This is a genomic window from Pseudomonas sp. LJDD11 (assembly GCF_024584215.1).
Taxonomy (GTDB): Bacteria; Pseudomonadota; Gammaproteobacteria; order Pseudomonadales; family Pseudomonadaceae; genus Aquipseudomonas.
On sequence record NZ_JANJFL010000025.1, the window covers coordinates 56,179 to 103,493 of the forward strand.

The 47,315-nt window shown below is 60.2% G+C and carries 51 protein-coding genes, 1 tRNA gene and 1 pseudogene; 34 read left to right on the plus strand and 19 right to left on the minus strand.

All coding sequences use genetic code 11. The features are described 5' to 3' along the window. Positions 1-9: 9 nt before the first annotated feature. Positions 10-594, plus strand: coding sequence for a TMEM165/GDT1 family protein (locus tag NRB16_RS23165; RefSeq protein ID WP_045483111.1), 585 nt, complete (start codon positions 10-12; stop codon positions 592-594). A 3-nt stretch (positions 595-597) separates the two neighbouring features. On the opposite strand, the gene NRB16_RS23170 is transcribed toward NRB16_RS23165, so the two are convergent. Continuing rightward, positions 598-1,416: a M48 family metallopeptidase gene (locus NRB16_RS23170; protein ID WP_257107031.1), complete on the minus strand. Its 819-nt coding sequence runs from the start codon at positions 1,414-1,416 to the stop codon at positions 598-600. A gap of 291 nt (positions 1,417-1,707) precedes the next feature. On the opposite strand from NRB16_RS23170, the gene NRB16_RS23175 reads away from it, so the two are divergent. Beyond that, positions 1,708-2,160, plus strand: a complete 453-nt coding sequence (locus tag NRB16_RS23175; protein WP_045483114.1) for a methyl-accepting chemotaxis protein — start codon at positions 1,708-1,710, stop codon at positions 2,158-2,160. Positions 2,161-2,163: 3 nt separating this feature from the next. Here NRB16_RS23175 and NRB16_RS23180 read toward each other — a convergent pair whose 3' ends face one another. Genes NRB16_RS23180 through NRB16_RS23190 form a run of 3 tightly spaced genes read right to left on the minus strand, consistent with a single transcriptional unit; the run spans position 2,164 to position 3,233 of the window. Then, positions 2,164-2,787: an SOS response-associated peptidase gene (locus NRB16_RS23180; RefSeq protein ID WP_045483116.1), complete on the minus strand. Its 624-nt coding sequence runs from the start codon at positions 2,785-2,787 to the stop codon at positions 2,164-2,166. A gap of 3 nt (positions 2,788-2,790) precedes the next feature. Continuing rightward, positions 2,791-3,051 carry a putative signal transducing protein gene (locus tag NRB16_RS23185; RefSeq protein ID WP_045493784.1) on the minus strand — a complete coding sequence of 87 codons (261 nt, stop codon included), beginning with the start codon at positions 3,049-3,051 and terminating at the stop codon, positions 2,791-2,793. Beyond that, entirely contained in the window at positions 3,051-3,233 is a 183-nt protein-coding gene (locus NRB16_RS23190; protein WP_045483118.1) for a CPXCG motif-containing cysteine-rich protein, read from the minus strand. The genes NRB16_RS23185 and NRB16_RS23190 overlap by 1 nt, the downstream gene beginning before the upstream one ends. Before the next feature lie 138 nt (positions 3,234-3,371). On the opposite strand from NRB16_RS23190, the gene NRB16_RS23195 reads away from it, so the two are divergent. Further along, entirely contained in the window at positions 3,372-4,541 is a 1,170-nt protein-coding gene (locus NRB16_RS23195) for a 1-acyl-sn-glycerol-3-phosphate acyltransferase (RefSeq protein WP_045483120.1), read from the plus strand. Between the two features lie 148 nt (positions 4,542-4,689). Then, a complete protein-coding gene (locus NRB16_RS23200; protein ID WP_045483122.1) occupies positions 4,690-4,911 on the plus strand; it encodes a hypothetical protein in 222 nt (73 codons plus the stop codon). A 69-nt stretch (positions 4,912-4,980) separates the two neighbouring features. Here NRB16_RS23200 and NRB16_RS23205 read toward each other — a convergent pair whose 3' ends face one another. Further along, positions 4,981-5,562 carry a YajG family lipoprotein gene (locus tag NRB16_RS23205; RefSeq protein WP_045483125.1) on the minus strand — a complete coding sequence of 194 codons (582 nt, stop codon included), beginning with the start codon at positions 5,560-5,562 and terminating at the stop codon, positions 4,981-4,983. A 179-nt stretch (positions 5,563-5,741) separates the two neighbouring features. On the opposite strand from NRB16_RS23205, the gene NRB16_RS23210 reads away from it, so the two are divergent. Then, positions 5,742-5,975, plus strand: a complete 234-nt coding sequence (locus tag NRB16_RS23210) for a hypothetical protein (protein WP_045483128.1) — start codon at positions 5,742-5,744, stop codon at positions 5,973-5,975. 664 nt (positions 5,976-6,639) lie between these two features. After that, positions 6,640-8,151 carry a malate dehydrogenase (quinone) gene (gene mqo, locus NRB16_RS23215; RefSeq protein WP_253140570.1) on the plus strand — a complete coding sequence of 504 codons (1,512 nt, stop codon included), beginning with the start codon at positions 6,640-6,642 and terminating at the stop codon, positions 8,149-8,151. A gap of 128 nt (positions 8,152-8,279) precedes the next feature. Here mqo and NRB16_RS23220 read toward each other — a convergent pair whose 3' ends face one another. Then, a complete protein-coding gene (locus NRB16_RS23220; protein WP_257107033.1) occupies positions 8,280-9,176 on the minus strand; it encodes a homocysteine S-methyltransferase family protein in 897 nt (298 codons plus the stop codon). A gap of 109 nt (positions 9,177-9,285) precedes the next feature. Here NRB16_RS23220 and NRB16_RS23225 point away from each other — a divergent pair, with 109 nt between their 5' ends. After that, positions 9,286-10,107: an ABC transporter substrate-binding protein gene (locus NRB16_RS23225; RefSeq protein WP_253111736.1), complete on the plus strand. Its 822-nt coding sequence runs from the start codon at positions 9,286-9,288 to the stop codon at positions 10,105-10,107. After that, positions 10,104-10,937: an amino acid ABC transporter permease gene (locus NRB16_RS23230; protein WP_257107034.1), complete on the plus strand. Its 834-nt coding sequence runs from the start codon at positions 10,104-10,106 to the stop codon at positions 10,935-10,937. The genes NRB16_RS23225 and NRB16_RS23230 overlap by 4 nt, the downstream gene beginning before the upstream one ends. 53 nt (positions 10,938-10,990) lie before the next feature. Here the strand turns inward: NRB16_RS23230 and NRB16_RS23235 are convergent, their stop codons facing one another. The 3 genes from NRB16_RS23235 to NRB16_RS23245 all read right to left on the minus strand — a co-directional run bounded on the left by NRB16_RS23235 (position 10,991) and on the right by NRB16_RS23245 (position 12,435). After that, a complete protein-coding gene (locus NRB16_RS23235; protein WP_253111735.1) occupies positions 10,991-11,284 on the minus strand; it encodes a PA4642 family protein in 294 nt (97 codons plus the stop codon). A 65-nt stretch (positions 11,285-11,349) separates the two neighbouring features. Further along, a complete protein-coding gene (locus tag NRB16_RS23240; protein WP_257107035.1) occupies positions 11,350-11,829 on the minus strand; it encodes a hypothetical protein in 480 nt (159 codons plus the stop codon). Positions 11,830-11,877: 48 nt separating this feature from the next. After that, complete coding sequence (locus NRB16_RS23245) at positions 11,878-12,435, minus strand: hypoxanthine-guanine phosphoribosyltransferase (protein ID WP_045483145.1); 558 nt, start codon at positions 12,433-12,435, stop codon at positions 11,878-11,880. 200 nt (positions 12,436-12,635) lie between these two features. Between NRB16_RS23245 and upp the strand changes: the two genes are divergently transcribed. Both upp and NRB16_RS23255 read left to right on the plus strand, forming a co-directional pair. Further along, entirely contained in the window at positions 12,636-13,274 is a 639-nt protein-coding gene (upp, locus tag NRB16_RS23250) for a uracil phosphoribosyltransferase (protein ID WP_045483148.1), read from the plus strand. 4 nt (positions 13,275-13,278) lie between these two features. Next, positions 13,279-14,556 carry a uracil-xanthine permease family protein gene (locus tag NRB16_RS23255; RefSeq protein ID WP_045483151.1) on the plus strand — a complete coding sequence of 426 codons (1,278 nt, stop codon included), beginning with the start codon at positions 13,279-13,281 and terminating at the stop codon, positions 14,554-14,556. A gap of 244 nt (positions 14,557-14,800) precedes the next feature. Here the strand turns inward: NRB16_RS23255 and hemH are convergent, their stop codons facing one another. Both hemH and NRB16_RS23265 read right to left on the minus strand, forming a co-directional pair. Next, positions 14,801-15,826: a ferrochelatase gene (gene hemH / locus NRB16_RS23260; RefSeq protein WP_257107036.1), complete on the minus strand. Its 1,026-nt coding sequence runs from the start codon at positions 15,824-15,826 to the stop codon at positions 14,801-14,803. Positions 15,827-15,834: 8 nt separating this feature from the next. Further along, entirely contained in the window at positions 15,835-16,743 is a 909-nt protein-coding gene (locus tag NRB16_RS23265; RefSeq protein WP_045483157.1) for a TIGR01777 family oxidoreductase, read from the minus strand. A gap of 306 nt (positions 16,744-17,049) precedes the next feature. On the opposite strand from NRB16_RS23265, the gene NRB16_RS23270 reads away from it, so the two are divergent. The 11 genes from NRB16_RS23270 (at position 17,050) to NRB16_RS23320 (ending at position 26,904) form a co-directional block, all read left to right on the plus strand. Beyond that, positions 17,050-18,039, plus strand: coding sequence for an NAD(P)/FAD-dependent oxidoreductase (locus NRB16_RS23270; protein WP_045483161.1), 990 nt, complete (start codon positions 17,050-17,052; stop codon positions 18,037-18,039). Then, positions 18,036-18,251 (plus strand): TIGR02450 family Trp-rich protein, encoded by a 216-nt coding sequence (locus tag NRB16_RS23275; protein ID WP_045483164.1) that lies wholly within the window; start codon positions 18,036-18,038, stop codon positions 18,249-18,251. Before NRB16_RS23270 ends, NRB16_RS23275 begins: the two co-directional genes overlap by 4 nt. A 328-nt stretch (positions 18,252-18,579) precedes the next feature. Beyond that, entirely contained in the window at positions 18,580-19,542 is a 963-nt protein-coding gene (locus NRB16_RS23280) for a DUF523 and DUF1722 domain-containing protein (RefSeq protein WP_045483167.1), read from the plus strand. A 3-nt stretch (positions 19,543-19,545) separates the two neighbouring features. Then, the gene (locus NRB16_RS23285; protein WP_257107037.1) at positions 19,546-20,478 is read left to right on the plus strand and encodes a MerR family transcriptional regulator; all 933 of its coding nucleotides are present in this window, start codon (positions 19,546-19,548) and stop codon (positions 20,476-20,478) included. 20 nt (positions 20,479-20,498) lie between these two features. Further along, positions 20,499-21,938, plus strand: coding sequence for a deoxyribodipyrimidine photo-lyase (phrB, locus tag NRB16_RS23290; protein ID WP_257107038.1), 1,440 nt, complete (start codon positions 20,499-20,501; stop codon positions 21,936-21,938). Further along, positions 21,938-22,360, plus strand: coding sequence for a nuclear transport factor 2 family protein (locus NRB16_RS23295; protein ID WP_045483176.1), 423 nt, complete (start codon positions 21,938-21,940; stop codon positions 22,358-22,360). The genes phrB and NRB16_RS23295 overlap by 1 nt, the downstream gene beginning before the upstream one ends. Beyond that, a complete protein-coding gene (locus tag NRB16_RS23300) occupies positions 22,357-23,148 on the plus strand; it encodes an SDR family oxidoreductase (protein WP_257107039.1) in 792 nt (263 codons plus the stop codon). Before NRB16_RS23295 ends, NRB16_RS23300 begins: the two co-directional genes overlap by 4 nt. Beyond that, positions 23,145-24,392: an NAD(P)/FAD-dependent oxidoreductase gene (locus NRB16_RS23305; protein WP_257107040.1), complete on the plus strand. Its 1,248-nt coding sequence runs from the start codon at positions 23,145-23,147 to the stop codon at positions 24,390-24,392. Before NRB16_RS23300 ends, NRB16_RS23305 begins: the two co-directional genes overlap by 4 nt. Next, positions 24,389-25,195 (plus strand): DUF1365 domain-containing protein, encoded by an 807-nt coding sequence (locus NRB16_RS23310; RefSeq protein ID WP_253111726.1) that lies wholly within the window; start codon positions 24,389-24,391, stop codon positions 25,193-25,195. Before NRB16_RS23305 ends, NRB16_RS23310 begins: the two co-directional genes overlap by 4 nt. Continuing rightward, on the plus strand, positions 25,176-26,444 hold the full coding sequence (locus NRB16_RS23315) for a cyclopropane-fatty-acyl-phospholipid synthase family protein (RefSeq protein ID WP_253111725.1): 1,269 nt from the start codon (positions 25,176-25,178) through the stop codon (positions 26,442-26,444). The genes NRB16_RS23310 and NRB16_RS23315 overlap by 20 nt, the downstream gene beginning before the upstream one ends. Then, entirely contained in the window at positions 26,437-26,904 is a 468-nt protein-coding gene (locus NRB16_RS23320) for a DUF2878 domain-containing protein (protein ID WP_253140579.1), read from the plus strand. Before NRB16_RS23315 ends, NRB16_RS23320 begins: the two co-directional genes overlap by 8 nt. 66 nt (positions 26,905-26,970) lie before the next feature. On the opposite strand, the gene NRB16_RS23325 is transcribed toward NRB16_RS23320, so the two are convergent. The 6 genes from NRB16_RS23325 to hemA form a co-directional block, all read right to left on the minus strand. Next, the gene (locus tag NRB16_RS23325) at positions 26,971-27,489 is read right to left on the minus strand and encodes an acyloxyacyl hydrolase (protein ID WP_257107041.1); all 519 of its coding nucleotides are present in this window, start codon (positions 27,487-27,489) and stop codon (positions 26,971-26,973) included. A 115-nt stretch (positions 27,490-27,604) separates the two neighbouring features. Continuing rightward, positions 27,605-28,420, minus strand: a complete 816-nt coding sequence (murI, locus tag NRB16_RS23330; protein ID WP_253111723.1) for a glutamate racemase — start codon at positions 28,418-28,420, stop codon at positions 27,605-27,607. Beyond that, complete coding sequence (locus tag NRB16_RS23335; RefSeq protein ID WP_162484332.1) at positions 28,417-29,163, minus strand: molybdopterin-synthase adenylyltransferase MoeB; 747 nt, start codon at positions 29,161-29,163, stop codon at positions 28,417-28,419. Before NRB16_RS23335 ends, murI begins: the two co-directional genes overlap by 4 nt. After that, a complete protein-coding gene (gene prmC, locus NRB16_RS23340; RefSeq protein ID WP_253140580.1) occupies positions 29,157-29,990 on the minus strand; it encodes a peptide chain release factor N(5)-glutamine methyltransferase in 834 nt (277 codons plus the stop codon). The genes NRB16_RS23335 and prmC overlap by 7 nt, the downstream gene beginning before the upstream one ends. Further along, positions 29,991-31,073 (minus strand): peptide chain release factor 1, encoded by a 1,083-nt coding sequence (gene prfA, locus NRB16_RS23345; protein WP_045483203.1) that lies wholly within the window; start codon positions 31,071-31,073, stop codon positions 29,991-29,993. It abuts the gene before it with no gap. Further along, positions 31,070-32,347 carry a glutamyl-tRNA reductase gene (gene hemA / locus NRB16_RS23350; protein WP_045483205.1) on the minus strand — a complete coding sequence of 426 codons (1,278 nt, stop codon included), beginning with the start codon at positions 32,345-32,347 and terminating at the stop codon, positions 31,070-31,072. The genes prfA and hemA overlap by 4 nt, the downstream gene beginning before the upstream one ends. A gap of 214 nt (positions 32,348-32,561) precedes the next feature. Between hemA and NRB16_RS23355 the strand changes: the two genes are divergently transcribed. The 8 genes from NRB16_RS23355 (at position 32,562) to ychF (ending at position 39,843) form a co-directional block, all read left to right on the plus strand. Further along, positions 32,562-34,289, plus strand: coding sequence for a tetratricopeptide repeat protein (locus NRB16_RS23355; RefSeq protein ID WP_045483208.1), 1,728 nt, complete (start codon positions 32,562-32,564; stop codon positions 34,287-34,289). A 208-nt stretch (positions 34,290-34,497) separates the two neighbouring features. Then, positions 34,498-35,115 (plus strand): lipoprotein insertase outer membrane protein LolB, encoded by a 618-nt coding sequence (gene lolB, locus NRB16_RS23360; RefSeq protein WP_045483211.1) that lies wholly within the window; start codon positions 34,498-34,500, stop codon positions 35,113-35,115. Positions 35,116-35,119: 4 nt separating this feature from the next. After that, positions 35,120-35,968: a 4-(cytidine 5'-diphospho)-2-C-methyl-D-erythritol kinase gene (gene ispE, locus NRB16_RS23365; protein WP_045483214.1), complete on the plus strand. Its 849-nt coding sequence runs from the start codon at positions 35,120-35,122 to the stop codon at positions 35,966-35,968. Between the two features lie 39 nt (positions 35,969-36,007). Further along, positions 36,008-36,082, plus strand: a tRNA-Gln gene (locus tag NRB16_RS23370). Between the two features lie 45 nt (positions 36,083-36,127). After that, positions 36,128-37,069 (plus strand): ribose-phosphate pyrophosphokinase, encoded by a 942-nt coding sequence (locus NRB16_RS23375; RefSeq protein ID WP_002552145.1) that lies wholly within the window; start codon positions 36,128-36,130, stop codon positions 37,067-37,069. A gap of 139 nt (positions 37,070-37,208) precedes the next feature. Next, the gene (locus NRB16_RS23380) at positions 37,209-37,805 is read left to right on the plus strand and encodes a 50S ribosomal protein L25/general stress protein Ctc (protein WP_045483216.1); all 597 of its coding nucleotides are present in this window, start codon (positions 37,209-37,211) and stop codon (positions 37,803-37,805) included. A 190-nt stretch (positions 37,806-37,995) separates the two neighbouring features. Continuing rightward, positions 37,996-38,577, plus strand: a complete 582-nt coding sequence (pth, locus tag NRB16_RS23385) for an aminoacyl-tRNA hydrolase (RefSeq protein ID WP_045483219.1) — start codon at positions 37,996-37,998, stop codon at positions 38,575-38,577. Positions 38,578-38,742: 165 nt separating this feature from the next. Further along, positions 38,743-39,843, plus strand: a complete 1,101-nt coding sequence (gene ychF / locus NRB16_RS23390; RefSeq protein ID WP_045483222.1) for a redox-regulated ATPase YchF — start codon at positions 38,743-38,745, stop codon at positions 39,841-39,843. Between the two features lie 475 nt (positions 39,844-40,318). On the opposite strand, the gene NRB16_RS23395 is transcribed toward ychF, so the two are convergent. Continuing rightward, entirely contained in the window at positions 40,319-40,906 is a 588-nt protein-coding gene (locus tag NRB16_RS23395; protein WP_045483225.1) for a TetR/AcrR family transcriptional regulator, read from the minus strand. Positions 40,907-41,071: 165 nt separating this feature from the next. On the opposite strand from NRB16_RS23395, the gene NRB16_RS23400 reads away from it, so the two are divergent. From NRB16_RS23400 to NRB16_RS23415, 4 genes are all read left to right on the plus strand, one after another. Then, positions 41,072-42,172, plus strand: coding sequence for an alkene reductase (locus tag NRB16_RS23400; RefSeq protein WP_045483228.1), 1,101 nt, complete (start codon positions 41,072-41,074; stop codon positions 42,170-42,172). Between the two features lie 52 nt (positions 42,173-42,224). Further along, a complete protein-coding gene (locus NRB16_RS23405) occupies positions 42,225-43,007 on the plus strand; it encodes an SDR family oxidoreductase (RefSeq protein WP_257107042.1) in 783 nt (260 codons plus the stop codon). Between the two features lie 219 nt (positions 43,008-43,226). After that, positions 43,227-44,225, plus strand: coding sequence for an NADP-dependent oxidoreductase (locus NRB16_RS23410; RefSeq protein WP_257107043.1), 999 nt, complete (start codon positions 43,227-43,229; stop codon positions 44,223-44,225). A 149-nt stretch (positions 44,226-44,374) separates the two neighbouring features. Then, positions 44,375-45,382, plus strand: coding sequence for an aldo/keto reductase (locus NRB16_RS23415; RefSeq protein WP_045483237.1), 1,008 nt, complete (start codon positions 44,375-44,377; stop codon positions 45,380-45,382). A 114-nt stretch (positions 45,383-45,496) separates the two neighbouring features. On the opposite strand, the gene NRB16_RS23420 is transcribed toward NRB16_RS23415, so the two are convergent. Then, entirely contained in the window at positions 45,497-45,733 is a 237-nt protein-coding gene (locus tag NRB16_RS23420; protein WP_045483240.1) for a DNA-binding transcriptional regulator, read from the minus strand. 1,143 nt (positions 45,734-46,876) lie between these two features. On the opposite strand from NRB16_RS23420, the pseudogene NRB16_RS23425 reads away from it, so the two are divergent. Further along, positions 46,877-47,315: pseudogene (locus NRB16_RS23425) on the plus strand (RNA-guided endonuclease TnpB family protein); the annotation flags it as partial.

Consider the following 47,315-nt stretch of genomic DNA (forward strand, 5'->3'; position numbering starts at 1 on the left):
GGAAACCTGATGCTGGAATCTCTTCTTATCCCCACCGCCATCGTGGCCCTCGCCGAAATAGGCGACAAAACGCAACTGTTGGCGCTGATCCTTGCCGCACGATTTCGCAAACCCTGGCCGATCATTGCCGGTATCGTCGCTGCGACCCTTGCCAACCATGCCGCAGCAGGTGCCGTAGGCGCCTGGGTCGGGCAGTTTTTCTCGGATGTCGTACTGCACTGGATCCTGGCTGCCAGCTTTGCCGCCACGGCGCTGTGGACCCTGGTACCAGACAAACTGGACGATGACGAAACCAGTACCGCGCGCAAGTTCGGCCCGTTCATGACCACCCTGATTGCCTTCTTCATCGCCGAAATCGGCGACAAGACCCAGATCGCCACGGTGATGCTCGCGGCCCAGTACAGCTACCTGTGGCTGGTGATTCTGGGCACCACCCTCGGCATGTTGATCGCCAACGTGCCGGTGGTGCTGGCCGGTAATTTCGCCGCCGAGAAACTGCCCCTGACCCTGATTCGTCGCCTGGCAGCCAGCGCCTTTCTGGTCATGGCGCTGGTTGCGGTGTACAAGGCGATGCAGATCAGCGGCTGGCTGTAGTACTCAGGACTTCTTCGCTTGCTCATAAAGCGGCATGACCTTGGGAATTGCCGCCTGCAGCGAGGCAATGCGGTTCTGCGAGGCCGGGTGGGTACTCATGAATTCCGGCGTCGAACCGCCGGCCTTCTGGGTCATTTTCTGCCACAGCGTGATCGCCGCGTTGGGGTTGTAACCGGCGCGGGCCGACAATTCCAGGCCCAACAGGTCGGCTTCATTTTCGTTGCTGCGGCTGTTGGGCAGGGTCAGGCTGTAATTGACCACGGTATCGGCCAGCGCCAGGCTGTCCTGGCCCAACCCCAGCAACGCGCCAGCGCCCTGTTTGGCCATCGCCACACCATAGGCCTTGGACATCGCCTCGCGGCCATGTTCACGCAGGGCATGGGCGATTTCATGGCCCATAACGGCTGCGATCTCATCGTCAGTGAGGTTAAGGTTCTCGATCAACCCGGTATAGAAAATGATCTTGCCGCCCGGTCCGCAGTTGGCATTGAGTTCGTCGCTTTTGATCAGATTCACTTCCCACTGCCACTGTGCCGAGTCCGGACGCAGCTTTGGAGCCTGGGCAATCAACCGGTCAGCGATGGCATGCACGCGCTTGGCATTGCTGCTGGTGGTATCCAGCACGCCCTTGCTTGAGGCTTCGCCTACGGTCTGCTGATAAGACTGGGCATACATGTTGTTGACCTCTTCGGTCGACAGCATGCTGAACATGTATTGCTTGCGCTCTACCCCTACCGAGTCACCGGTGGTGGTGTTAACTGCCTGGCAGCCGCCCAGCAGTACGGCAGCGCCAACGGCGCAAATGGCAAAAGACTGACGCATCACGTAACTCTCCTTACAGGCTTGGCGGTCATCCTAGGCCGTACAGAGCTTGTGCGCCAGCGCTCCGCCAATCGCCCCTTGGTCCGCAAAAAACGCCCGATAGTTCCCTGGCCTGTAACAGACTTGCTGGATCATGCTGCCAGGGTTCGTTGTCGGCCAGGCTTCATGATTTTCCGGCAGCGGGCGATAGTACTAAGAGGGTGTTTACAAAATAGGCGAACGCCGTATTGCCGAGTGCAGCCATTTTGTGGACACCCGCTAAAGAACGGGGCTGTTCGGTCTGGAGTTGCCATGAAGCGCAAGTCGATCCGGTTTTCCATCGCGTCACTGACAGGCACACTGACGCTAGGCATAGCGGCGTTGCCCGGTAGCAGCCTGGTCGGGCTGCTGCCCGGTGTGGCAGGGTTGCTGCTGATCTGGCTGGCCGCCAGCAGGGTCGCGCGCCGCCCACAGCAACAAGCCGACCGCCATGAGGGCATCGCTGATGCCATGAACCTGATACAGCGCCTGCCACACACAGACGTCAATGCTGACGCCCTTCGCCCCCGGATGCGCAACCTTGCCGACCAGGCCAACCTGCTGGCCCTCAACAGCGCCATCCACGCCGCAACGCGGCAGGTACAAGGCCGGGATGTTACCCAAACGCCCGGCCGCACGCGCCCGGTGGTGCCGCGTCAGGACGACACCGACCCGATCCGCCTGGCAGAGCAGCAACGGCGGTTGATCAATCAGTTCAAGGTCTGAAAGCTAGAGAGGCGTGAGGCACTGCGGCCCATTCAGAGCCGGATCATTGATCAGGTTGGCCAGCGGCCGCTCGCGCAGTTGCGTCTGCCGCGCAGCCAGCAAGCCTTGCAAGACGTGCTCCGGGGTCTTCGGGTCTAGCCAGGCGCGCTGGCCGTCTTCGTCGAGTATCAGCGGCCGGCGCTGATCCATGGCCGGCTGAGTGACCACCGCAACGCTCAGCCACTCCTGCTCCTGCACCGGGTAGCGTTCCCAGATGGCCGCGAAAAACAGCGAAGAGCCTTCGGCGGGCGTCAGCCAGAAGGGCTGCTTGCGGGCATTGCCGCGCCATTCATAGAAGCCGTTGGCCGGCAGCAGGCAGCGCCGCTGAGAAAACGCCTCACGAAACATCGGCTGCTCGGCCACGGTTTCGGCGCGGGCATGGGCCGGGGTGCGGCTCAAATCGGTCAGCCAGGCCGGCGTCAGCCCCCAGCGCGCGCGCGCCAGGGTAGGAGCGCCCTGTTCATCGGCACGCAGCATCAAGACCCATTGCGTCGGGGAGATGTTCCACTGTGGCTGCTGATCGGATGGAAACCCCGGTATGGCGGCAAAGTCACGATTCCAGCGAAACAGGGCATAGCGTCCACACATAGTTCAGCACACCAGTACATCAGGAAAACTGTCGGGCTCGTCAGCGTCGACAGGCAAGGCGGCATTGTACGCATTGATCAGCTGCAGTGCCTGTTGCACCTGTTCATCGCAGACCACAATGCCCAGCAGGCCGCTGACCGGCAGATGCCCTGCCCCACCGAGCAGGTCACGGCCGGTCATATGCGCCTCGATGCCCTCGCTGGCCAGCATCGCCAATAGCAGCTCCCCTTCCAGCAAATGCTCAGGTTCGTAGATTCGCTGCATCATTCATTCTCGCTGCGCACATCCAGACTCCAGTGCTCACCATCAGTGCGCAGGTCGAAAACAATCGGCCGACAGCACACCTGGCAATCTTCTATGTACTGCTGATCACCACCAGAAAGATCCAGCAGCGTCTCGACCGGCTCGCCACAATAGGGGCAGTCATAACTCTGTAATTCCTGCATCAGGTCTGCTCCGTAAGATTTGCGTATAATCAGCGTCCGTTCGAAGGCTGATCCTTTTTTGAATCCGGATTTTGCTATCTGTTTATTTCAGACCAGCCTTTTCATACCTGTATCCGTTCCCACCCCCTACAAGAGAGCATGATGGGCGAATTTGATGCCATCCGACCTTATGACGACGCCGAGGTGCCTGCTGTACTGGCGCGTCTGCTTAGCGACAAGGCCTTCCTCGCGACCCTGACCAAGTTCCGCTTTCCGCGCCTGGCCAACACCTTCGGCTGGTTCCTGCAACCGGCCCTGGCCCGCAAACTGCGCAAGGAGTTCGCCGGCATCAATTCGGTGGCGACCCTGCAGGACAAGATCGAGGTGTACGTCGATCACACCATCGAGCGCGCCACCGACGGCGTGACCTACGCCGGCGTTGAACAGCTCAAGTCCGGCAGTGCCTATCTGTTTTTGGCCAACCACCGCGACATCGTGATGGACCCGGCCTTCGTCAACTATGCGGTGTATCACGCCGGCCTGCCCACGCCGCGCATCGCCATTGGCGACAACCTGCTGCAAAAGCCGTTCGTCAGCGACCTGATGCGCCTGAACAAAAGCTTCATCGTGCACCGCTCGATCAGCGGCCGCCGCGAAAAGATGGCTGCCTACCAGTTGCTGTCGGCCTATATCAACCATTCGATCACTCACGATACCCAGTCAATCTGGATCGCGCAGGCCGAAGGGCGGGCCAAGGACGGCGACGACCGTACCGAGTCGGCAATCCTCAAGATGTTCCACATGAGCCGCAAGGACGAGCCGTTCGGTGAGGTGATTCGCTCCTTGAATCTTAGCCCGGTATCGATCAGTTACGAGTACGACCCGTGCGACCAGGCCAAGGCCCGTGAGCTGTACATCCGTGCCACCACTGGCAGCTACGCCAAGACCCCGGGCGAAGACGACATCAGCATTGCCCTGGGCATTACCGGCTACAAAGGCCGGGTGCATGTGAACTTCGCGCCGCCGATCAGCGACCAGTTCGAAGACACCAAACAACTGGCCGCAGAAATCGACCGGCAGATTCTTACCGGTTACCGGCTGTTCCCGGTGCATTACCTGGCCTGGGCGCAGTGGAGCGAGCGCGACGCAAGCCTCAGCGTGCCGCAGGCTCATGAGCTGTTTGGCGCCGAAGAACTGGCCAAGGCCAAAGCTGAGTGGGAAACGCGCCTGGCAGGCTGCCCTGCCGAGCATCGCCCGTATCTGATCCAGCAATATGCGACTCCGGTGCGCAATCAGTACCGGATCAAGGCCGGTCTGGCCCTGCCTTGAGGCTCAATGGCAGCCGCCCGGAGGCTGCCATTTTCTGCTCCGCTGTCACCGGCTTGTCATCCAGCCACGCCATTGTATGGCCCTTCAAAAGGGAGCCTGGCACTTGCCAGGCATTTTGCAGGGAACGCCCGTACATTCTGGAGTCGACATGCTGCACGCCAACAATCAGGACCGTCTCTACCTCATCGCCCAAAGCGATGAGCAGCAGGAGCTTATCGACGGCCTGGCCTTCAATGTCCACGACCGCCGCTGGCTGGTCTATTGCGCTCTGGGCGGTCATCAACATCACGACCTGCCTGAGCAAGACCCGGACACCGGCCTGAGCTTTCTGGATTTTTCCGTGGCCACCGCAGCGGCGGTGAATCACTGATCAACGCAGCCACAACGAAAAAGCCCGGCCTCTGATCGAGAGCCGGGCTTTTTTACATCTGCAGCACGGTTACTGAGACAGCGTGCTACCGATGGTCGGGTCCTGGAACACCCGGGTCAGGGCATCGCTCAACACATCGCCAACCAGCTTGGTGTTGGTTTCCTGGTTCGGCGCCATGCCAAAGCGCTGGTCCAGCGACGCTGCATAACGGCCGTTGTAGCTGCGGCCGTTGTTGCGCACGTCAGCGCGGAAGGTCGAGCTGATGGTCGCCTCGGTTACATACATGCCTTCTTTGGGCGACTGGTAACGCAGGTCGGCCAGGGTCACGGTCAGTTGCGGGGCGTTACCGCCCTGGGTCGGAGTGAAGCCCAGCAGGCGGACGGCGGCTTCGGCCTGGGCCTGCAGTTTAGGCAGCAGGTCGGCGCCATTGACGGTGATGGAACTGGTTTCAGGGTACATGCCGCCGCGCGTGCCCAGGGTCTGGCTCTGACGCCCATCCACCACCCGTACCACGACCGGCTGGCCATGCCCCACCGGCGCCAATTGCGCAGTGATACGCGGCTGCGGGCTCAGTTGTTGCGGGCTGTGGGCACAACCGACCAGAGTCAAACTGCTTACAGCAAGCAGACCAAACAAAACGCGACGCAGCATGTTTATTTCTCCATGGGGGCCAGCAATCGATGCCGGGAGTATAGCGGCGCACCGCAACTGCCTGATAGCTGAAAATCCGACCACCGGTTCGCGCTGATGGTTCCGGTCTGGCCGGGCTGTAATCAGGGTGTCACGTCAAGCCGCCAAGCTAGCCTCAATCAACAAACGAGAGCACCGTCATGGGCTTTTTCCAGTCTCTGTTCAGCGTCCGCCCTGCCCTTCGCCACTATGCCCGCATCGACCAGCAGGGTATCTGCCGTGCACTGAAGCACTGCAGCCAGGCTCCAGCAGGCAATGAATGGGTCGAAGTGACTGAACAACGCATGGCGTGGCTCGGCCAGCCTCTGCCCGCCAGCGCCCGGATTGCACCGCGTGCAGACCGTTTGGTAGCACGTGAGCTGCTGGCTGCCTGAATTAATCGCGATAAAAGTCAAACAGGCCGATCAATTCCCGATGTTTCATCGCTATAATCTCCCCCCGATTATAAGGACGTCTCCTGATCGGGCCTCGCTGCATCGCTAATCCACGAAATTAGCTCCCCCGCAACGCCCACAGAGAGCCGCCCACGCAGTCCGCTTGCATCGCGATAATTCGATGGCTGGTAGGCAATGGCTCGAATCCGATCGAACCTTTCCCGCCGCCGCCGTCTCATCTGTGATAGCCGGGCATGCCAGAGCTGCCCTCGCAGCCCTTTTTGAGGTTTGGTTCGCGTGTCCAAAAGAGCGCGAAATAACGGGTTTCACAACTTCCAAGAGTGTGGCGAGCACATGAACAGGTTTGAAGATGTACCTTTAACGTTTCCGTCGGCCTCACCCGGCAGGGTCGAACGTCGCTGCGCAGCGTCCTGACGATGGTCGAATGGCCCGGCATGCTGGAAAATGCGTTCATAGTCATTATGAACCCTTGAACAGTCTGACCGGGGCCTGCGCGAGAGATGCAAAACATTGCGAAGAATCGGACCCTCGATCCCGGCCAGGACGTGCGTAGCATGAATGCGGTTCATGCCCTCAATACCTGGCATCCAGCCTCGGGATCGCAGGCCGTCAATTGGGTGCAGCAGATTTTGGAGACGCGTTAATGGCGCATAACGAAGCAGTCGACGTGGTATTGGTCGGAGCCGGCATCATGAGTGCCACTCTGGCGGTACTGCTCAAAGAGCTCGACCCCAGCCTGAAACTGGAGGTCGTCGAACTGATGGACTCCGGCGCTGCGGAAAGTTCCAACCCGTGGAACAACGCCGGCACCGGTCACGCCGGGCTGTGCGAACTGAACTACACCCCGCAGGCTGCCGACGGTTCGGTCGACATCAAAAAAGCCGTGCACATCAACACCCAGTTCGAGGTTTCGAAGCAATTCTGGTCCTATCTGGTGCGCAAGGGCAGCTTCGAAACGACCCGCACCTTTATCAATCCCGTCCCGCACCTGAGCTACGTGCAGGGCGAGAAAGACATGTCCTTCCTCAAGGCGCGTTTCGAGGCCCTGCGCCAGCATCACGCCTTCGCCTCGATGCAGTACACCGAAGACCACAGCAAGATGACCGAGTGGATGCCGCTGATGATGGCCGGCCGCCCAGCCGATCAGAAGCTGTCCGCCACCCACATGGCCAATGGTACTGACGTCAACTTCGGCGCTCTGACCAACCAGCTGCTCAAGCACCTGGCCAGCGAGCCCGATGCCCAGGTCAAGTACAACAAGCGCGTCACCGACCTGACCCGCAATGGCAAGGGCTGGACCGTCACCGTCAAGGACGTCAACAACGGCAGCAGCCGTGAGATCGACGCCCGCTTCGTATTCCTCGGTGCCGGTGGCGCTGCGCTGCAACTGCTGCAGATGTCCGGTATCGAAGAAGGCAAAGGCTTTGGCGGCTTCCCGGTCAGCGGCCAGTGGCTGCGCTGCGACAATCCTGAAGTGGTCAAGCATCACCAGGCCAAGGTCTACAGCCAGGCCGCCGTAGGTTCGCCGCCGATGTCGGTTCCGCACCTCGACACCCGCGTGGTGGACGGCAAGACTTCGCTGCTGTTCGGCCCGTTCGCCGGCTTCACCACCAAGTTCCTCAAGCACGGCTCGTTCATGGACCTGCCGTTCTCGGTGCGCCTGTCGAACATCAAGCCGATGCTGTCGGTGGCCCGCGACAACATGGACCTGACCAAGTACCTGATCAGCGAAGTGCGCCAGACCATGGAACAGCGCCTGGATTCGCTGCGCCGCTTCTACCCGCAGGTCAAGGCCGAAGACTGGCGCCTGGAGATTGCCGGCCAGCGCGTGCAGATCATCAAGAAAGACGCCAAAAAAGGCGGCGTGCTGCAATTCGGCACCGAGCTGGTCTCGGCCGCTGATGGCTCGCTGGCCGCCCTGCTCGGTGCGTCGCCGGGTGCATCGGTGACCGTATCGATCATGCTCGACCTGATCGAACGCTGCTTCCCTGAACAAGCCAAGGGTGCGTGGAGCGCCAAGCTCAACGAGATCTTCCCGGCTCGCGAAAAAGAGCTGGCCAGCGATGCCCAGCTGTACAAGCGCATCAGCACCCAGAGCGACAAGGCCCTGGGGCTGATCGAGCAGCAGCAGACCGAGGCACAAAGCATCGCCTGATGCCTTGAAAGCCGAATAAACAAAACCCCGTGCGCTCAGTGAGCCACGGGGTTTTGTTTTTTTAGCTGGATTCGCGGCTGAAGCCGCTCCTACCGGACCCGAGTGAGCGCCTGTCACATCGCGGGCTTTCAGAGGCTCTCGGCCAACACAGCGATGTGCTCCGGGCCGATTCCACAGCAGCCGCCGATATGGGTCGCGCCACGTTTGACCCAATCGGCGGCCCATTGCTGGTAGCCCTGCGGGTCGAGGTCTTCGCGCAGCTCATCCAGACCATCGTTGGCGGTGGCGTCCTTGGGCTGTGGCGGGAAGGCGTTGGCATAGGCCCCTACCCCGATTTGCACATTCAGCTCGGCAAACACCGCGCGGGCGGCATCAATCGCCGCGCCGATCACTTCCGGCTGGCTGCAGTTGAACAGCAGGGTTGCAGCACCTAGCTCGGCCGCCGCTCGCGCGGCATCGGCCACCGGCTCGCCGGAGCGCAGTCGCGGGGTGTCATCGGTGTCTTCATCCTGCAGAGTGAACGACAGCCAAAACGGCTTGCCGTCAGCCGGCAGGCCTGCGCGAATGGTCCGCGCTTCGACAATTGCGCTCTGGGTTTCGGCCAGCCACAGGTCGACGTGCGCCGCCAGGCCACGCACCAGTGGCTGGAGGATCTCGTCGGCACGGCTGGCATCGAACAGATCAGGACGGTAGGAGCCAAACAGTGGCGGCAAAGAGCCAGCCACCAGCGCCCGGCCGCCAGCGGCATCAGCGGCCTGGCGCGCCAGTTGCCCGGCGGTGGTGGCCAGCGCCTGGCCTTCACGAGCGAAACGCTCCTCACCGATATGAAACGGCACCACCGCATAGCTGTTGCTGGTAATCACCCGCGCACCGCTCTGGATGTACGCCGCATGCACCGCCACTACCGCCTCGGGCGCCTCGGTCAGGGCCAGCGCCGACCACTCCGGCTGACGGAACGGTGCACCACGACGTTGCAGTTCCCGGCCCATGCCGCCATCAAGAATTACCGTCGAACCTTGAGTCATATTTGACCTGCTTATATACATATGAAAAAGACTCATTAGAATTGAGCCCTATATAACGTATTTAATACGCGCCTTTATCCAAACAACAACCATTTTTTGAGGATCTGACGTGAAACTACGTGCGCTTGCAGCTATCGGCCTGTTTGCCCTGACCGTCTCCAGCCAGGTTCTGGCGGGCGCCACTCTGCAACGGGTGCAGGACAACAAAGAGCTGGTCAATGTGCTGATGGAAAGCTATCCGCCCTTCTCGTTTCTCAATGATCAGAACCAGCTTGATGGTTTTGACGTCGATGTCGCCAAGGCCGTAGCCGCGAAGCTGGGCGTCAAGGCGCGCTTCGAGACTCCCTCCTGGGACGTGATCGCCGCCGGCCGCTGGAGCGGTCGCTATGACATCTGCATCTGTTCGATGACCCCGAGCCAGGCCCGCGCCGAGGTCTTCGACTTCCCGGTGGAATACTACGCCTCGCCAGCAGTAATCGTGGTCAACGCCAAGGATGAGCGGATTCATGAGGCCAAGGATCTGAGCGGCAAGAAAGTGGGCCTGACCAGCGCCTCGAGCTACGAAAGCTACCTGAACAAGAACCTGGTGATTGAAGGCAGCACCGGCAAGCCGCTGGAGTACCCATTCGAAAACGTGCAGATCGCCCCTTATGACAACGATAACGTGGCGTTTCAGGATCTGGGCCTGGGGGCCGGCAAGCGCCTGGATGCCGTACTGACCAACCTGGTTACCGCCCAACCGCGTCTGGATCAGGACAAGCGCTTCAAGCTGGCCGGCGCGGCGCTGTATGAAGAGCCGAATTTCGTCGCCATCGAGAAAGGCGATGCCGAATGGAATGCCAAGGTCCGCGAGGTGTTCGAAGAACTCAAGAAGGACGGCACCCTGAGCAAGCTGTCGCAAAAGTGGATCGGCGCCGATATCAGTAAATGACCCAGTTTCCTTCACAACGCCCACCTGAGCAGGCCAAGACCAGCCTGCTCAAGCGCGTGTTCGGCTTTCGGACCCGGCTGTACCTGACCTGGGCGACGATGTTCGCCCTGTTTGCCGGTTTTTTCCTGAGCTTCGATCTGAAGTTCTCGATCATCCTCGACAAGTTGCCGAACCTGATCGGCCTGAGCCTGGCCCCTAACGGCTTTCTGCAAGGCGCGGTGCTGACTCTGTTCGTGTGCATCTGCTCGATTGCGGTGTCGGTGCTGCTGGGTTTTGTTGCCGCGCTGGCGCGTTTATCGCGCAGTGCGGTGGCGTTCGGGATCGCCAGTTTCTATGCGTCGTTCTTTCGCGGCACACCGCTGCTGATCCAGATTCTGTTGATTTATCTGGGGCTGCCGCAGATTGGCGTGGTGCCGGGGGCGGTGACCGCCGGGATCATTGCGCTGTCGTTGAACTACGGCGCGTACCTGAGCGAGATTTTCCGGGCGGGCATCATCGGCGTTGCGGCCGGGCAGCGTGAAGCAGCCATGGCCATGGCGCTCACGCCACTGCAGGTGTTCTGGCTGATTACCCTGCCTCAGGCGATGCGCACGATTATTCCGCCGACCACCAATCAGTTCATTTCGATGCTCAAGGATTCATCGCTGATTTCGGTGATGGGGGTTTGGGAGGTGATGTTTCTGGCGCAGTCGTACGGGCGGTCGAGTTATCGCTACATCGAGATGCTGACCACCGCGGCGGTGTTGTACTGGATCATGTCGATCGGGCTGGAGTTGTTGCAGGCAAGGATGGAGCGGCATTACGGCAAGGCGTATCAGCCGCGCAACTGAACGCTTGCAGAAGGGGCTTGAGCTCAAGCCCCTGCCACGAGTCCGCCTGCCGCTCAGGCTGCTGCGCGGGCTTGTTCGATCAGGGCGATGTAGTCGTCGGCGTTGCGCTGGTCCTTGATCAGGTCGACGAAGGTGTTGCCTTGTTCGTCTTTGCCGTTCAGGTCCAGGCCAGCTTCGCGGAAGAACACCAGAAACCGCTCGAAGTCGTCGATACGCAGGCCACGATAGGCTTTGATGAGTTTGTGCAGCGACGGCGAAGTGGCGTCGAACGGTTCAAAGTCGAGGAACAGTTTGATCTGCTCGTCGCCGATTTCGTCACCAATGATCTGCTTCTTGTCTTTACGCATTGCGGGCTCCAGCTGTCGCGCTCACTTTCACGGGGCAGGCAGTTTATATCTGCCAGCCAAACCACTCAACGCGGCTTTGTGCCTGCGGTATGCAGATCGGCCCAGACGTGGCCGTTGGCGTAGGTCAGAAACTGGCAATAGACCTTCTCGTTGCGCAGCAGGTCCACCAGAGTGCGGTAGTGCGACTGCGGGTAAGACAGGGTCAGGGTACGGGTCGCCGGATCAAAGCTGGGCTTTTTCAGGCTTTTGCTTTCACCGTCGAAATGAATCTGCACCTCGCTAAGGGTCGCGCCTTTATTAAGCGGTTTGCCTTTGAGGCTGATCGACAGCGGCGCGGTCACAGGTATCGGCTGCTGATTGGACGGTCGCTGGTTGCCGACCACCACCGAGTACTCAGTGACCAGCATCAGCTGTTGCTGCTCCGGCTGCCCCTCACGCAGGTTCAGGTCGTCAGGCGGCAGGTATTGCTCGTGCATCGGCGCGGCCAGCGCCACATCCGCCAGCAGGGCCAGCGTCAGCGCACCGGTCATCATCAACGATTTCATTTACCTGCCTCTCCTTATCCCTGACCTGCCATGCAGTCAGGCCGTCAATTACATTCCTTTGACCGCATAAATGCCTGCGGCGTTACGCCAGTAGCCTTTGTAATCCATGCCATAGCCAAAGATATAGCGGTCAATGCACGGCAGGCCCACATAGTTGGCTTTCAGGTCAGGCCGTGCTTTGCGGTCATGATCCTTATCGATCAGCACGGCAGTGTGAACTGCACGGGCACCGGCATGGCGACAGAAATCGATGATTGCGCCCAGGGTGTGACCTTCATCGAGGATGTCGTCGATGATCAGCACGTCACGGTCGATGAACGACACTTCCGGCTTGGCCTTCCAGAACAGCTCGCCGCCGCTGGTTTCGTTGCGGTAGCGGGTGGCGTGCAGGTACGACGCTTCCAGCGGGAAGTTCAGGTGAGTCAGCAGTTTGCCGGAAAAGATCAGGCCGCCGTTCATCACACAGAACACCACGGGATTGCTGTCGGCCAGTTCGGCATTGATCTGCGCGCCGACCCGGGCGATGGCAGCCTCGACTTCGGCTTCGGTGTACAGGCAGTCAGCCTCGCGCATGATTTGACGGATATGCTCGAGATCAGCGGACATGAATCGCTCCAGATAACAATGAGAAAAACCGGCAAAGGTACGCAAGCAGGTGACTCGGAGCAAGCAGATATCGACTAACGTTGCCGATGTTGCTCAATTGAAGGCCAAGTGCGTCAGACAATACTGCAAGCGGCGTAAGACAGTCACCGCTTGATCGATTAATCTAGGCCGTTTTTTGCCCGTATCCAGGAGCCTTTCCCATGCCCATCCGTGAAATCCGTCATCCGCTGATCCGCCACAAGCTCGGCCTGATGCGCCGCGCCGACATCAGCACCAAGAATTTCCGCGAACTGGCTCAGGAAGTTGGCGCTCTGCTGACCTATGAAGCAACCGCCGACCTGCCGCTGGAAAACTACGAAATTCCGGGCTGGGCCGGCCCGGTGCAAGTCGAGAAGATTGCCGGCAAGAAAATCACCGTCGTGCCGATCCTGCGTGCCGGTATCGGCATGCTCGACGGCGTGCTCAGCCTGATTCCCGGTGCCAAGGTCAGTGCCGTAGGCGTTGCCCGTAACGAGCAAACCCTGCAAGCGCATACCTACCTGGAGAAGCTGGTCGACGGCATCGACGAGCGTCTGGCGATGATTATCGACCCGATGCTGGCCACTGGCAGCTCGATGGTCGCCACCATTGACCTGCTGAAAAAGGCCGGTTGCCGCGAGATTCGCGCCATGGTCCTGGTCGCCGCGCCAGAAGGCATTGCCGCCGTCGAAAAGGCTCACCCGGATGTGCTGGTGTACACCGCCTCGATTGACGAGCGCCTGAACGAGCACGGCTACATCATCCCGGGCCTGGGCGATGCCGGCGACAAGATCTTCGGCACCAAGCAGAAGGACGCCTGAGCCGATGAAACACGATGAGTTCAACGACCCGCTGTGGCGCACGGTGCTGTCTGGGGCGCAGATGCTGTTCGTGGCGTTCGGCGCCCTGGTGCTGATGCCGCTGATTTCAGGACTCGACCCGAACGTTGCGCTGTTTACCGCAGGTTTGGGCACCCTGCTGTTCCAACTGGTCACTGGCCGTCAGGTGCCGGTGTTCCTGGCATCGAGCTTTGCCTTCATCACCCCGATCATTCTTGCCAAGGGCCAGTTCGGCCTGGCGGCGACCATGGGCGGGGTCATGGCGGCAGGCTTCGTCTACACCTTCATGGGCATCGCAGTAAAGATCAAGGGCACCGGTTTCATCGACCGCATGCTGCCGCCGGTGGTGATCGGCCCGGTGGTGATCTCCATCGGCCTGGCCATGGCGCCGATCGCGGCCAACATGGCGATGGGCAAGGCCGGTGACGGCGCCGAACTGATTCATTACCAGACGGCCATGTGGATCTCCATGCCGGCGTTGCTGACCACGCTGATCGTGGCGGTGTTCGGCAAAGGCATCTTCCGCCTGGTGCCGATCATCGCTGGCGTGCTGGTGGGCTTTGGCATGTCGTTCTGGTTTGGCGTGGTCGATACCGCCAAGATCGCCGCCGCACCCTGGCTGGCGATGCCGCACTTCACCGCGCCGGAATTCAACTGGCAGGCGATCCTGTTCATCGTTCCGGTGGCCCTGGCTCCGGCCATCGAGCACATCGGCGGGGTGATCGCGGTGGGCAGCGTGACCGGCCGCGACTACCTGAAAAAGCCCGGCCTGCATCGCACTCTGCTAGGTGACGGTATCGCCACGACCTCAGCCGGCCTGTTCGGCGGTCCGCCCAACACCACCTATGCCGAAGTAACCGGCGCAGTGATGCTGACCAAGAACTACAACCCGAAAATCATGACCTGGGCGGCGATCTTTGCCATCAGCCTGGCGTTCGTTGGCAAATTCGGCGCGCTGCTGCAGAGCATCCCGGTGCCGGTCATGGGCGGTATTTTGTGCCTGCTGTTCGGATCTATCGCCGCGGTGGGGCTCAACACCATGATCCGCCATCAGGTGGACATGGCCGAAGCACGCAATCTGGTGATTGTCTCGGTAACGTTGGTGTTCGGTATCGGCGGCGTACTGATCGGCACCGGCACCGGCCCTGATGATTTTGGCCTCAAGGGCATCGCCCTGTGTGCGATCACCGCGATCTTCCTCAACCTGATCCTGCCGGGTAATGACGGCTGGAAGAAGAAGCCGCTGGAAGACCAGGCACCCTGAAGGCGCTGAGCGATAGCCTCGTAGGAGCAGCTTCAGCTGCGAAAGCTTCGCGGTTAAAACCAATACTGGTCAGTCAAGTGCCTTATGTCCCCGGTGGGAGCTACCTTGGTAGCGAAGAGGCCGGCACATTCGCAGCAGATGCTGTGACTTTACCGGCCTCTTCACGAGCGAGCTCGTTCCCACAAAGATTTGCGGCGCCTAAACGAACGGTATTGCGGTTAAAAACGCCCCTGCGGCCGCGCGCTTACAAAGGCGCGGCAGTTCGCTCACAGAGCGCATTGAGCGCCACCGCCCAATGCTCATCGTCGTTCAGGCACGGCACCAGTACCAGTTCATCACCGCCAGCTTCCTTGAACTGTTCGGCACCGCGGTCGCCAATTTCTTCCAGGGTCTCGATGCAGTCAGCGACAAACGCCGGGCACATGACCAACAGGCGCTTGACACCTTTGCTGGCCAATTCATCCAGCCGTTGCTCAGTGTAGGGTTCAATCCATTTGTCGCGCCCCAGACGCGACTGGAACGACACTGACCATTTGCCATCCGCAATGCCCGCCAGTTTGGCAAACGCCGCTGCCGACTGGATGCACTGCGCCCGATAGTTGGTGGCCAGTACCTCAGCCGGGGCATTCATGCAGGCTTCATCATCCTGAAAGCGGAATTTACCGGTAGGGTCGAGCTTGCGCAGGTGGCGCTCCGGCAAGCCGTGGAAGCTCAGCAACAGGTGGTCGTAAGGCTGCTCGAGGTACGGACGGGTGGTCTGCACCAGTGCCTCAAGGTATTCAGGCTGGTCGTAGAACGGCGGCAGCAGGTTGAACTGCATGTCCAGACCTTTGTCGCGCACCACCCGCTTGACCTCTTCAATCGCCGTGGTCACCGTGCTGTCGGCAAAGTGCGGGTACAGCGGCGCCAGCGTCACCTGGCGGATGCCCTGGCCGGCCAGGCGCTCAAGTACCGACTCAATGGACGGCTCGCCATAGCGCATGGCCAGTTCAACCGGGCCATGCTGCCACTGCGCCTGCATCTTCGCCTGTAAACGCTTGCTCAGCACCACCAGCGGCGAGCCCTCGTCCCACCAGATCGACGCATAGGCATGCGCCGACTGCTCGGGCCGCTTGATCAGGATCAGCGACACCAGCAGGCGGCGGATCGGCCACGGCAGGTCGACCACATAAGGGTCCATCAGGAACTGATTGAGGTAACGGCGTACGTCAGCCACGCTGGTGGAGGCTGGCGAGCCCAGGTTGATCAGCAACAGCGCATGATCGGTCATGCAAGGTCCTATTTCGAAGAGGAAGCCAGCACGTTACCCAAGGCATCGTGCAGTTCAGTAAAACGGAAAACAAACCCGGCCTCGTGCAGGCGTGCCGGGCGCGTGCGCTGACCGCCGAGCAACAGGTCAGACATTTCGCCCAGCACAATACGCAGGGGCAGCGCCGGCAGCGGCAGCAACGCCGGGCGGTGCAGCACTTTACCCAGGGTCTTGGCGAACTCGCGGTTGCGCACCGGGGCTGGCGCGCAGAGATTATAAGGACCGCGGGCTTCGCTGTGGTTCAACAGAAAATCTATCGCCGCAATCTGGTCGTCGATATGCACCCACGGCATCCACTGCCGGCCATTGCCAATCGGCCCGCCCAGACCGCAACGAAACGGCGGCAGCATGCGTTTGACAAACCCGCCGTCAGCCGACAACACCAGCCCGGTGCGCAGCAGCACCACCCGCATCCCGAGCGGCTCGGCACGCTGGGCAGTTTCTTCCCAGGCCTGGCACAAATGACTGGCAAAATCGTCCTTGACCGGTTGCTGGCCCTCGTCCAGTTCACGCTCGCCGCCATCACCATACCAACCCACCGCGGAACCTGAGAGCAGCACTCGCGGCCGCTGCGTCTGGCGTTCAAGCCAGGCCAGCAACTGTTCGGTGAGGCCAATCCGGCTTTCCCAGAGCAGCAAGCGCCGCTTGCGCGTCCAGGGCCGGTCGGCAATCGGCGCACCGGCCAGGTTGACCACCGCATCCACCGTCTGGCCATCGAGTTCTGCGAGCTTGGCGATACCTCGCACCCCATCGCCGCACACCTTGCGCACCTCGGCGGGGCGACGGCTCCAGACCGTGAGTTGATGTCCTTGCTGCTGCCAGAACTGGCAAAGCGCTTTACCGATCAATCCTGTACCACCGGTCAGCAAGATGTGCATGAGGGGTATCCTTGAGTGGCGTTAATGGCCTTGAAGTAGTCTATTTCTTGCAGGCTGTGCTTGTTGATGTTCTGCAGTGAACCCTTTTGCTGAACCATAGGCCACACCTGAAAGGATTGGAGCTTTACTGCCCGAACCGTGGCAGTTGGCCCATTGTCTATTAGCTACAGACTGACCGTTACGGACCGTACGAGTTGCAGTGCCTTCATGCCCTTATATGTGAACGGCTGCAACTTATACCAACGAAGAAGATTGTACAGGTTTTCAGGACGGCGTAGTCTGTGCAGACAAGGTAACGAGGCCCCTATGACTGTACCTATCGCAATCATCGGTACCGGTATCGCCGGACTCTCCGCCGCCCAGGCCCTCTCCAGCGCCGGGCATGCCGTTCACCTTTTCGACAAAAGCCGCGGCAGCGGCGGACGCATGTCCAGCAAGCGCAGTGATGCCGGCTCGCTGGACATGGGCGCGCAGTATTTCACCGCCCGCGACCGTCGTTTCGTCGCCGTCGTCAACCACTGGCAAGCCAATGGCTGGGTCGAGCAATGGAAACCTTCGCTGTACAACTACCATGGCGGCCGGCTCAGCCCGTCCCCGGATGAACAGGTGCGCTGGGTCGGCAGTCCCGGCATGAGCACCATCACCCGCGCCATGCTCGACGATCTGCCGGTGACTTTTTCCTGCCGCATCACCGAGGTATTCCGCGGTAGCCGTCACTGGAGCCTGCAGGATGCCGAGGGCAAAACCCATGGCCCGTTCAGCCACGTGATCATCGCCACGCCAGCGCCACAGGCCACCACCTTGCTGGCCGGGGCACCGAAACTGGCCTCGGTTGTGGCCGGGGTCAAGATGGACCCGACCTGGGCGGTGGCACTGGCGTTCAGCACGCCCCTTGATACTCCGCTGCAAGGCTGCTTCGTGCAGGACAGCCCGCTCGACTGGCTGGCCTGCAACCGTAGCAAGCCAGGGCGTGAGGGCCAGCTCGATACCTGGGTGCTGCACGCCACCAGCACCTGGAGCCGCGAGCACGTCGACATGCCCAAAGAGCAAGTGATCGAGCACTTGCATGGCGCCTTTGCCGAACTGATCAGTTGCGCTATGCCAGCGCCAGTGTTCAGCCTCGCGCATCGCTGGTTGTATGCGCGGCCTTCCGGTACGCATGAATGGGGCGCACTGTCCGATGCCGACCTGGGCATCTATGTGTGTGGCGACTGGTGCCTGTCGGGCCGCGTCGAAGGGGCCTGGCTCAGTGGCCAGCAAGCGGCAAACCGACTGATTGAGCATCTGGCCCGTTGAACCGCATCAACCCCCGCAAACTGCTGCTGTCGAAGTGGACGGCAGCAACCCCGCAGAATCGCGAAAAGCACTTTCTGGTCACCGAACTGTTCCGTGACGAGGAAGGCACGGTGCTGGAGATCGAGTTGCAGGCTGTGCTGACTCAACGTACTGAGCGCCTGGCCTGGCAGGTGTTGCAGGATGCGCAGCGCTGGCGGATGGGTTGGAAGTAGGAGCGGCCGGGCGGCGATCCGCTTTAGCCGCGAATTGGTATTTAGACCGATGGAAAATCCTGCATCGCGTTGACTGATCTGCTGGATTCGCCCTGCCAGGCGAGAAGCTGGCTTCCCTGGCAGTTTCTCCCCCGAATCGACGCCTACCTTCGGCCTGCACCCAAGTCGCGATCTGCGTCGTCTGTGCCATCTCGCTTCGAAGATCAAGATCAACGGCAACAACCGCACCCTGTACAAAAAATTTGACTTGTACAACCCCACATCTAAGATGAACTCAGATTGTACAAGCAATGTCATCTGTACAAGTTCTTGAGTTCTGAGGTGTGCGATGCTCCAGCCTGTGACCGATAAACCCAAACTGGGCGTCAGTGCCTGCCTGATGGGCGTTGAAGTTCGTTACAACGGTGGCCACAAACAATCGGACCTGTGCACCCGCACACTCAGCGATTACTTCGACTTCATCCCCGCCTGCCCGGAAGTGGCGATCGGCATGGGCATCCCGCGCGAGACGATCCGCCTGGTCGGTGACCCCGACGCGCCGCAGGCGGTGGGCACCGTACACACAGACCTCAACGTGACCCGTGAGCTGGCCGAGTATGGCCAGCACATGGCCGGGGCAATGACCGGGATCAGCGGCTACATCTTCATGCAGAAGTCGCCCTCCTGCGGCCTGGAGCGGGTCAAGGTCTACCGCGACAACGGCGCGCCATTCGAGACCGGCAGCCGGGGGATTTACGCCCAGGCATTCTGCGCGCAGCATCCCGACCTGCCGGTGGAGGAAGACGGCCGCCTCAATGACCCGGTGCTGCGCGAGAATTTCATTACCCGGGTTTACGCCTACACCGCCTGGCAGCAATTGCTCGCACAGGGCCTGAGCCGCCGCGCCCTGACCGAATTTCACTCACGCTACAAGTACCAGCTCATGGCCTGTGACGTGCAGCAATACCGGGCGCTGGGCAAGCTGCTGGGCAGCATGGGCCGCAGCGACCCCGACCAGGTCGGACCGGATTATTTCAGCCAACTGATGCAAGCCCTGAAGAAGTGCGCCACCCGCGGCAGCCACACCAACGTGCTGCAGCACCTGAGCGGCTACCTCAAGCAGACCCTGGATGCCGATGCCCGGCAAGAATTGCACGACCTGATCCTCCAGTACCGCCAGGGCATCGTGCCGCTGATCGTGCCGCTGACCCTGCTCAAGCATCATTTTCGTCAACACCCGGACCCGTATGTGGCGCTGCAGGTTTATATGCAACCGCACCCGGAACCGCTCAGCCTGCGAAACGCTATCTGAATCATGAACACACTCGCACTCGACGACGCCGCGCAACAACCGCAACCGGAGCACTTGCCCAACGACTGGCTGCCCATTCGTGAAGTGGCCCGCCAGACCGGGGTCAACGCTGTGACCTTGCGGGCCTGGGAGCGACGCTACGGGCTGATCGTGCCGCACCGCACCGCCAAGGGTCACCGGTTGTACTCCGATGAACACGTGCAACGGGTCATGGCCATCCTCACCTGGCTGGACCGTGGCGTGGCGGTCAGTCAGGTCAAGGCCTTGCTCGACAGTAAAAGCCCGGCCCCGGTCAGCCCCGGTAACGACTGGCAAACGCTGCGTCAGACGCTGCTGCAGGCCATCAGCGAACTGGCCGAACGACGCATCGATGACCTGTTCAACCGGGCCATGTCGCTGTACCCGCCACGCACCCTGTGCGAGCAATTGCTGATACCACTGCTGGCCGATCTGGAACAGCGCTGGCAAAGCCAGTTCGGCAGCCAGATGGAGCGGATGTTTTTCCATTCCTGGCTACGCAGCAAGTTCGGCGCCCGCATCTATCACAACAACCGTCAGCTCAGCGGCCCGGTGGTGTTACTGGTCAACCAGTCGGACCGGCCCATGGAGCCGCACCTGTGGCTGGCGGCCTGGCTGGTCAGCAGCGCCGACTGCCCGGTGGAGGTGTTCGACGGCCCGTTACCGGTGGGTGAACTGGCCCTGGCCTGTGAATACCTGAGCCCTCGCGCCGTGCTGCTGTATGCCAGCAAAACCCTGAACCTGCCACAACTGCCCAAACTGCTGGGCAACATCCATTGCCCAATCCTGCTCAGCGGGCCGGCCGTGGTGATCCATCATGACCAATTGCCCGTATACACCCACGGGATCGCCAATCTGAGCCTGGCCCGTGACCCGCTTGAGGCTTATGGCGAGTTGAACAGACTCGGCCTTATCTAACCCGATCCTGAGGACTTTTCATGCAACTGCTCTGGCTGCGCAGCGACTTGCGCGTACATGACAACACTGCCCTGAACGCCGCGATGGCTAAAGGCCCGACCGTGGCGCTGTTCCTGCTCAGCCCTGCCCAATGGCAGCGCCATGACGATGCCGGCTGCAAAGTGGATTTCTGGCTACGCAACCTGGTCGAGCTGGAAAAAGCCTTGGGCAAGTTGAATGTACCGCTGCTGATTCGCCAGGCCGATACCTGGGACAAGGCGCCGCAGGTGCTGCTCAAGTTGTGCGAAGAACTCAAGATCGAGGCCGTGCACGCCAACGAGGAATATGGCGTCAATGAGAGCAGCCGCGACCAGGCGGTGCGCCAGGCGCTGGAAAAAGCCGATATCGGCTGGCACAGCCACCTGGACCAGTTGCTGTTCCCGCCGGGCAGCGTTCTGACCAAAAGCGGGCAGTATTTTCAGGTCTATAGCCAGTTCCGCAAGGTGTGTTACGCACGCCTGCACACCTCGATCCCCCAGCCGCAGCGCCTGCACAAGGCGCAGCCGCCGTTGCAGATCAGCAGCGATGCAGTGCCGGACCAGGTCAAGGGCTTCGACACCCCCTCGCAGGCACTGCGCGAGCTATGGCCGGCCGGCGAGGCCGAAGCCCGGCGGCGGCTTGACCAGTTCAGTGACGAGCAAATTCACTACTATCTGAGCGAGCGCGACTTTCCGGCCAAGCCTGGCACCAGTCAGCTCTCGGCGTATCTTGCCGCCGGGGTAATTTCCCCCCGCCAGTGCCTGCATGCCGCGCTTAACAGCAACCAGGGTGAGTTCGAGAGCGGTAACGAAGGCAGCGTCACCTGGATCAACGAATTGCTGTGGCGCGAGTTCTACAAGCACACCCTGGTGGGTTACCCGCGGGTGTCCAGGCACCGCGCCTTCCGCCTGGAAACCGAAGCCCTGCGCTGGCGCAACGCGCCCAGGGATCTTGAAGCCTGGCAGCAGGGCCGCACCGGGATACCTATCATTGATGCGGCGATGCGCCAATTGCTGGAAACCGGCTGGATGCACAATCGCCTGCGCATGGTCGTGGCAATGTTCCTGACCAAGAACCTGCTGATCGACTGGCGCGAGGGCGAGCGGTTTTTCATGCGTCATCTGATCGACGGCGATCTGGCCGCCAATAACGGCGGCTGGCAGTGGAGTTCGTCCACCGGCACTGATTCGGCGCCGTACTTCCGTATTTTCAACCCGCTGTCGCAGTCAGAGAAATTCGACCCCGAGGGCCGCTTTATCAAACAGTGGTTGCCGGAGCTGGCCGGGCTGAACAAAAAAGAGGTGCATAACCCCTCGGCGGCAGGCGGCCTGTTTGGCATGCAAGGCTACCCACAACCGATTGTCGACCTGAGCGCCAGCCGCACCCGCGCCCTGGAGGCATTCAAGAATCTTCCTCACCGGCAGGTCAGCCAGGAGCATTGATGAGCGATTTCCTCCAGCAGTTCGCCCACGGCTTTGCGGCGCTGAACAAAGACAACCTCGACCGCCTTGGCCAGTTGTACAGCGAGGACGTGTGCTTCAGCGACCCGTTGCACAACCTGCAGGGGCTGGGACAGATGCGCGAGTATTTCGACCAGTTGTACGCCAATGTCAGCGAGCTGAGCTTTGACTTTCATGGCTTCGATGAAGTGCGCCCCGGCGCCGGTTATCTGCTGTGGACCATGCATTACCGGCATCCGCGCCTGGAAGGCGGCAAGCTGCTGCAGGTCGAAGGCTGCTCGCATCTGCTGTGGCACGACAAGGTGTATCGCCACCGCGATTACTTCGACGCCGGCGCCCTGCTTTATGAACACCTGCCAGTGCTGGGCGGGGTGATTGGCTGGTTGAAGCGGAGGCTGGCATGAAGCGGCGTGTCTGGTTGACCGGTGCCAGCAGCGGCATCGGTCATGCGTTGGCGGTGCAACTGCTGCAAGACGGCCACCAGTTGGCCTTGACCGCGCGCAACGTCGAGCCGCTGGAGGCATTGGCGCGGCGCTTTCCCGGCCAGACGCTGCTGGTGCCCGGTGACCTTACCGATGCCGCCCAGGTAAAGGCGATGGGTGAGCGTATCCAGCAGCACTGGGGCGCGCTGGACAGCGCCATCCTCAACGCCGGCACCTGTGAATACCTCGAGACGTCCAGCTTCGACGCCCGTCTGGTGGAACGGGTGATCCACACCAACCTGATCGCCACCAGCCTGTGTATTCAGGAGGCGCTGCCGCTGTTACGTCAGGGCCAGCGGCCGCATCTGGTCGGTGTCGCCAGCGCGGTAACCTTTCTGGCCCTGCCAAGGGCCGAAGCTTATGGCGCGTCCAAGGCCGGCCTGCGCTACCTGCTCGAATCGCTGCGCGTCGACCTGGCCCATGAGCAGATTGACGTCACCGTGGTCAGCCCAGGTTTTGTCGACACGCCACTGACTGCCCGTAATGACTTCCCGATGCCGATGCGCTGGTCGGTCGAAAAAGCCGCACGGCACATTGCCCAGCGCCTGCAACGGCCCCGCCGCCCACTGGAAATCGCCTTTCCGTGGCTGTTTATCTTCAGCCTGCGGCTGCTCGGGTTGCTGCCGGCCCGCCTGCGTCTGATGCTGGGCAAACGCATGGCCCGGCCAGCCGCTTCGCCCTCTTCGTCTGAGAATAAGGACATTCAATGAAAATTGCCGTGATCGGCTCTGGTATTTCCGGCCTGACCTGCGCCTGGTTGCTTGACCGCCGCCATGAGGTGACGGTCTTCGAAGCCTCCAGCTGGATCGGCGGGCACACTCACACGGTGGATGTGCAGGTCGGCGGCCGTGATTACGCCATCGATACCGGCTTCATTGTGTTCAACGACTGGACTTACCCGAACTTCATCCGCCTGCTCGGCCAGTTGGGCGTCGCTTATCAACCGGCAGAAATGAGCTTTTCGGTGCATGACCCGAAAACCGCCACCGAATACAACGGTAATAACCTCAACAGCCTGTTCGCCCAGCGCAGCAACCTGCTGTCGCCGGCGTTCTGGGGCATGCTGCGCGACATTCTGCGGTTCAATCGCCAGGCCATTGCCGACCTGGAGCAACATCGGATCGCCGCCGACACCACGCTGGGCGAGTACCTGCGCGCCAAGGGCTATGGCACGCGCTTTATCGAGCACTACATCGTGCCCATGGGCTCGGCGATCTGGTCGATGTCGCTCAACGAGATGCTCGGCTTTCCGTTGCAGTTCTTTGTGCGTTTCTTCAAGAACCACGGTTTGTTATCGGTGACAGACCGTCCGCAATGGCAAGTCATCCAAGGCGGCTCGCGCAGCTACATCGAGCCCCTGACCGCCCGTTTTCGTGAGCGTATCCGCCTGGACTGCCCGGTCCAGCGCGTCGAGCGCGATGATGGCGGGGTGACGCTGCACAGCAGCGCCGGCAGCGAGCGGTTCGATCAGGTGGTGTTTGCCTGTCATAGCGACCAGGCGCTGCAAATGCTGGCCGCACCGACCGCGGCCGAACAGCAGATCCTTGGCGCCCTGCCCTATGCCGAGAACGACGTGGTGCTGCACACCGACACCCGCCTGCTGCCCGACCGCCGCCTGGCCTGGGCCAGCTGGAACTACCGGCTCGGCGGCGACCCGCAGCAGATGGCTGCGGTCACCTACAACATGAACATCCTGCAAGGGCTGCACAGCGACACCACGTTCTGCGTCAGCCTCAATCAGACGAGCGCCATCGACCCGGCGAAGATCCTCGGCCGCTACCGCTACGCCCACCCGCAATACAGCCTGGCCGCCGTAGCAGCGCAAGCACGCTGGGCCGAACTCAAAGGTGCCAACCACAGCTGGTATTGCGGCGCCTACTGGGCCAACGGGTTTCATGAGGACGGCGTCAGCAGCGCGCTGCGGGTGGCCGAAGCCTTTGGGGAAACGTTGTGAACAGCGCCCTGTACAGCGGCTGGATCGCCCACCGGCGCTTCGTGCCGCGCGGGCATCAGTTTCGCTACCGGATCGGGCTGCTGTACCTGGACCTCGACGAGCAGGACGCGGTACTCGGCCTTTCCCCACTGGCCGGCAGGCAGCGCTTCATGCCGTTCTCGTTCCGCGAAACCGATTACCTCAAGGCCTGGACCGGCCGCGGCGTACCGCTGATCGATGCGGTACGCGAGCGCGTCGCAGAGGCGCTGGGCAAAGTGCCCGACGGGCGCATCTGCCTGCTGACCCAGGCGCGCAGTTGGGGTCTGGCGTTCAACCCGGTGAGTTTCTTCTATTGCCATGACCGCAACGGCGCCTTGCAAGCGATTCTCTGTGAAGTCAGCAATACGCCCTGGCGTGAGCGTTATCACTATGTACTGCCGGCTCAAGGTACAGGGCATCAACACTTTGCCGTGGCCAAGGCCTTTCATGTCTCGCCGTTCATGCCCCGCGATCTGGAATACCGCATGAAATTCAGCCCGGCCGCCGAACGCCTGGGCGTACATATGGCGGACTGGCAAGGCGAGCAGAAGGTCTTTGATGCAACCTTGACCCTGCAACGCCAGGCGCTCAGCCGCAGCACCTTGCACCGCTACCTGCTGGCCTTTCCATGGATGACCGCCAAAACCTGCCTGGCCATCTACTGGCAAGCCCTGCGCCTGCTGCTCAAACGGATCCCGATTGTCGACCATCAACCTGCCGAAGGCGAATACCGCACGGCCACAACGCCTCCCAAGGAAAGACCTCATGAAAAGCCTCAGCAGTAGTTTTTCCGCGTCACGGACCACCTATGGCCTGACCGCAGGTTTGTTGCGTAAGGGCGTACTGCGCCAGTTGGGTAACTTGCGTCAAGGCCAACTGGTGATCGTCGAAGGCAATGAGCGTCAGGTATTCGGCCGCGCCGGCGCGTTGCTGCAAGGCGAGATTCAGGTGCTCGACAGCGCGCTCTGGGGCATGGTCGCCAGCAATGGCTCGATTGGTGCCGCCGAGGCGTTTATCCACGGCTATTGGACCACCCCGGACCTTACCGCCGTGGTACGCATCTTCGTCAGCAATCTCGATGTGCTGGACGCCATGGAAGGTGGGCTTGCGCGCCTGACCCGACCACTGCTGCATGGCCTGCACTGGCTCAACCGCAATACCCGCCAGGGCTCGCGGAAAAACATCGAGGCGCATTACGACCTGGGCAATCGCCTGTTCGAACAGTTTCTCGACCCGACCATGATGTACTCGGCGGCGCAGTTTCGCAGCGCCGACGACACTCTGGAACAGGCGCAGCTCAACAAGCTGGAGCGCATCTGCCAGAAGCTTGACCTCAAACCCGAAGACCATCTGCTGGAGATCGGCACCGGCTGGGGCAGCATGGCGATTTATGCCGCGCAGCACTACGGCTGCCGGGTGACCACCACCACCCTGTCCAAAGAACAGTTCGCCTACACCGCCCAACGGCTGGTCACGCTGGGCCTGCAAGATCGGGTGACCCTGCTGCTGGAGGACTACCGCGACCTGAGCGGCGAGTACGACAAGCTGGTGTCCATCGAGATGATCGAAGCCGTGGGCCACCGCTTTTTGCCTACCTATTTCAAGCAATGCGCCAGCCTGCTCAAGCCCGACGGGCTGATGCTGCTGCAGGCGATTACCATCCGCGAACAACGCTACGAGCAGGCACGGCGCAATGTGGACTTTATCCAGCGCTATATATTCCCCGGCGGCGCGCTGCCTTCGGTACACAAGATGCTGGAAATCGTCGGCAGCGACACCGACATGAATCTGCTGCACATGGAGGATTTCGGTCTGCACTACGCCCGAACCCTGCGCCTGTGGCACGACAACTTCCGCCAGGCCCACACACAGTTGAAAGAACTCGGCTACGACGATTACTTCCTGCGCCTATGGGAGTTCTACCTGTGCTACTGCGAGGGCGGCTTCATCGAACGAACCATCGGCACCGCACAACTGCTGCTGGCCAAGCCACAGGCACAACGCTCGCCACTGCTCGGCAAACTTGATGCGTGACAAGCTCATCAACGCCCTGCTGTTCCAGGCGGGTTGGTTCGCCTGTGTGCTGGACTGGTTGTGGCTGGCGGCGCTGATTCTGGGCGTGCACATCCTGCGTCACGGGCAAATACGCCTGCTGCTCAGCGTGATGCTGTTCGGCACCTTGCTCGACAGCGCCCTGACCTGGCTTGGGGTGTTCGATTTCAGTACGGGCAGCCAATGGATACCGCTGTGGCTGATGCTGCTCTGGGCACTACTGGGCACGACCTTGAACCACTGCCTGGCCTGGACAGCAAAGCCGTGGTGGCTGGGGAGTTTGCTGGGTGCAGTAAGCGGGCCACTGTCGTATTACGCCGGGGCGCAACTGGCGGGGGTGGGGTTGCCGCTGGGGCTGTGGCCGAGTCTGTTGCTGCTGGCCGCAATCTGGGCGGTAGTGTTGCCGTTGTTACATGGGCTGGCGCGGCGTGTTCGCGGTTGAAGCGGTTCGCTGCCCGACCGTTACCGGGTTGCGTGTAAACCCCGTAGGAGCGGGCAGCGGGCGGTATCAGAACGGCAGCTTGTAATGCAGCGCGTAGCTTTCAATCCCGTCGTTCGGCTGTTTGAGGCCGGCGTTGGAGTAATGAGTGGCGCGGATGCCCACTTCATGACCACCGGCAAACCGCAGGCCGAAGCCGATGCGGTCTTCAAAGTTGAACGAACTGCCCAGCTTGTTACCTTCGATCTGGGTATTGGAGAAGCCCGCAATACCAATACCGGCCTCAATGTAAGGCTTGACGCTGTTGCCGGCGAATTCATACACAAACACTGGCGAGAACGACAGCGAGTGGTTGTCCTTGTATTTGTCACCGTCCCAGAACGTATAGGCCGCATCCCAGTAACCGGTCAGGCGGCCGACATCGCTTTGCAGCCAGCTCTTGTCCCAATCGAACTGCACGCCCAACCGATAGGTCATGGTCGACTCACCGGTATAACCCACGGAGAACTCCGTACCATCAGCCTGTGCTACGCAAACCTGCCCCATCATGGCAGCTGCAAACACAGCCACGCTAAAAAGTCGTTTCATCAGAAACATCCCTGAATAATCACGCCGTTATAGTTTTTTGAAGCTTGCAGACCTGTAGATAGAAATCTGTAACCAAACATTAGTTCAGTCGCGCCAACAGAATTTCACATTTTTTTTACAAGTTGAAGCTTTGCACACTGTCGGCGCTTTTCCATAGGGTAGGTAAGATTTTTCTGAAGTTGTCCGAATCGCCACTGGTCCAGAACTGGGTTGGCCGAGCCGGCCCCTGCGCCGTCAGCTCACGTTGCTCCAGCAGGCGCTGCAACTGGCGGGCAACCGCAGCCCCGGTGTCGATCAGGCTGATGTGCGCTGGCAGCATCTGGCGCAGCAGCGGTTTAAGAAACGGATAGTGGGTACAGCCCAGAATCAGGGTGTCACAACCTTGTGCCAGCAGCGGCTCGACATAGCGCTGCAGCAGCCGGGTAATGGCCGGGCCATGCAGCTCGCCGGTTTCGATCAGTTCCACCAGTCCGGGGCACGGCTGGGTCACGACCCGCACATCCCCGGCAAAACGGTCGAGCAAGGCGGCGAATCGAGCACTCTGCAACGTACCGGTGGTCGCCAGCACCCCCACCACGCCACTGCGGGTCGCGGCGGCCGCCGGTTTGACGGCAGGCTCCATGGCCACCAGCGGCCAGTCCGGGTAGCGCTCACGCAGTTGCGCAGCAGCGGCGGCAGTGGCCGTGTTACACGCCAGCACCAGCGCCTTGGCGCCCTGGGCATGGAAAAAACCGGCGATGCTCATGCAGCGCTGGACAATGAACTCGGGGCTTTTCTCGCCGTAGGGCACATGCCCGGCATCGGCAAGGTAATACAACGACTCGGCCGGCAACAGGCGGCGGATCTCGGCCAGCACCGACAGGCCGCCAACCCCGGAGTCGAACACCGCCACCGGCGCTTGGCGAGCATGGCTCATCTGCACCTCAGTCATGAACCACACACGGCACAAGCCGGATCACGGCGCACTTTCAGCTCGCGAAAGCGCGTGCCCAGCGCGTCGATCAACAACAACCGGCCGACCATCGGCTCGCCAAAGCCGGCCAATAGTTTCAGCGCCTCAAGGGCTTGCAGGCTGCCGACCAGCCCCACCAGCGGGCCGATGACCCCGGCTTCGCTGCAGGTCAGTTCGGTATCGCTGCCGTGGCCGTACAGGCAGTGGTAACACGGACTCTCGGCACGGCGTGGGTCAAATACCGAAAGCTGCCCTTCCTGACGAATCGCCGCCCCGCTGACCAGCGGTTTGCCGGCGGCGACACAGGCGGCATTGACCGCCTCGCGGGTGGAGAAGTTGTCGCAGCAATCGAGTACCAGATCGACCCCGGCGATTACGGCCGCCAGCGAATCGGCATCCAGTGCCTGACGATGCGGCACCAGCGTGACCAGCGGATTGATCGCCGCCAGCCGGGTCATTGCCGAGTCAACCTTGAGCACCCCGACACTGTGGCTATCGTGAATGACCTGGCGTTGCAGATTGGTCAGGTCGACGCTGTCGAAGTCCGCCAGATGCAACTCGCCGACCCCTGCCGCCGCCAGATACAGCGCCACCGGCGAGCCCAGCCCGCCCAGGCCGACGATCAGTACACGGCTGGCCTTCAGGCGCAACTGGCCGTCGATATCCACGTGTTGCAGGAGAATCTGCCGGCTGTAACGCAGCAGCTCTTGGTCACTCAGCACGGCAGGCATCCGAAGCTGATGCGCTCGTGATCACCCAGATCGCGGCGGGTCTGTACGCGCTGATAGCCATGCTCGACCAGCAACTCGCGCACCGCAGCGCCCTGGTCATAGCCGTGTTCAAGCATCAACCAGCCAGCGGGGTTCAGATGCTCCACGGCCTGGGCAATGATCACCCGGATGTCATCCAGGCCATCGCCACCGGAGGTCAGCGCGCTGCTGGGTTCAAAGCGCACGTCGCCCTGGCTCAGGTGCGGATCGGTATCGGCGATATAAGGCGGATTGCTGATGATCAAATCGAAACGCTCATCACCCAGCGCCTCGAACCAATGACTCTGCAGGACCTTGGCATTGTCCAGGTGCAGGCGCTGGCGATTGCGCTCGGCCAGCGCCACCGCTTCCGGTACTCGGTCGACAGCGGTAACCCGCCAGTTGCGCTTTTCATTGGCCAGCGCCAGGGCGATCGCCCCGCTGCCAGTGCCCAGATCGAGCACACTGGCCGACGCGAAGGGCGGGACCTGCTCCAGAGCGGCCTCCACCAGCATCTCGGTTTCAGGACGCGGAATCAGCGTATGCGGCGCCACCTCCAGATCCAGCTTCCAGAAGCCTTGCTGGCCCAGGATATAGGCCACCGGCTCACCGCTGCGGCGGCGCTCCAGGTAACCCGAGAACGCCTGGGCCGCCTCGCTGCTGACGATCCGCTCTGGCCAGGTGTGCAGAAAGCTGCGCGGTTTGCCCAGTGCCGCTGCCAGCAGCAACTCGGCGTCCAGACGCGCCGTCGGAGAATCGGGAAGTTCAGCACTTCTTAACAGGCTGGCGATGATGGTCATTTATTCACCCAGTGCCGCGAGTTGGTCTGCCTGGTATTCGGCAAGCAATGGTTCTATCACTGCATCGACTCCACCGGCCAAAACTTCATCCAGCGAATACAAGGTGAGATTGATCCGATGGTCGGTCACCCGGCCTTGCGGATAGTTGTAGGTGCGAATGCGCTCGGAACGGTCGCCTGAGCCGACCAGCAGCTTGCGCTCGGTGGCAATGGCGTTGGCCGCCGCACTGCTTTGCATGTCGTTGAGTTTGGCAGACAACCACGACATTGCCCGGGCGCGGTTCTTGTGTTGCGAACGCTCTTCCTGGCACTCGACCACGATACCGGTAGGCAAGTGGGTGATGCGGATCGCCGAATCGGTCTTGTTGACGTGCTGACCACCGGCCCCCGAGGCACGGTAGGTGTCGACGCGCAATTCTGCCGGGTTGATCTCGATGGCCTGCTGTTCATCAGGCTCGGCGAGCACTGCCACGGTGCAGGCCGAGGTGTGGATGCGACCCTGGGATTCGGTTTCCGGCACGCGCTGGACACGGTGCGCACCGGACTCGAACTTGAGCTTGCCATAGACACTGTCGCCCTCGACGCGGGCAATGATTTCTTTGTAGCCGCCGTGCTCGCCTTCGTTCTCGGACAAAACCTCGACCCGCCAGCCACGCCGCTCGGCGTAACGCGAATACATCCGGAACAGGTCGCCGGAAAAAATCGCCGCCTCGTCACCGCCGGTGCCGGCGCGAATTTCCAGAAACACGTTACGCCCGTCGTTAGGGTCTTTGGGCAGCAACATGCGTTGCAGTTGCTCTTCGAGCGCCTGCAATTGCAGCTTGCCTTCGCGCACCTCTTCGACGGCCATTTCACGCATGTCCGGGTCGCTGTCCTTGAGCAGCGCCTGGGCGCCGTCAAGATCAGCCAGCACCTTCAGACGCTGCTTATAGGTCTCGATGACCGGCTCCACTTCGGCGTATTCACGCGAATAGGCACGGAATTTGGTCTGGTCGCTGATGACTTCCGCGTCGCCGAGCAGCGCGGTCAGTTCCTCGAACCGGTCGTTGAGCACGTCCAGCTTATTGAGCAGTGAAGCTTTCATTGCGGGGATTTATCCGTCGAGCCCTCACCGAGGGCGAATAGTTCCTGGGCCATGGCCAGCGCATCGAGGCGGCCTTCGGCAGACAGCTTCTTGAGCTGCACACTTGGCGCATGCAGCAGCTTGTTGGTCAGGCCACGGGCCAGTTGCACAAGGATTTCCTCGGCATTACCGCCATTGGCCAGCAGGCGCTGGGCCTTGCTCAGTTCTTCATCGCGCAGGCGTTCGCTCTGCTGACGATAGGCCTTGAGCACATCGACCGCCGCCAGTTCGCGCAGCCGTGACATGAACTCTTCGGCACCGACCTCGACCAGCGCTTCGGCGGCCAGCGCGGCGCCCTGGCGTGACTTGAGGTTTTCCGCGACCACTTCGTGCAGGTCGTCGACGGTATACAGGTAGACGTCGTCCAGCTCACCGACCTGAGCCTCGATATCCCGCGGCACGGCGATATCGACCATGAAGATCGGCTTGTGCTTGCGCAGCTTCAGTGCACTTTCAACCGCGCCCTTGCCCAGAATCGGCAACTGACTGGCGGTGGAACTGATGACGATATCGCTGTTGACCAGCTCGGCCGGGATATCCGAAAGCAGCACCGCATGGGCGCCGAACTCGGCGGCCAGAATGCTGGCGCGCTCCAGGGTCCGGTTGGCGACCACGATACGTTTGACGCCCAGATCGCGCAGGTGGCGAGCAACCAGGGTGATGGTCTCGCCGGCGCCGATCAGCAACGCCTGGCTGCGTTGCAGGTCACTGAAGATCTGCTTGGCCAGGCTGACCGCAGCAAAGGCCACTGACACCGGGTTTTCACCAATGGCCGTGTCAGTACGCACCTGCTTGGCGGCGCTGAAGGTGGCCTGAAACAGCCGGCCGAGCAGCGGCCCCACCGTACCGGCCTCACGGGCCACGGCATAGGCGGATTTCATCTGGCCGAGAATCTGCGGCTCGCCCAGCACCAGCGAGTCGAGCCCGGAGGCGACGCGCATCATATGCCGTACGGCGGAATCATCCTGATGCACATAAGCACTCGCCTGTAACTCTTCGAGGCTAAGCTGGTGGTAACTGGCCAGCCAGCCCAGCACGGCGTCGGCGCTCAGGTGTTCATGGGCGATGTACAACTCGCTGCGGTTGCAGGTCGACAGGATTGCTGCTTCGCTGCTGTCAGTCAGGCGGCAGAGCTGTTGCAGGGCCTCAACCAACTGCTCAGGCGTAAATGCCACGCGCTCGCGCACGTCTACTGAGGCAGTCTTATGGTTGATACCAAGTGCAAGGAAGGCCATTCAGGGTCGCTGGTGGTGACGTGAAGCCAGCAATTGTCCTACTTAGCCAGGATTAGAACAACCACCGTAGATTATTGTCCCACTAGAAATCCGGCCAATTGCCCCTGAAATACCGGCACCGGCGGGGGCTCCGGTTTTTTAAAGCCGCTGTGGGTTTTGCCGACAGCCTTGTGTCATGATGGTCCAAACCGCAGGTAAGCCGCCTCTCTTATATATGAATAAATCCCCCGCGTTGTTCCTCGCCCTCGTCATGCTCGGCGGATGTCAGTCTTTGGCTCCGGTCGACACACCTTCGGCGCAGGCCCAGAAAGAACCGACCCCGGCACCGGCTGAAAAGCCGGTGGTGTACGGCTCGTTCACCCAGGAGACGATGTACAGCCTGCTGGTGGCCGAACTGGCTGGGCAACGCAATCGCTTCGATATTGCCCTGGACAACTACGTGTCTCAGGCGGCGACCACCCAGGATCCGGCCGTCTCCGAACGCGCCTTTCGTATCGCAGAATACGTCGGTGCCGATGACGCGGCGCTGGACACCGCACTGATCTGGGCGCGCAATAACCCGGAAAATCTCGAGTCGCAACGCGCAGCCGCCATTCAGCTGGCCCGCGCCGGTCGTTACGACGACTCGATGCGTTATATGGAGCGGGTTCTGCAGGGGCAGGGCGACACGCATTTTGATTTCCTTGCGCTGGCGGCCGCCGAAACCGACTCCGACACTCGCAATGCACTGATCAAGAGCTTCGACCGGCTGCTGGCCAAATACCCCAACAATGGCCAACTGGTGTTCGGCAAGGCCCTGCTGCTGCAGCAGAACGGCGACTCTGAACAGTCGCTCAAGCTGCTTGAAGACAACCCGCCCAAAGACGGCGAGATTGCCCCGATCCTGTTGCGTACCCGCCTGCTGCAAAGCCTGGGGCGCGGCAAGGAAGGCTTGTCGATCCTGGAAAAAAGCCTCAAGAAATACCCCGACGAGAAGCGCCTGCGCCTGACCTACGCGCGCATGCTGGTCGAACAGGACCGCATGACCGACGCCAAAGCGCAGTTCGCCAACCTGTTGCAGCAATACCCTGACGACGATGACCTGCGCCTGTCGCTGGCACTGGTGTGCCTGGAAGCCAAGGCCTGGGACGAAGCCGCCGGTTATCTCGAAGAACTGGTCGCCCGCGACGCCCATGTCGACACCGCGCACCTGAACCTGGGGCGTATCTTTGAAGAGCGTGACGACCCGCAAAGTGCCCTGGATGAATATGCGCAAGTAGGGCCGAGCCAGGAGTTTCTGCCGGCGCAGTTGCGCCAGGCCGATATCCTGATCAGCAATGGCAACGCTGCCGAGGCCTCGCGGCGCCTGAAAGAAGCGCGCGACAACCAGCCGGACTACGCCATCCAGCTGTACCTGATCGAGGCCGAGACCCAGACCGCCAACAATCATCCCGAGCGTGGCTGGCAGGTGCTCAACAGCGCACTGAAACAGTTCCCGGACGACATGAACCTGCTGTATACCCGGGCCATGCTCGCGGAAAAACGCGACAATCTGGCGCAGCTTGAAACCGACCTGCGGGCCATCCTCAAGCGCGACCCGGAAAACGCCATGGCGCTCAATGCGCTGGGCTACACCCTGGCCGATCGCACTACCCGCTATGAAGAAGCCAAGGCTCTGATCGAAAAAGCCCACATCATCAACCCTGATGACCCGGCCGTGCTCGACAGCCTCGGCTGGGTGAACTTCCGCCTCGGCAACCTCGAAGAAGCCGAGCGCCTGCTGCGCCTGGCACTGGAGCGCTTCCCCGACCATGAAGTCGCCGCCCACCTGGGCGAAGTGCTTTGGGCGCGGGGCAAAGAGCGCGAGGCGCGCCAGGTTTGGGCCAAAGCCTTTGAAGAGCAACCCGACAGCCCGGTTTTGCGCAGCACCGTGCAACGCCTGACCGGCTCCGAAAAACTCTGAACCCAAGGCTGAGGTGAACCTCGTAGGAGCGGCTTTAGCCGCGAAAGGCTTCGCAGCTAAAGCTGCTCCTACGAGGCCCCGTGGTTGCTTCGCGACAGGGCCGCACCCGGGGGATAGACGAGTTCCTACCGTCGAATCAAGCTACATCACGGTTGGAACCGAACGCCGGCCAGTCGCTCCAGATCAATCTCATAACCCAGAGATGACTATGTTTTTACGCAATCTCATCGTATTTAGTTTCATCGCCCTGCTCGCCGGCTGCGCCGGTATTGGCTCGCGCGAAGCCCTGCAAGGCAAAGGCAACTCCCAGCAGTGGGGATTGCATAAACAACAGCTCAGCACCCTCGATGGCTGGCAGATCAACGGCAAGGTCGGCATTCGCGCGCCTAAAGATTCGGGCAGCGGCACGCTGTTCTGGCTGCAACGCCAGGATTACTACGATATCCGCCTGTCCGGCCCGCTGGGTCGCGGCGCGGCTCGTCTGACCGGCCGCCCTGGCAGCGTAGCCCTGGAAGTTGCCAACCAGGGGCGCTTCGAAGCGACCACCCCGGAAGGCCTGCTGGAGGAGCAACTGGGCTGGAAACTGCCAGTCTCGCATCTGGTCTGGTGGGTGCGCGGCCTGCCAGCACCGGAGACCAAGAGCCGTCTGACCCTGGATGACGACAGCCGACTGGCCAGCCTCGAACAAGACGGCTGGCAGGTCGAGTACCTCAGCTACATCGAGCAGAACGGCTTCTGGCTGCCCGAGCGGGTCAAGCTGCACGGCCAGGATCTGGACGTGACCCTGGTAATCAAAGACTGGCAACCACGCAAGCTGGGGCAGTAAACCAATGACTGACGCACCACTGTGGCTGCCCGCCCCGGCCAAGCTCAACCTGATGCTGCACATTCTCGGCCGCCGCGCCGACGGCTACCACCAGTTGCAGACCCTGTTTCAGTTCGTCGACTACGGTGACGAGCTGGGTTATGCGCTGCGCGATGACGGCCAGATCATCCTCAACACCGAAATTCCCGGCGTGCCTCACGACAGCAATCTGATCGTGCGCGCCGCCCGCGCCCTGCAAGCGCAGTCCGGTTGCCCGCTGGGCATCGACATCTGGCTGGAGAAGCGCTTGCCCATGGGCGGCGGCATCGGCGGCGGCAGCTCCGACGCCGCCACCACCCTGCTCGCCTTGAACCACCTCTGGCAACTGGGCCTGGACCATGACGCGCTGGCAAAACTGGGCCTGAGCCTGGGCGCCGACGTGCCGGTGTTCGTCCGTGGTCACGCGGCATTTGCCGAAGGCGTGGGTGAAATCCTCACCCCCGTGGAACCCGACGAGCCTTGGTATCTGGTGGTTGTGCCACAAGTCTCTGTAAGTACAGTAGAAATATTTTCCGATCCATTGTTGACACGTGATTCCAAGCCCATTAAAGTGCGCCCCGTTCCCGAGGGAAACGGTCGAAATGACTGTCAGGCAGTGGTTGAAAGACGTTATCCAGAAGTACATAACGCCTTGAAATGGCTAGGTAAATACACCGAAGCCAAACTGACTGGAACTGGAGGTTGCGTGTTTGGGGCCTTCCCAAACAAAGCTGAAGCTGATAAAGTCTCGGCCCTTCTTTCAGATCCCCTTACAGGATTTGTAGCCAAAGGCAGCAACGTTTCGATGTTGCACCGCAAGCTACAGGGTCTTTAGAGGAACAGAGTGCCAGGCACTCGAGAGCACCACCACTACAGGGGCGTCGCCAAGCGGTAAGGCAGCAGGTTTTGATCCTGCCATGCGTTGGTTCGAATCCAGCCGCCCCTGCCATTTTCCTATCTCATCCAGGTTACTCACAGCCTCCAGGTACTGCGCGTGTCCAAGATGATGGTCTTTACGGGGAATGCCAACCCCGATCTGGCTCGGCGTGTTGTACGTCAGCTGCATATCCCTCTCGGTGACGTCTCTGTCGGTAAATTCTCCGACGGCGAGATCAGCACTGAGATCAATGAAAACGTTCGCGGTAAAGACGTTTTCATTATTCAGCCGACTTGCGCTCCGACCAACGATAACCTGATGGAACTCGTCGTGATGGCTGATGCCTTCCGCCGCTCCTCAGCATCGCGAATCACTGCTGTTATTCCCTACTTTGGTTATGCCCGCCAGGATCGCCGTCCGCGTTCCGCACGTGTGGCAATCAGTGCCAAGGTCGTCGCCGACATGCTCACCGTTGTGGGTATCGACCGCGTTCTGACCGTTGACCTGCATGCTGACCAGATCCAGGGCTTCTTCGATATTCCGGTAGATAACATCTACGGTTCGCCAGTTCTGGTGGACGATATCGAAGACCAGCGCTTCGAAAACCTGATGATCGTTTCCCCGGACATCGGCGGCGTCGTGCGTGCACGTGCTGTTGCCAAGTCGCTGGGTGTCGATCTCGGCATCATCGACAAACGCCGTGAGAAAGCCAATCACTCTGAAGTGATGCATATCATTGGCGACGTTGAAGGACGCACCTGCATCCTCGTCGACGACATGGTCGATACTGCCGGTACCCTGTGCCATGCAGCCAAAGCTCTGAAAGAGCACGGCGCGGCCAAGGTATTCGCCTACTGCACACACCCTGTGCTGTCGGGTCGGGCCATCGAAAACATTGAAAATTCCGTGCTCGACGAACTGGTGGTGACCAACACCATCCCGTTGTCTGCCGCAGCACAAGCCTGCAGCCGTATCCGTCAACTGGATATCGCGCCGGTGGTAGCTGAAGCGGTTCGCCGCATCAGCAATGAAGAATCGATCAGCGCGATGTTCCGCTAAGAGCCAACAGCTTTCAGCGTGCATCTCGTCGACGAAAAGCGCCCCGCCCTGGTCATCTGGCCAAGGCGGGGCTTTTTTGCCCATATCGCCTGACGCTGGTCGCAAACGTCAGGATGATTGGCTACTTTGGAGATCCAAAATGACTGATTTCAATCTGAATGCTGAAGCGCGTTCCGACCTGGGGAAAGGTGCGAGCCGCCGCCTGCGTCGTATCGCCAGCCTGGTTCCAGCTGTTGTCTACGGTGGCGACAAAGCCCCTGAGTCGATCAGCATCCTGGCTAAAGAACTGGCCAAACTGCTGGAAAACGAAGCGTCCTACGCTCACGTTATCGCCCTGAACGTTGGCGGCCAGAAACAAGACGTGGTCATCAAGGCCCTGCAACGTCACCCAGCCAAGGGTCACGTACTGCACGCTGACTTCGTTCGCGTTGTAGCTGGTCAAAAACTGACCGCTAAAGTACCGGTTCACTTCATCAACGAAGAAGCTCCGATCAAGAAAGGCGGCGAAATCTCGCACACTACCACTGAGCTGGAAGTGAGCGTTCTGCCGAAAGACCTGCCTGAGTTCATCGAAGTTGACCTGGGTAACGCCGAAATCGGCACCACTATCCACCTGTCCGACCTCAAAGCACCTAAAGGCGTTGAGTTCGTAGCACTGGCACACGGCACCGACCTGGCTATCGCCAACGTCCACGCGCCACGTGTAGCTGCTGAAGAAGAACCTGCTGCCGAGTAATTTCATTAGGGTGCCTCTAAAAACGTCGGCGAAGCAGCCAGTTTTAAGAGCTACCCGTTACCCGGTAACGCGCAGTTGTTCAGATAGCATCGTGATAAAACAGCGTTTACACCGGTAAATGAGCCCGTTTTGTCCACAGCCGCCTTAGAGCGGCGATGTTATCCACAGCTGTAAGAAGGAAGCCCCTGCAGTGACCGTAAAACTGATCGTTGGCCTGGGAAATCCAGGCGCCGAATACGAACAGACCCGGCATAACGCAGGGGCTTTTTTCGTCGAGCGTATTGCTCAGGCGCAGCGGGTCAATCTCGTCGCCGAGCGCAAATTCTTTGGCCTGACCGGACGCTTCACGCATCAGGGTCAGGACGTTCGTCTGTTGATTCCCACCACCTACATGAACCGCAGCGGCCAGGCCGTGGCGGCACTCGCCGGCTTCTACCGTATCGGTATCGACGAGATCCTGGTGGCCCACGACGAACTCGACTTGCCGCCGGGCGTCGCCAAACTCAAGACGGGCGGCGGTCATGGCGGCCACAACGGCCTGCGCGACATCATTGCGCAAATGGCCAACCAGAACACATTTCATCGCCTGCGGCTCGGCATTGGCCACCCAGGGGATGCCAGCAAGGTGTCAGGGTTTGTCCTGGGTCGCGCGCCACGCGCCGAACAGGAAAAGCTCGACGCCAGTATCGACTTTGCCCTCGGCGTGCTGCCGGATATCCTTGCCGGCGACTGGAGCCGTGCGATGCGTACCCTGCACAGCCAAAAGGCCTGACAGGGGGAGCCTCTAAAAACGTAGGCGAGGCAGTCAGCGCAAGGCAAAAACAGGCGAACAAGCGCAGTTGACTGACGGTCAATGAGCATTGTGAGCCTGTTTTAACGCAGCGATGACAACGCAGGTAGTTTTTAGAGCCTCCCCCAAATAACTGAGGGGAACACCATGGGATTCAATTGCGGCATCGTCGGCCTGCCTAACGTCGGCAAGTCCACCCTGTTCAACGCCCTGACCAAGTCGGGCATCGCGGCAGAGAACTTTCCCTTCTGCACCATCGAGCCGAACAGCGGCATCGTACCAATGCCCGACGCGCGCCTGGCGGCCCTGGCAGCCATCGTCAACCCCAAGCGCATCCTGCCGACCACCATGGAATTCGTCGACATCGCAGGTCTGGTAGCCGGTGCCTCGAAAGGCGAAGGCCTGGGCAACAAGTTCCTGGCCAACATCCGTGAAACCGACGCCATCGCCCATGTGGTGCGCTGCTTCGAAGACGAGAACGTGATTCACGTTGCCAACAGCGTCGACCCCAAGCGTGACATCGAAATCATCGACCTGGAACTGATCTTCGCTGACCTCGACAGCTGCGAGAAGCAGGTCCAGAAAGTTGCCCGCAACGCCAAAGGCGGCGACAAAGACGCCGTGGCCCAGAAGGCCCTGCTGGAACAACTCATCGCCCACTTCACCGAAGGCAAGCCAGCGCGCAGCCTGATGAAGAACATGAGCAGCGACGAGAAAGCCGTGATCCGTGGCTTCCACCTGCTGACCAGCAAGCCGGTCATGTACATCGCCAACGTCGCTGAAGACGGCTTCGAGAACAACCCGTTTCTCGACGTCGTCAAAGCCATCGCCGAGGAAGAAGGCGCGGTAGTGGTGCCGGTGTGCAACAAGATCGAAGCCGAAATCGCCGAGCTGGACGAAGGCGAAGAGAAGGACGAATTCCTCGAAGCCCTGGGCCTGGAAGAACCTGGCCTGAACCGCGTCATCCGTGCCGGTTACGAGCTGCTGAACCTGCAGACCTACTTCACCGCCGGCGTGGAAGAAGTACGTGCCTGGACCGTGCGGGTCGGCGCTACTGCGCCGCAGGCGGCCGGTGTGATTCACACCGACTTCGAGAAAGGCTTCATTCGCGCCGAGTGCGTGGCGTATGCCGACTTCATTCAGTTCAAGGGTGAGGCTGGGGCTAAAGAGGCTGGCAAATGGCGCCTGGAAGGCAAGGATTACATCGTTAAAGACGGTGACGTGCTGCACTTCCGCTTTAACGTTTGATGTTCAGCCCCGTGGAGTGACACGCGGCTTGATGCAATGACCAAACCCCCGGTTCGCGTTGGCGACCGGGGGTTTTGTTTTTTTGCCGCAAAGTGTTATTGCACTAGGGGCTGTTGACGTTTCAGCGCAGGCCGCGTTGCAGCGCCAAATCGTGTCAGGCGAGGCGAAGGACGCAGGAAATGGTCGCTCCCTTTTCAAGTCCTTCAACGACGCATGGCACGATTTGGGGCGCAACCCGCAGGGCCGTGGCTGTTTTGTCACACACACTTCAACAGACTGAAGCCTATGCAGGCCGACAAAACAGACCTCGGCGCGGTTGTGATGAAACGTCAACAGCCCCTAGACCCAGCGCATGCAGACACCGCACTCAACAGCGCCGACAAAGTTTCCACACCCAGATCCATCACGACCCGGCCAGTAGCGACTGCCCGTGCGGCTGCACCTTCAAGCGAATCAGCGAGGACGTGGGCAATGCTCAGACGCCACTTTGTTTATTCGCTGGCAAAGATGCAATTATGTCGGCACGGCAAGTTTCCAGTATTTCATCCGCGAGAGCCGAGTCATCCGGACACGCCCGAGACAGGATGACCGCACCGACTGCATGGGCCAGCAGGTCGATCATTCTCGCCCTGGCGTCCTGCTGCGGCGCATCCAGACCTGCCTGAAATTTTTCCTCAAGCGCTGCCAGCATCTTTTCAACGCCAACGGCAAAGGTCGCCTTCAATTGCTCTGATTGGCGAGCCGCGTCACCGCACAGCGCTGCCATCGTACAGCCCTCACCCCGTCCGTCTCGATGCCCCCGAGAAACGTACCTGTTTACGAAACCTGCAACATCAAGGTCGCGGGTACGGTCAAGCGATTGCGAAAGGCTATTTTCAGCGGCTTCAGCCATCAGATCAGCCTTGGAACCGAAGTGCTTGTAAAAGCCCCCCTGAGTAAAGCCAGCAGTGGCCATCAGCTCCGTCACACCGACCCCATCGTATCCACGCTCACGAAACAGCTCTGAAGCCGTATCCACAATGCGAGCCCGGTTGGCGAGTGATTGCGTCTTGGTGATCTTCATTGCGCACTCCTGAGCCTGGCAAACATAGGCCGCACTATACTCTGATGTCGATCATAATCAAAACAGTTGACACTTTTGATTACGATCGACATCATAAAAGCCAGCAGCATATCTTTGCCTCCTGGGCGCAGATGGCGGTCCTTGATCAACGAGTATGGAATCAATATGAACGACAAGACCTTGTTTGAGCCCTACACCCTTGGCTCACTGACGCTTTCCAACAGACTCGTCATGGCGCCGCTGACGCGAAACCGCGCTGGGGCGGGTTTTGTGCCGCAGCAGCTCACTGCAACCTACTACGCGCAACGAGCGTCCGCAGGCCTGCTGATTGCTGAGGCCACTCAGATCTCACAGCAAGGACAGGGCTATCAAGATACGCCCGGTATCTATACAGCGGCGCAGATAGAGGGATGGCGCGCTGTGACCGAAGCAGTTCACGCCGAAGGAGGACGCATTTTCCTGCAGTTGTGGCATGTAGGGCGCGTTTCTCATGTTGATCTTCAGCAAAACGGTGCAGCGCCAGTAGCGCCTTCTGCCCTTCAAGCCTCGACGAAAGTCTTCGTCAACAACGGCTTCGCCGATGCCTCAGTCCCTCGGGCCCTGGATATCGAAGAGTTGCCCGGGATCGTTAATGACTTTCGCCAAGCGGCAAAAAACGCCATCACTGCGGGGTTTGACGGCGTAGAGATCCACGGCGCCAACGGCTATTTGCTGGATCAGTTCCTGAAAGATGGCGCCAACGTTCGGACTGACGCCTACGGCGGCTCGGTTGAAAACCGTGCACGCCTGCTGCTCGAAGTCACTGATGCCGTGCTCAGCGAGATCGGTGCTGAACGAACCGGAATTCGTATCTCTCCAGTGTCACCTGCCAATGGCGTTTCAAGCAGCGATCCGCAAGCTCAGTTCGACTACCTCGTTGACCAACTCAACGCCCGAAGCCTGGTTTACCTGCACGTGGTCGAAGGTGCGACTGGCGGCCCCCGTGACGTCGCCCCCTTTGATTTTGGCTCCCTGCGCCAGCGCTTCAAAAATACCTACATCGCCAACAACGGCTATGACATTAACCTGGCGACTTCCCGACTCAACGATGACAAGGCCGATCTGATCGCCTTCGGACGTCCGTTTATTGGCAACCCGGATTTGGTAGAGCGACTCAAGACTGATGCCGCTTTGTCCGCATTCGACCCTGCCACTCTGTATGGCGGAGGTGCAGCCGGCTACATCGACTACCCGACGCTTGCAGAATCCCGCGATGCGCACAACTGAACAACCTCAAACACTGAATCGTTAACCGACGTCCATTCAAGAGCATCTATTTATGAGCATCTCTGAAACCGTACTTATTACTGGCGCCTCTACAGGCATTGGCGCAACTTACGCCGAGCGCTTTGCCCAGCGCGGGCACAACCTGGTACTGGTTGCCCGCGACAAAAGCCGATTAGACGCACTGTCGGCCCGTCTGCGTGAGAAATACAGCGTTGTGGTTGACGTGGTTCAGGCTGACCTGACTCAAACCAGCGAACTGGCAACCGTAGAAGCGCGTCTGCGTGAAGACGCTCGCATCGGGATTCTTGTGAATAACGCGGGAGCGGCCCAATCAGGCAGCTTCGTTGATCAATCCACCGACAGCGTTGCCAGCCTGGTCGCCCTCAACACGACCGCACTGGTCCGACTCTCCAGCGCTATCGCCCCTCGGCTCGCGCAAGCCGGTAGTGGTGCGATTATCAACATTAGCTCGGTCGTCGGGCTGGCACCGGAATATGGGATGGCGGTCTACGGTGCGACCAAGGCGTTTGTGCTGTTTCTCTCGCAAGGGCTGAACCTCGAACTCTCACCCAAAGGTGTGTACGTCCAGGCCGTACTGCCAGCCGCGACCCGTACAGAGATCTGGGAACGTGGAGGCTACGACATCAATACCATCAGCGAAATAATGGAAGTCGCAGACCTGGTCGATGCCGCACTGGTTGGTTTTGATCGCCGCGAACCGGTGACCATTCCACCTCTGCAAGAAGGCGCTCGTTGGGATGCCCTACAGGCTGCCCGCCAAGGCTTACTGTCAGATATCCGCCAATCCGCAGTCGCCGAACGCTACAAAAACTGAGGTGCGATTGTCATGCAGCAAACGTTCATATGTTGCTCTAAAGACCGAGCGTTTGCTGCGCATTGTCCCCTCTTGCCAATCTGACTCTCGATTGGACACGCTGCGCAAATGATCACTGAAGCCAACAACAATCTCTCTTGGACGCCTGAGCAAGCACCTCAAGACGCGTTGGTGCCACTGGCCGGCGCGCCGCTTTCTGCCACTAAGGGTTGAATAATCATGAAGGCTTTTTTTATCAAGCAATACGGCAAGCGCAGTGGCAGTATCGGTGAGTTACCGGAGCCAAAAGTAGGCGCCAACGACGTTCTGGTGCAAATAAAGGCCACCAGCATAAATCCTCTGGACGCCAAGATCAGATCAGGGGAATTCAAACAGATTCTTCCCTACACATTCCCTCTGATATTGGGCAATGATTTGGCTGGCGTTGTGGTTCGTGTTGGGCCTGGTGTTCGCCAGTTCAAACCTGGCGACGAAGTCTATGCACGGCCTGCGCAAGATCGAATCGGGACATTTGCCGAGCTTATTTCTGTCGACCAGGACTCGTTAGCTCTGAAACCTCGCAACATCAGTATGGAGCAAGCGGCGTCATTGCCTCTAGTTGCGCTGACGGCATGGCAAGTGCTGGTTGAAACTGCCCAATTGAAGAAAGGCCAAAAGGTGCTCATCCATGCAGGGTCTGGAGGCGTAGGCAGCGTTGCCATTCAACTTGCCAGGCATCTGGGTGCTTTCGTTGCCACGACGACAAGCACGCCGAATGTTGAGTGGGTAAAAGCACTCGGGGCTGACATCGTTATTGACTACAAAAAGCAGGATTTCGAGACTGCCCTGAATGACTATGACGTTGTAGTTAACAGCCTGGATCCGGTTGTTCTCAAAAAGTCGGTGAATTGCCTCAAGCCGGGAGGTCTGCTCGTATCGATCTCCGGGCCACCAACCCCTGAGTTTGGCGATGCACAAGGTTTGTCCTGGCCGATCAAACAGATCCTGCGCTTGCTTAGTTTCAGGATCCGGAAAATTTCACACGCAGCCGGGGTCAAATATTCATTCGTTTTCATGCGCGCCAATGGCACTCAACTGAAAGAAATCACGTCGCTGGTTGAATCGGGCGCCATCAAACCGGTTATCGACAAAGTCTACCCATTTACATCGATCGCTGACGCACTCACGTATGTCGAACAGGGAAGAGTCAAGGGAAAAGTCGTGATTAACCTTGCGTAACCCGGAGTGGGCGAGGATCCAGAAATGGGCCGTAGAAACATCGAAACATCGGGCTCAGTCGTGGGAATGCCAGATGAAGCTTTTTACCGGCAGCGGCAGCCGCAGCGTTCGTGGACTCAAGTGCATCAACATCCCATGTGGAGATAACTATGAACTACCAAACGTTCGGCAATACAGGGCTGCGTGTCTCAGAACTCGCACTCGGCACAGGCAACTTCGGTACTGGCTGGGGCTATGGCGCAGATCCCGACTCCAGTGCCGCGATCTTCAACGCTTACGCAGAGGCCGGTGGCAACTTCATCGACACCGCAGATATCTATCAATTTGGCCAGTCCGAGGAGTTGCTCGCCACGCTGCTTGAGGGGCGACGCGACGACTTCGTGCTAGCCACGAAATTCACCAACGGTGCGGCAGCCAGCCCTAACAGGCTTGCGACAGGTAACAGCCGTCGTGCTTTGGTGAGCTCGGCAGAAGCGAGCCTGAGACGTCTTAAAACAGACCGGATCGACATTTACTGGGCCCATCACCCAGACGGTGTAACTCCGGTGGAAGAAATTGTCAGAGGCTTCGAGGATTTGGCACGCGCAGGGAAGATTCTGTACGCGGGCCTGTCCAACTTTCCGGCGTGGCGACTTTCCCGAGCCGTCACGTTAGCCGAGCTCACCCATGCGTTGCCTATTGCAGCGGCTCAATTCGAGCACAGCCTGGTCCACCGTGAGCCCGAAGCTGATCTGTTCCAGGCTTCATATGCTCTGGGTCTTGGCATCGTGACGTGGTCACCGTTAGGCGGAGGCATGCTGACCGGTAAATATCGACAAGGCGAAAAGGGTCGTGCCGAAGGTTTCGGTGGCAAAGTATTTCAAGCTGAAAACTCCCCTCAGCGCAGCTTGATCCTGGATACAGTTCTGGAGATTGCAGGTGAAATCGGCGTCAGTGCTGGCCAGGTTGCGATTGCATGGGCTGGCACCCACGGGTCGATTCCAATCATCGGGCCGCGCTCCAAGCAGCAACTTACCGACAACCTGGGCGCATTGTCTGTGAACCTCACACATGAACAAATTTGCAAGCTCGATGCGGTCAGCAGCGTGGTTCCTTGCGCGCCGTTGAGGCTGTCAGGGTATGAGGCGGACCGGTCTCGCGCAAGGGTCGTTGCTTGAGGTAATGGGAAAGTAACAGCAGGCCCGGCCAAGCCTCCGTGTTTTGGCCGATCCCGAACGCTCAAGGCAATCCAATTCGCGACGCAGTGCGTCGCGCATTGATGAGCCACCAAATTAAAAAGGACTCACCTGTCCACACTCAGGCGCCACGTCCCCCGTGGTAAGCCACAACGCATATTTCCTGAACCGCTCATGATTGGCGACTTTCAGGAAAGGCTGCAGCCCCATCTCAGTGATCGCAGCTTCGTACTTTTTCCAGCTACTGATACTGATGCCAACAACCTCACAAAACTCACCCTGCGTCAGGCCCTCCCGGGCGCGGATGGCTTTCATTTTTTCAGGCAGATCCACGCTTCGACATCTCCATTGACAAGTTCCACCCCGCCCCGCCAGCGCCATTGATCACACCGGCAAGCGTCGCGGCAAGATGACGGCCATTGCCTGGTATCGTCGCAGCCATTCCGGCAAGGCCACGGTCTGGCTGTGCCGCTGCGATTGCGGGCTGTTTGAGTATCGACGGCCCGGCACCTGGGTTGCCCGGCCCTTCCCTGACGATATGTGCCGTGCGTGTCTGCGAGGCAAAGGCCCCAATGCCCGGCATACAGCCCCGAAGCGTTTGCTGCGATGGCGTGAGGAACTGCGCAGCCTTGGCCTGAGCGATGTGGAGATAGCGCGGATTCAGGCACCGGGTGCGAATGTGGAGACCAAGGGCAGGACTGTGGTTGAGATACGGGAGCAGCTTTAGCTGCAACAGTGTTCACCAAGGTACTGGATGACCGCAGTGGGAGCTACCCTGGTAGCGAAGAGGCCGGTAAAGTCACAGCAACTGCTGCGAATGTGCTGGCGTCTTCGTGAGCAACCGGAGCGCCGGCCGGCTGCTCCCACCGGGGGCCTACGTGCTTAAGTGAACAGCCTTGCGGCTAAAGCCGCTCACAAATTGCTGAGGCCCAGCCAAGCGATTATCCGGCCCCACTCAATCCGCTATGCATTGAATTCCGGATCGGGAGCGCCGACTAGAACGCATGCAATGTCCCGGTCTACTTCGGGTTCTGGAACTGGCCGATCAATGATCAGTTGCTGGACGAGCTATCGGCCATGACCGGGCATCGCTATCGTCAGATGCATCAACACACCTGAATCGGGAGCACACACTGGATCTCGACAACCATGCGTACCTGACGACCTCCGAGGCGCTGGCGCAGCTCTGCGGCGCCGTGGCCCGGCCTTCCATCCTCAAGGAAGTCGATCACCTGATTGATAGCGAAGCCTATGATAAGGCGCTGCCTGGGCGCATTGCCGCCAGCTTGTATCAGGCTTGCAGAAACAGTGACCGGCCCCGCTGCCAGTGCTCTGGAAAATCGGGTCGCAAGATTCATTTACCAAGCTGGCGCGAAAAGCCCCTTCCTTCAGGTGGGGGATAAAAGCGCCACCGCGAAGCGGTCATAGGGATTAAGATCCAAATAAACCGCCCCCATTCTGTATTTCATGACTGAAATGAAAGCGACCAAAACCCTCAAGGTTCGAGTGCGAGATAAGCATGCAGCGCAGTTGCGTGAAGCTTCTCGTGCCGTGAATTTTGTGTGGAACTACGTAAACGAGTTGAGCAGTCGCTCGATTCGTGAGCGTGGTCGTTTTCTGTCGGCGTTCGACATTCACAAGTACACCAACGGGGCTGGCAAGGATCTGGGACTGCACAGCCAATCGGTGCAGGCTGTTGCCGACGAATATGTCACACGGCGCAAGCAGTTCAAAAAGCACCAGCTCCGCTGGCGCTGCTCGGGCGGCGCTCGGCGCAGCCTGGGCTGGGTGCCCCTCAAGGCCGGCGCTGCTGTCTGGAAAAACGGCCAGGTCGTCTTCAACAGACAGCACTTCAAGGTCTGGGACAGCTACGGCCTGGCGGGCTTTAAATTCAGATCCGGTAGCTTCAACGAGG

What these genes read in the sequence shown, in the direction of transcription:
- NRB16_RS23165 (WP_045483111.1), top strand. Translation starts at nt 10, where the DNA reads ATGCTGGAATCTCTTCTTATCCCCACCGCCATCGTGGCCCTCGCCGAA.
- NRB16_RS23170 (WP_257107031.1), bottom strand. Translation starts at nt 1,416, where the DNA reads ATGCGTCAGTCTTTTGCCATTTGCGCCGTTGGCGCTGCCGTACTGCTG.
- NRB16_RS23175 (WP_045483114.1), top strand. Translation starts at nt 1,708, where the DNA reads ATGAAGCGCAAGTCGATCCGGTTTTCCATCGCGTCACTGACAGGCACA.
- NRB16_RS23180 (WP_045483116.1), bottom strand. Translation starts at nt 2,787, where the DNA reads ATGTGTGGACGCTATGCCCTGTTTCGCTGGAATCGTGACTTTGCCGCC.
- NRB16_RS23185 (WP_045493784.1), bottom strand. Translation starts at nt 3,051, where the DNA reads ATGCAGCGAATCTACGAACCTGAGCATTTGCTGGAAGGGGAGCTGCTA.
- NRB16_RS23190 (WP_045483118.1), bottom strand. Translation starts at nt 3,233, where the DNA reads ATGCAGGAATTACAGAGTTATGACTGCCCCTATTGTGGCGAGCCGGTC.
- NRB16_RS23195 (WP_045483120.1), top strand. Translation starts at nt 3,372, where the DNA reads ATGATGGGCGAATTTGATGCCATCCGACCTTATGACGACGCCGAGGTG.
- NRB16_RS23200 (WP_045483122.1), top strand. Translation starts at nt 4,690, where the DNA reads ATGCTGCACGCCAACAATCAGGACCGTCTCTACCTCATCGCCCAAAGC.
- NRB16_RS23205 (WP_045483125.1), bottom strand. Translation starts at nt 5,562, where the DNA reads ATGCTGCGTCGCGTTTTGTTTGGTCTGCTTGCTGTAAGCAGTTTGACT.
- NRB16_RS23210 (WP_045483128.1), top strand. Translation starts at nt 5,742, where the DNA reads ATGGGCTTTTTCCAGTCTCTGTTCAGCGTCCGCCCTGCCCTTCGCCAC.
- mqo (WP_253140570.1), top strand. Translation starts at nt 6,640, where the DNA reads ATGGCGCATAACGAAGCAGTCGACGTGGTATTGGTCGGAGCCGGCATC.
- NRB16_RS23220 (WP_257107033.1), bottom strand. Translation starts at nt 9,176, where the DNA reads ATGACTCAAGGTTCGACGGTAATTCTTGATGGCGGCATGGGCCGGGAA.
- NRB16_RS23230 (WP_257107034.1), top strand. Translation starts at nt 10,104, where the DNA reads ATGACCCAGTTTCCTTCACAACGCCCACCTGAGCAGGCCAAGACCAGC.
- NRB16_RS23235 (WP_253111735.1), bottom strand. Translation starts at nt 11,284, where the DNA reads ATGCGTAAAGACAAGAAGCAGATCATTGGTGACGAAATCGGCGACGAG.
- NRB16_RS23240 (WP_257107035.1), bottom strand. Translation starts at nt 11,829, where the DNA reads ATGAAATCGTTGATGATGACCGGTGCGCTGACGCTGGCCCTGCTGGCG.
- NRB16_RS23245 (WP_045483145.1), bottom strand. Translation starts at nt 12,435, where the DNA reads ATGTCCGCTGATCTCGAGCATATCCGTCAAATCATGCGCGAGGCTGAC.
- upp (WP_045483148.1), top strand. Translation starts at nt 12,636, where the DNA reads ATGCCCATCCGTGAAATCCGTCATCCGCTGATCCGCCACAAGCTCGGC.
- NRB16_RS23255 (WP_045483151.1), top strand. Translation starts at nt 13,279, where the DNA reads ATGAAACACGATGAGTTCAACGACCCGCTGTGGCGCACGGTGCTGTCT.
- hemH (WP_257107036.1), bottom strand. Translation starts at nt 15,826, where the DNA reads ATGACCGATCATGCGCTGTTGCTGATCAACCTGGGCTCGCCAGCCTCC.
- NRB16_RS23265 (WP_045483157.1), bottom strand. Translation starts at nt 16,743, where the DNA reads ATGCACATCTTGCTGACCGGTGGTACAGGATTGATCGGTAAAGCGCTT.
- NRB16_RS23270 (WP_045483161.1), top strand. Translation starts at nt 17,050, where the DNA reads ATGACTGTACCTATCGCAATCATCGGTACCGGTATCGCCGGACTCTCC.
- NRB16_RS23280 (WP_045483167.1), top strand. Translation starts at nt 18,580, where the DNA reads ATGCTCCAGCCTGTGACCGATAAACCCAAACTGGGCGTCAGTGCCTGC.
- NRB16_RS23285 (WP_257107037.1), top strand. Translation starts at nt 19,546, where the DNA reads ATGAACACACTCGCACTCGACGACGCCGCGCAACAACCGCAACCGGAG.
- phrB (WP_257107038.1), top strand. Translation starts at nt 20,499, where the DNA reads ATGCAACTGCTCTGGCTGCGCAGCGACTTGCGCGTACATGACAACACT.
- NRB16_RS23295 (WP_045483176.1), top strand. Translation starts at nt 21,938, where the DNA reads ATGAGCGATTTCCTCCAGCAGTTCGCCCACGGCTTTGCGGCGCTGAAC.
- NRB16_RS23300 (WP_257107039.1), top strand. Translation starts at nt 22,357, where the DNA reads ATGAAGCGGCGTGTCTGGTTGACCGGTGCCAGCAGCGGCATCGGTCAT.
- NRB16_RS23305 (WP_257107040.1), top strand. Translation starts at nt 23,145, where the DNA reads ATGAAAATTGCCGTGATCGGCTCTGGTATTTCCGGCCTGACCTGCGCC.
- NRB16_RS23315 (WP_253111725.1), top strand. Translation starts at nt 25,176, where the DNA reads ATGAAAAGCCTCAGCAGTAGTTTTTCCGCGTCACGGACCACCTATGGC.
- NRB16_RS23320 (WP_253140579.1), top strand. Translation starts at nt 26,437, where the DNA reads ATGCGTGACAAGCTCATCAACGCCCTGCTGTTCCAGGCGGGTTGGTTC.
- NRB16_RS23325 (WP_257107041.1), bottom strand. Translation starts at nt 27,489, where the DNA reads ATGAAACGACTTTTTAGCGTGGCTGTGTTTGCAGCTGCCATGATGGGG.
- murI (WP_253111723.1), bottom strand. Translation starts at nt 28,420, where the DNA reads ATGACTGAGGTGCAGATGAGCCATGCTCGCCAAGCGCCGGTGGCGGTG.
- prmC (WP_253140580.1), bottom strand. Translation starts at nt 29,990, where the DNA reads ATGACCATCATCGCCAGCCTGTTAAGAAGTGCTGAACTTCCCGATTCT.
- prfA (WP_045483203.1), bottom strand. Translation starts at nt 31,073, where the DNA reads ATGAAAGCTTCACTGCTCAATAAGCTGGACGTGCTCAACGACCGGTTC.
- hemA (WP_045483205.1), bottom strand. Translation starts at nt 32,347, where the DNA reads ATGGCCTTCCTTGCACTTGGTATCAACCATAAGACTGCCTCAGTAGAC.
- NRB16_RS23355 (WP_045483208.1), top strand. Translation starts at nt 32,562, where the DNA reads ATGAATAAATCCCCCGCGTTGTTCCTCGCCCTCGTCATGCTCGGCGGA.
- lolB (WP_045483211.1), top strand. Translation starts at nt 34,498, where the DNA reads ATGTTTTTACGCAATCTCATCGTATTTAGTTTCATCGCCCTGCTCGCC.
- ispE (WP_045483214.1), top strand. Translation starts at nt 35,120, where the DNA reads ATGACTGACGCACCACTGTGGCTGCCCGCCCCGGCCAAGCTCAACCTG.
- NRB16_RS23380 (WP_045483216.1), top strand. Translation starts at nt 37,209, where the DNA reads ATGACTGATTTCAATCTGAATGCTGAAGCGCGTTCCGACCTGGGGAAA.
- ychF (WP_045483222.1), top strand. Translation starts at nt 38,743, where the DNA reads ATGGGATTCAATTGCGGCATCGTCGGCCTGCCTAACGTCGGCAAGTCC.
- NRB16_RS23395 (WP_045483225.1), bottom strand. Translation starts at nt 40,906, where the DNA reads ATGAAGATCACCAAGACGCAATCACTCGCCAACCGGGCTCGCATTGTG.
- NRB16_RS23400 (WP_045483228.1), top strand. Translation starts at nt 41,072, where the DNA reads ATGAACGACAAGACCTTGTTTGAGCCCTACACCCTTGGCTCACTGACG.
- NRB16_RS23405 (WP_257107042.1), top strand. Translation starts at nt 42,225, where the DNA reads ATGAGCATCTCTGAAACCGTACTTATTACTGGCGCCTCTACAGGCATT.
- NRB16_RS23410 (WP_257107043.1), top strand. Translation starts at nt 43,227, where the DNA reads ATGAAGGCTTTTTTTATCAAGCAATACGGCAAGCGCAGTGGCAGTATC.
- NRB16_RS23415 (WP_045483237.1), top strand. Translation starts at nt 44,375, where the DNA reads ATGAACTACCAAACGTTCGGCAATACAGGGCTGCGTGTCTCAGAACTC.